The sequence below is a fragment of the Methylobacter marinus A45 genome, from assembly GCF_000383855.1.
Taxonomy (GTDB): Bacteria; Pseudomonadota; Gammaproteobacteria; order Methylococcales; family Methylomonadaceae; genus Methylobacter; species Methylobacter marinus.
This window is the reverse complement of sequence record NZ_KB912877.1, coordinates 2,326,295-2,383,965: the sequence shown is the minus strand read 5'-3', so window position 1 is coordinate 2,383,965 and position 57,671 is coordinate 2,326,295. Positions and strand designations below refer to the sequence as shown.

Sequence of the window (57,671 nt, the reverse complement as noted above, 5' to 3'; positions counted from 1 at the left end):
TATTCTGCTTTGGGCACCAGCCGGCTTGCCTTTGAGTCTAAGAATTTTCTAGGCGGCTCATTTATTTATCAACTGAGCCTGGATCACAACTTTCCTCTCGATACCAATCAGGCAGTCAGAGTTTCTCTGCAACAAAACTGGAACACGCGGGAAGACTTCAACCAAGCTCAATTATCCTATCGGTACTACTTCTGATGACTATCAAAACATCATTCAGAATCATCAGTCTCATTATTTTTTCCTGCGCGCTATCGGCTTGTTCCGGCTTAATGTTTTACCCGGATACACCATTAGTCAGAACACCTGAGACGCTAGGGCTCGCCTATCAGGATATCGTGCTGGAAGCCGCCGATGGCCTTAAAATACATGGCTGGTTTTTACCCGCGCAAGGCGATTTAAAAGGTAGCGTCTATTTTCTGCACGGCAATGCCGAAAATATCAGTACTCACGTGCAAAATATCGCATGGTTGCCGCAATATGGTTATCAGGTTTTTTTGATCGACTATCGGGGATTCGGACGATCCGACGGTTCTCCCTGTTTGCCAGACGTGTTTTTGGATGTTGAAGCGGGTTTCGACTGGTTGCTTGAGCATGCCGACAATAAACCGGTCTTCTTGGTTGGTCAAAGCATGGGAGCCAGTTTAGGCATTTATTTTGCCGCGACCAATCCTAAAGCCAGACGGAATCTAGCCGGCGTCGTCAGCGACTCGGCATTCAGCAGCTATTTTGAAATCGTCCGCCATGTGGCGGCTTCCAACTGGCTCACCTGGCCTTTTCAATATCCCGCAGCCGCGTTGATGGATTATCCTTACAATCCAGTTGACGTCATTGCCGATATCGCGCCTGTTCCGCTATTGCTGAGCCACGGCCTGAAGGACCCGGTCGTGCCTTTTTCACATGGAAGAGAACTTTACCAAGCGGCAAAGCAGCCTAAGCTCATGGTCTTGTCTGAAACAGGTCATAATGAAACCTTTCGTCTTCAACAAAATCGTATGAATGTATTGGATTTCTTACGACAACATAGTTTGACTCAGCATGCACAACCCCAGTCGGTCGTGAATCCAGAAGCCGGCCCCTGGCAAAAACAGTAGACCATAAAAAAGCCCCGGCTGTTAAAAAACAACCGGGGCCTGCTTAAAGCGACAGGTTTTAAGAGCGCATGATTACATCATGCCGCCCATACCACCCATGCCGCCCATGCCGCCCATGCCGCCCATATCCGGCATGCCATGGCCTTTTTCCTCAACCGGCGCATCAGCAACCATGACTTCTGTAGTAATCATCAGCGCTGCAATGGATGCCGCATTTTGCAATGCAAAACGGGTTACTTTGGCAGGATCCAGAATACCCATGTCGATCATATCGCCGTACTCACCGGTTGCCGCGTTGTAACCATAGTTACCTGTACCTCTAGCGACTTCATTCAGTACTACGGACGATTCGTCACCGGCATTGGCAACGATTTGACGTAATGGCTCTTCCATTGCGCGGCGCAAGATATTGATGCCGACGTCTTGGTCGTGATTGATGCCTTTCAGACCTTCCAGCGCTTTCAGGGCACGGACCAGAGCAGTACCGCCGCCTGCAACCACGCCTTCTTCAACCGCCGCACGGGTTGAATGCAGCGCGTCTTCAACGCGTGCTTTTTTCTCTTTCATTTCCACTTCAGTTGCGGCGCCGACTTTGATAACGGCAACACCGCCGGCTAATTTAGCCAGACGCTCTTGCAGTTTTTCTTTGTCGTAATCCGAAGTTGCTTCTTCAGCTTGTTTGCGGATTTGCGCAATTCGGCCCTTGATGCTTTCTTCAGAACCCGCGCCATCAATAACCGTAGTGTTTTCCTTGCTGACCTGTACTTTTTTGGCCGTGCCTAATAAGTCCAGTTCCGCTTTTTCCAGCGACAGGCCGACTTCTTCGGAAATCACGGTACCGCCGGTCAAAACAGCAATGTCTTCCAGCATGGCTTTACGACGGTCGCCAAAACCTGGTGCTTTAACGGCCGCGACTTTAACGATACCACGGATGGTATTAACAACCAGAGTCGCCAGCGCTTCGCCTTCCACATCTTCAGCGATGATCAATAACGGACGGCCGGATTTAGCAACGCCTTCCAGGATTGGTAACAAGTCGCGGATGTTGGAGATTTTTTTGTCGTACAGCAGGATGAACGGATTTTCCAGCTCAGCGCTCATGCTGTCCTGATTATTGATGAAGTAAGGAGACAGGTAACCGCGATCGAACTGCATACCTTCTACGACATCCAGTTGATTATCCAGGCCTGAGCCTTCTTCAACGGTAATTACACCTTCCTTGCCGACCTTTTCCATTGCTTCGGCAATGATCTGGCCAACAGACTCATCAGAGTTTGCAGAGATAGTGCCGACTTGCGCAATCGCTTTGTTATCTTTGCAAGGTGCCGCTGAAGACACTATGGATTCAACTGCTTTAGTCACTGCCAAATCAATACCGCGTTTTAAATCCATCGGATTCATGCCGGCGGCAACGGCTTTTAAACCTTCATTAACGATAGCTTGCGCCAATACTGTCGCAGTGGTGGTGCCGTCACCGGCTACATCGGAAGTCTTTGAAGCGACTTCCTTAACCATTTGCGCGCCCATGTTTTCGAATTTGTCTTTTAACTCGATTTCTTTCGCAACAGATACGCCGTCTTTGGTAATAGTCGGCGCACCAAAGCTTTTGTCCAGTACCGCATTACGTCCCTTAGGACCTAATGTTACTTTTACTGCATTCGCTAAAATGTTAACGCCTTTTACCATGCGGCTACGTGCGTCATCGCCAAATAATACGTCTTTTGCTGCCATTTTTGTTCCTTATTTAGTGTTAAATTGATTGTGATTAAGTTAAGAACCGGTCTTAACTCAAAACGCCCATGATGTCTTCTTCGCGCATAACGATAAGCTCTTCACCGTCAACTTTAACTTCGTTGCCGGCATATTTGCCAAACAGTACTTTATCGCCGACCTTAACATCCAATGCGCGAACATCGCCGTTATCCAGCACCTTACCGTTACCTACAGCCAAAACCACACCTTGACTGGGTTTTTCCGCCGCGGAACCCGGCAGAACGATACCGCCAGCTGTTGTCGTTTCTTCTTCCACACGTTTAACAATCACTCTATCGTGTAACGGACGTATTTTCATCAATATCTCCTAACAGTTAATTTTAAAGGTTAATCCAGTTGTTAGCACTCTCTGGCAATGAGTGCTAATAATAATCAGCTTTTGCAGTCTGTCAAGTTCTTTGGCATCATCTCCTATCCTCATATGGAAACTACATGACTGATGAATGACAACCAATTACTACGCTATAGCCGCCAAATCATGCTGCCTCAGGTTGATATTGAAGGTCAGCAAAAGCTCCTGGCCGCCAGGATACTGATAGTCGGCGCCGGAGGACTTGGATCTCCCGCGTCGATCTATCTAGCCGCTGCCGGTGTCGGTAGCATTACGATTTATGATGATGATGAAGTGGACTTATCCAATTTACAAAGACAGATTGCTCATCACACCAACGATATAGGGATAGACAAAGTAATTTCAACCCGACATACACTTAAAAATCTCAATCCGGAAGTAAACGTACAGCCGGTTAAACAGCGTTTGGCGGGGGAACAGCTTGAAACAGCCGTGGCTTCGGCCGACGTGGTGCTGGATTGCTGTGATAATTTCCCGACACGTTTTGCTATTAACAGCGCCTGTGTCAAGCATCGAACACCACTGGTTTCAGGCGCGGCCATACGCTTTGAAGGCCAGGTATCCGTCTTTACGCCGGGCAAGGCCAACAGCCCTTGCTACAACTGTTTATATAACAACGATGGAGAGGAGCAACAAAACTGCGCAACCAATGGCGTAATAGCGCCTATTACAGGCATTATCGGCAGTATTCAGGCGCTGGAGGCCATGAAACTGATTATGAATATCGGGGAAACCCTGACCGGCCGGTTACTGTTGCTCGATGGCTACACGATGGAATGCAATACCATGAAACTGCGAAAAAACCCTAACTGCCCGACCTGCGGCAACTGCTGAAATTATTGCCGGACAAGACGAACTTTCCAGATGAATCGAGTCACCTGGAAAGTTCGATAATGTTTTACTTTTTGCTGACCAAGCCTTTGAATAAACTGATGGCTTTTTCCGCAAAATCATTTACTAAAGACGGACTGTCGCCATGCGGTTCAATTTCGCCAAAAGGTTTGGCATTTTTCTGCGAGAACTTATAAATAAAATAACCCAATGGCGCAAACGAAAACGCCGCAAGAACAACCATGCCCAAAAAAAGCACAATAACTCCGCTCATAACACCTCCTCATGATTTTATCAATATCTATTATTATTTTTAGGTGAAATTGGATAATACTCTTTAATATAGAAAAAAAACATCCGGAACAAATTATTGATAGAAAATAAAAGGAAATGCACGGCCCAGCCACCGAATGACGCCCTAATTCTATATATGGACGAAGGCTGCCCGCCAAAAGTTGCGTAAAAAAACTGTTCATCGTATACTTCGGAGCAGCTTACTTGATCAAGCTAGCCTATAACATAAAAACTTCTGGAGGTTATTACGATGAAATGGGAAACACCAAGTTACACAGACCTGCGTTTCGGTTTCGAAGTAACAATGTATATCTATAACCGTTAATCCATTCGGTTCAGATTAAAAAAGGGGCTCCGAATGGGCCCCTTTTTTTGCCTGCTTGCTTTTATTCCCGTATTATTCCAGTATTTAAATCTCAAAAAAACCTTCCAAATTATGAAAATCCGAGTTCTAGGTTCAGGTGCTGGTGGCGGTTTTCCTCAATGGAATTGCAATTGCCATAATTGCCATCGCCTACGTCACAATGAAATGAACGGCAAAGCCCGTACCCAGTCATCCATTGCCGTCAGTACCGATAACAGAAACTGGCTGCTTTTCAATACGTCGCCCGATATTCGCGCGCAACTGGAAGCCTTCCCGGCTATCCAGCCCAAGGAAGGTATTCGAGACACCGGCATTAAAGCCATTGTGCTGATCGACAGCCAGATCGATCATACCACCGGCCTGCTCATGCTCAGGGAAGGCAAGCCGCTAGAGGTCTATTGCACCGATATGGTCAAACAAGACCTGACGACTGGCTTTCCCTTGTTCAACATGCTTGAAGACTATTGCACCGTCAACCATCATCCGATCCCCGTTGATGGCAGCAGTTTTACCATACCTGGTATTGATGATTTGCGCTTTTATAGCCAAGCCTTAAAAAGCAAGGCGCCACCGTATTCGCCGCATCGGCATGATCCACACGAGGGCGACAATATCGGCGTCATTATCGAGCAGATTTCCACCGGCAAGAAAGTATTCTATTCCCCGGGTTTAGGCGAGATTGAACCGCATGTCATGACGGCCATGCAGGCTGTGGACTGTTTGATGGTCGATGGCACCTTCTGGACCGATGACGAAATGTGCACGCAACACATCAGCCCTAAAAAAGCCCGCGAAATCGGCCACTTACCGCAATCCGGCCCAGGCGGTATGATAGAAGTATTAAACGGCGTCGAAAAAGCACGCAAAATATTGATCCACATCAACAACACCAATCCGATACTGGACGAAGATTCCGAACAACGCAAGATACTCGATGCGGCCGGCATTGAAGTCTCTTACGACGGATTGGAAATTGATTTATAGAAGGTGCATTATGAGTTGCTCTGACAACCAAGCGTGGACTAGAGAAGAGTTTGAAGCCCAACTGCGGGGCATGGAAAAGTATTACCATATTCATCACCCTTACCATACGCTGATGAATGAGGGCAAACTCATCAAAGAACAATTGCAGGGCTGGGTCGCTAACCGTTTTTACTATCAGGTCAGCATCCCCATTAAAGATGCCAATATTTTAGCCAACTGTCCGGACCGCGAAACGCGCGCGCTCTGGGTCCAGCGCATCCTGGATCATGACGGCCACCCCGGCGATCCCGGCGGTATCGAGGCATGGATACAACTGGGCATGGCGGTTGGCTTGACGCGCGAAGAAATCACTTCGCAAAAATACGTCTTGCCGGGTGTTCGATTTGCCGTTGACGCTTATGTAAACTTCGCGCGCCGGACCGAATGGCATGAAGCGGCCAGTTCATCATTGACCGAACTGTTCGCACCGAAAATTCATCAGCAACGCCTCGATAACTGGCCCGAGCATTACCCATGGGTAGACCAGGAAGGCTATATCTATTTCCGCAAACGCCTGACGGAAGCGCGGCGTGATGTCGAGCACGGTTTGTCGATTACGCTGGACTGGTATAAAACCCGCGAACAACAAGAGCGCATGATTCAAATCCTGAAATTTAAACTGGATGTGCTCTGGACCATGGCCGATGCAATGTATATGGCTTATATTCATAATATGCCACCGTACTTCAATATTAAATAAGCAAGGAACGGTCACGGTTATTTCACCACGGATTTCACACAGAACTGTATTCAATATTGAGAATGCAGTTCTCTCCGTGATTTTCATTTTCAGGCTGATACCCTTTTTTTCCCGTTATCAGCCACTACCGAACAAGCAAAATGGCTATCAATCCTGATCTACCCTTCAAGTTCTCACCGATGCACCGACTGCAGTGGGAAGAGGCTCAGCAGAAAGACGTTATTCTCTATCCGGAAGGCATGGTGGAGCTCAACCAAAGTTCCGCGGAAATCCTGAAATTGTGCGACGGAACGCGCAATATTGCCCAAATCGTCAATGACCTGGAACATAAATTCGCCACCACGGGTCTTACAAACGATATTACCTCTTTTCTGGAAGTCGCTTTAAAAAATGGCTGGATTCAACAAAACTAAACCCACACCGCCCCGTTGGTTGCTGGCGGAACTCAGTTATGCCTGCCCACTGCAATGCCCCTACTGCTCTAACCCGATCGATTATGCGCAACACCAATCCGAATTAACGACGGAAGACTGGAAACGCGTGCTGACACAGGCCCGCAAAATGGGTGCGGTACAACTCGGTTTTTCCGGCGGCGAACCGTTAACGCGCAAAGATCTGCCCGAACTGGTTAAACATGCACGGGACCTGGGCTATTATTCCAACCTGATTACCTCAGGTTACGGATTGACCGAAGAAAAAATCATCCAACTTAAGGAGGCGGGACTCGATCATATTCAGGTCAGCATTCAGGCCAGTACACAGGAATTGAGCGATCATCTGGCCGGTACGGAATCCTACCAGCATAAGAAAGAAGTCGCGCACCTGGTCAAGAAACACGGCTACCCGATGGTGTTGTGCGTGGTCATACACCGCGAAAACATCCACCAGATGCCGCAAATACTGGAGATGGCCGAAGAACTCGGCGCCGATTACCTGGAACTGGCCAATACGCAATATTACGGTTGGGCGCATGTCAACCGAGACCTATTGCTGCCCACTAAAGAACAGTTCAAACAGGCAGAAGAAATCGCCCAGGCTTTTAAAGAAAAAGTCGCCGGACGGATGAAAATTTATTATGTGGTGCCGGATTTCTATGAAGACCGGCCCAAAGCCTGCATGAACGGCTGGGGCACGACATTCCTGACTATCGCCCCGGACGGTGTCGCGTTGCCTTGCCATTCCGCGCGCGAATTGCCTGGTCTCGACTGTCCCAACGTCAAGGACTACAGCATCGAACAGATCTGGAACGAGTCGAAAGCGTTCAATTTTTTCCGCGGCTTTGAATGGATGAAAGAACCCTGCCGCAGTTGCGATGAGAAAGAAAAAGACTTCGGCGGCTGCCGCTGCCAAGCCTATCTGTTAACCGGCGACATGTATAATGCCGATCCGGTCTGCAGCAAATCGCCGGATCATGCCACCATTCAACAGGCGATAGATTCAGCCAGAGCCAGCACTTTATCCGCTGATGAAAAACCGCTGATTTTCCGCAACAGCAAAAACTCGCGCACGCTGTCTTAAAAAACAGCCTGTTGTAGGGCCGAATTCGCCTAGAGCGCCTACTGTCTGTATTCGGCCCAAACCAAGCCTACCGGCCTGCATTAAACCTACAGCCCCTGCCAGGGTTCATACAACCCCTCCACATTGACACCGAACATATCCAGGACCCTTCCTACGGCCTCATCAACCATTGCCGCCATCGAATCCGTTTTACTGTAAAAAGCCGGCATCGGCGGAAAGATAATACCGCCCATTTCGGTCACAATAGCCATATTGCGGATATGGACCAGATTCAGCGGCGTTTCCCTGGGCATCACTATAAGGCGGCGCCGCTCCTTTAAAACGACGTCGGCGCCACGTGAGATCAGATTATCGCCAAAACCATGCGCAACCGCAGCCAGTGTTTTCATCGAGCAGGGCGCGATAATCATGCCTTCTGTTTTGAAGCCGCCGCTGGCAATACTGGCGGCAATATCATCGATGCCATGTGTCACATCGGCTAGCTCATACAGTTCCGATCGCCCCATATCCAGCTCATGTTTCAGATTCACAAGACCGGCCGATGAAACCACCAGATGCGTTTCCCAATCGTCCTGCCGCTGTAACACCTGCAACATTCTTACGCCATAGATCGCACCGGTAGCGCCGGTCATGGCGATGATCAAACGTTTTTTATTCATGTTTATACCAGAGTGAGTAAAAGCCAATCTACGCGTTAAAAATCCGCTTCTCAGCAAATTTATCGGTCGCCGAAACCAGCGCATCAATCATTTCTTCGCCCTGGGCGACGTGTCCGGCATTGGGCAAGATGATATATTCAGCCCCGGGCAGCGCCTGGCGCAGTTTCATGGCGGCCTCCATGGGGCACACCAGGTCATTGCGGCCGTGAATGATAACAGTCGGAATCGAGCGCAGCCTGTCGCAGTTTTCCAGAATCTGGTTCTCTCGGATAAAATAATGATTGTGGGCGTAATGCATCTCCATGCCCACCTGTTTGACTATTTTTTCCGTGACATGACCGGCTTCCGGGCCGGGTTGATAATCGCCGCCCAATGCCACTTGCCCTCCCCAGGCCATCCATTCCCTGGCGACACGGCGTTTTGCCACCTCATCATCACCATCCCATAACGCATCGCATATGCCTTGCACTGGATTTGCACGCCCTGATTCGGGAATACTTTCCAGCAATCGCTGCCATTGTTCCGGATAAATCAGCCCCGCGCCAGCCTTGGCAAACCAGTCCAGATCCTGTTGCCTTGCCAAAAACACGCCACGGATTATCATGCCTATCACTTTATCACCATGCTGCTGGGCATATAATAATGCCAGCGCACCGCCCCATGAACCGCCGAACAGCAACCATCGATCGATGTTGAGCAGCTTTCGAATGCGCTCCATGTCATCGATCAAGTCCTGCGTGGTATTTTTTTCCAACGCCCCAAAAGGTAAAGACTGGCCGCAACCGCGCTGATCAAACAGGATAATGCGGTATTTTTCAGGATTGAAAAAGCGCCGATGCCCCGGCTTGGTGCCGGAGCACGGTCCGCCATGCAGAAAAATCACCGGTATGCCGTCCGGATTGCCGGATTGCTCCACATACACGGCATGCTGGCTGCCGGTTTCCAGGAAAAAGGTTTGATAAGGCAGAATTTCAGGATAAAGGGTTTTCATGGCTGATAGCATTAAATTTGATTGGCTTCATAGGCGAGCGCAGAAACCGGAAAAAATACTATTTTACCTTGAGCCTTTTACCTTGCGGTTATTTTTTCTTCGCGCATAAAAAAAAGGGAAGGAGCTAATCCCCTTCCCTTTATACCCTTTTTGGGTATTTGGTCGGATTTTTTTCTGAGTATTGAACTTAGAATCTGAAACCGACAGAACCGCCCAGCGTGAAGCCGTCGGTATCGACGCCGTCAACATCGTCAAAAGTATGATGATAACGGCCATCCGCGCCGATAACGATACCTTTCAGCAGTTCGTATTCAGCACCGGCGCCGAACTGCATACCGGTGTTTAATACTGTAATAGCATCAGATGGCGGACTGATGATGTTCATGTCCAAGCCGACTGGAATCAGCCACGGTCTGAATTTGCTGCCGTGCATGAATTTGATTTTTGGCGCAGCACTGAGCCTTAATTGATTCACAGTTACGGTTTGTTGCACACCCGTTAAGTCAGCACCTGCCGCCGCTCCTGCCACAATCTCAAGACCATTACGCTTTCTGTCAGTGATTTCAGCATATTCAACACCTAACTCAAGATTAAAAGACGTATGATCCATTAAGCCAAACAGATCGTTGTTGATATTGAAATCGATCGCACCGCCATAGTAGAAAGCGTCTTGATCAGTTTCGCTAGTCAGTAAGTCTTCACCAAACCCGGTACCCAGCACAGTACGGGTAGAACCACGGTTATCGTTAAAATGCATCCAGCCGCCACGAACCGAGAAAGTATGGTCTTTAGCTTCAGCTTTAACCGGTTCGGATTTAACAGAATTCATCCATTGATCCAGTTCCTGAACTTTTTCAGCGTCTGCGGCAGGACGAGCGGCTTCGGCTTTGACGCGATTCAGTTCAGCCTGCATGGACTGCATCATTTGCGACATTTGCTGCATTTGAGCTTCCAGGGCTTCAGCTCTGCTGTTGGCAGCCTCGGCAACACGCTCTGCCTTGGAATGAGCGACTGCTTGTGGAGAAATCAAGGCACCCGCCATCGTTAAAGTTGCCGAGGCGATACCCAGCGCTAATTTAGTTTTTGTAAATGTCATTGCTTCCCCCTCATGAGGTTGTTATTTTTTATAAAATTTGCCTTATTACAACAAAGCTTTTTTCACGGCCTAAATATAGCAGCAAAACTGATTCCCTACAAGTTTTAACCCTATTTTAAAAAAAATTAAAAACTTTTAATTATCAATGAGTAAGAAAAAAACTTTCGTTTTAATTATACTTTTGTATAAAAAAAACAACAATTTTGTCGCAATTTATCATCACGCGACCAAATAAATCTCCGGTCGTGCCGCGCAACCTTTTGAGTGAGTTATAATGCCAATATTTTCCACTAACGGCTATTCGCTTCTTTAAACATTTATGAGCAAAATTCCGGATATCACTATCATTGGCGGCGGCATTATCGGCCTCTTGACTGCCCGCGAGTTTTTACAGGCCGGCGCCACGGTGACGGTTATCGAAAAAAACCAGATTGGCCAGGAATCATCCTGGGCAGGCGGTGGTATTTTGCTGCCGCTTTACCCCTGGCGTCAACCGGATGCGATTACGCGCCTGGTCATTCACAGTTTGACATTATATCCGCTGCTAGCCACGCAACTAAAAGCCGAAACCGGAATAGATCCGGAATGGAATCCCTGCGGACTACTGATAGCGAAGAACCCTGACTTGGCCGCCGCCATCGACTGGTGCAACTGTAACAATGTCCGCTTTGAACCGGCTGGTGCCGAGTTTTTCAGTCGTATCAACGCAGAACCCGACAACCCGCTCTGGTTACCCGACATCGCTCAGGCCCGTAACCCTCGCTTAGTCAAATCATTAAAACAGGATTTGATCAATAAAAGCGCCAACTTGGTTGAACAGTGCGTGCCAAAAGGCATTACGCTGGAACGAGACCGCATCACCGCCGTCACCACCAGCTCCGGTCGGTTCTCCGTCAATCAACTGATAATTTGCGCTGGCGCCTGGACCGGCCAATTGTTTCAAGAACTTTTTCCGACCATTGGCAATGCGCCGAAAGTCGTGCCCGTTAAAGGCCAAATGCTGCTGTTTGAAGCCGAACGGGATACATTGCCTTATATGGTACTGGATGAAGACCAATATCTGATCCCTCGCCTGGATGGAAAAATTCTGGCGGGCAGCACCGTGGAACAGGATGATTTCAACAAAATCACATCGAAAGAAGCAAGAAACAGACTGGAAAGTTTCGCATTAAAACTACTGCCTGCGCTTAACCATTATCCGCTGACACATCATTGGGCGGGATTAAGACCAGGCACTGAACAAGGCGTGCCGTATATCGATAAACATCCAGAAATCAGCAATTTAAGTATCAATGCTGGCCATTTCAGAAACGGCTTGGCAATGGGACCGGCATCCGCGCAACTGATGGTCGATCTTATCCTGGGCCGCCCTGAAGCTGTGGCGCCGGAACCTTACAAACTATCGAGCCTGCATTAGTACCCGAGCACCCGCAAATCGTATATACGGATTTCTTGATCTTCATTTTTTTACCCAGAACACTCGCCGCCATGAATCTTTATCCCTTGCTCCGCCCGCTGCTATTCTCGCTTGACCCCGAAACCGCTCACGAAGTCACGCTGAAACTATTGAATATGGCGCATGCCTCCGGTTTATCAAAACTGATCTACCCTGCCATCGAAAACAAGCCTACGATTGTCATGGGGCTGGAATTCAAGAACCCTGTCGGCCTTGCGGCAGGGCTGGATAAGAACGGCGATTACCTGGACAGCTTGGCTGCCCTGGGCTTCGGCTTTGTGGAAATAGGCACGGTAACGCCGAGACCGCAGCCCGGCAACCCGAAGCCGCGGCTGTTCAGACTGCCCGAATATCAGGCCATCATCAACCGCATGGGCTTTAATAATCAAGGTTTGGATCATTTGCTGGCTCAGGTAAAACAAAGTCGTTACAACGGCATCCTGGGCATTAATATCGGCAAGAATTTCGATACGCCGATCGAAAGCGCCGTCGATGATTATCTGATCGGCTTGCGCAAAGTCTATGCCGCTGCCAGTTATATCACCATTAATATTTCGTCTCCGAATACGAAGAATCTGCGCCAACTACAGCAAGGCGATGAAATCAAGCGCCTTATTTCCGCGTTAAAAGAGGAACAACTCAAGCTACAGCAAGGATATGGAAAATATACGCCTTTAGTGCTGAAAATCGCACCGGACCTGACGATTGATGAAATCAACCATATTGCCCGGCTGTTGCTGGAATTTGAAATCGACGGCGTTATCGCTACCAATACCACAATTGCGCGCGACATGATTGCAGACCATCCGCTGGCGCATGAAACGGGCGGTTTAAGCGGCGCTCCGGTAAAAGCCAAATCCACGGCGGTTGTGCGCGGCCTGGCCAGTGAATTGAACGGACGTTGCCCGATTATCGCGGCCGGCGGCATCTTGAGTGCGGCCGACGCCCGTGAAAAACTGACCGCAGGCGCGAGTCTGGTGCAGATATACAGCGGCCTTATTTATAGAGGGCCGCAGTTAATAGAAGATATTGTCAAACACTTATAATCAATAAAGGCGGCCGACCGACCGGTCGCCCTTACTCTCCGGCAATAGACAGGCGTTCGACCAGTATCGAGCCGGTACGGATATTGCCGCGATAATCGACATCATTGCCGACAGCCACTATGTTCCTGAACATGTCTTTCAAATTGCCGGCGATCGTGATTTCCTCGACCGGATATTGTATTTCGCCGTTTTCCACCCAGAATCCGGCCGCGCCGCGCGAATAGTCACCGGTCACCATATTAACACCCTGCCCCATCAACTCGGTCACCAGCAAACCGGTATGCAATTGCCTCAGCATGCCCTGGTAATCGTATGCGCCGGGATCTATCGTTAAATTATGCACGCCGCCGGCATTGCCGGTACTGGGCATGCCAAGCTTACGGGCCGAATAGCTACTGAGTACGTAACCGCGTAAAATGCCGCCGCTGACAATATCGCGCGTTTGTGTCGCCACTCCTTCGCCGTCGTAATTGGCACTTCCCAAGGCGCCTTTTAAATACGGCTGCTCGTGAATACGGACAAATTCCGGAAAAACCTGCTTATCGAGCGCATCGAGCAAAAACGATGATTTACGGTACAAATTGCCGCCGCTGATCGCAGCGATAAATGATCCCAAAAGTCCCGAGGCCACCTCGGCCGCATACATGACAGGGCATTGCCGCGTACTTAAACTACGCGCCTGCAAACGCCGCAAGGTCCGCTCGGCGGCTTTTCTGCCGACATCGGCGGCCGATTCCAGATTGTTGGCATCCCTGGCCACCGTATACCAGTAATCGCGCTGCATACTGTCGCCGCGCTGCGCCAATACTGAGCAACTCAAGGAATGGCGGGTCGATGCATAGCCTTGCAGAAAGCCCAGCGTATTGCCCATGACCCGGAGGCCTTGATGGGTATTGACCGATGCACCTTCGGAATTGCTGATTTCCGCATGATAACCGCGCGCGGCATTTTCGCACTCGATCGCCAGAGCAATAGCCTCATCGGCGCGCAGATCCCATGGGTGGTTCAGATCCAGATCCGGAAACTCAGTCGCCAGCAGCTCTTTCTCAGGCAAGCCGGCATACTCGTCTTCACTGGTATAACGGGCAATACTGCAAGCCGCACTGACGGTTTCCCTAATCGACTCCGGCGACAGATCCGTCGAACTGGCAGAACCTTTACGCTGGCCGAAATAAACTGTCACACCAAGCCCCTGATCGCGATGGTGTTCTATCGTTTCGACATCACCGAGACGGGCCGTTACGGATAAACCGCTTTCCTGGCTCAACCCGGCATCGGCAGCGCTGGCGCCTTGATTTTTAGCCTCATCCAGTATGGACTGAACAATCGTTTTTAATCGGCTGATTTCTTCCTGAGTCTGCAACATATTCTCTTGAGCTATTGTTATTTAAGCTTAAACGCCTAAAAGTGTCTTCGGTTTCCGCCACGAAGAACACGAGATGCTTATCCTCGCAATCTTCGCGGCGACTATAACTTCTGATAGTTCATCTTCATCTAAACGCTGGTTCCGCCGACAGTCAAGCCATCGATTTTCAACGTCGGCTGGCCGACGCCGACCGGCACGCTCTGTCCGTCCTTGCCGCAGGTGCCGACGCCACTGTCCAGCTCCAGGTCTGAGCCGACCATGGATACCTTGGTCAAGACATCGGGGCCGTTGCCAATCAGGGTCGCGCCTTTAACGGCACGAGTAATTTTGCCATCTTCGATCAGATAAGCTTCGCTGGCGGAAAATACGAATTTGCCGGAAGTGATGTCGACTTGGCCACCGCCGAAGTTCTTCGCATAAAGGCCTTTTTTTACCGATCTTATGATTTCTTCTGGATTATGCGGCCCGGGCAGCATATAGGTATTGGTCATACGCGGCATCGGCAGATGCGCATAGGATTCGCGCCGGCCGTTGCCGGTCGGTTTAACGCCCATCAGGCGGGCATTGAGTTTGTCCTGCATATAGCCTTTCAGGATACCATTTTCAATCAATACGGTTTTCTCGGTCGGCGTACCCTCGTCGTCGATGCTTAACGAACCACGCCGGCCCTGCAATGTGCCGTCATCAACGACAGTGCACAAATCAGAGGCAACCCGTTCGCCGACCCGGCCGCTGAAGGCGGACGTGCCTTTGCGATTAAAATCACCTTCCAGACCGTGCCCTATCGCTTCATGCAGCAAAATACCCGGCCAGCCTGGACCCAGCACGACAGTCATATTGCCGGCCGGCGCCTCGGTGGCTTCCAGGTTGACCAGCGCCTGCCTGACCGCTTCCCTGCCGTACTCGAGCGCTTTGTCCTTATCGATAAACCCGCTGTAATCGCTACGCGCGCCGCCCCCCATGCTGCCCTGTTCGCGGCGGCCGTTTTCCTGCACGATCACCGACACATTCATGCGCACCAATGGTCGAACATCGGCCGCCAGCGAACCGTCCTGATTGGCCACCAGAATGCTGTCGTAAACACCGACCAAACTAACGATAACCTCTTCGATTCGGCTGTCCAGCTTACGCGTTTCGCTGTCGACCCGGCGCAATAAATCGATTTTCTGCTGGTCGGCCAAGGATTTCAGCGGGTTCAGCGGCGCATAATAAAGCGGCCAACTAGCCGCTTTTACGATGCCGACCTGAGCCTCCTGCCCTTGCCGAACGATAGCTTTGACATTATTGGCGGCCTCCAGCAATACCGGCAGCTCAATCCGGTCGCTATAGGCGAAGCCGGTTTTCTCGCCCGATACGGCGCGCACGCCGGCGCCCTGGGCGATATTATGGCTGCCTTCCTTAATAATACCGCCCTCCATGACCCAGGACTCGAAATGGCTGGACTGAAAGTAAATATCGGCCGCATCAACCGGCGCGCTGAGCAGCTGGTTAATGATTCTCTCAATATCGCCATCCTGTATGCCGGCCGGCGCCAAAATGGACTGTCTTGCTAGGTTTAATAATTCCATACAAAATTTAAATTAGGTTATTCGCCCAACAGATAGTTCCGGGCAGGATAAATACTCTATTTTTTTTTCAGATCGTCGTGCAGGGTTTTGTACAATGATATCAATAGCTTTTCTGCGCCATCCACCGGGCGCTCATTGTCTTCCAAACTGTCCGGACCGGGTTGATTAACGACTTCGGCGGTTATTTCCGTTTCAGCGCCGTTAGGTGTCAATTTCAGCAAATAGCCTTCTTCAATATATTCATCATTGAAAAAGGAGAAAATGCCGCCGGTTTGGTAACTGTCAGGATCATAGGTGACATAATAAGCCCCTTCCTCCCGATTACGGTCCGTTATTTCCAGCTCCTGTTGCTTCAACGCCTGCGCAAACGTATTCCACGCTTCATCGAAAGACTGCTTGATAATCAGCAATGACGAATTTGAACTGGACATGTAGACATTAGTTCCCAGACCGGTTTTGGCTTCCGCCTCCGGCTCATCGCTATCGGCTATTTTGTTTTCTTTCTCGACCGCACTATAGGTCACCAGTATCGGCGGTCTCTCGAGCATTGCCGTGTCACGGTAACGAACCTCTTCAGTCGTCCCGCAGGAAACCAAGGTGGCAGTCAACAATACAATATGAGGCTGATTTTTAATGTTTTTCCACATCATTGATTATTTAAAAGAAACGACGATGACTTAATGCCGGAAATGCGGCGCGCACTCTTTCCAGGCGTTCCAGATCAATGTCCGCGCAAACGAAACCGCCGCCGGTTTTATAGCAGTCCAGCACGACTCCCCACGGGTCAATGATCATACTGTGTCCAAAGGTTTTTCGACCATTCAGATGAAAGCCGCCCTGATTTGGCGCAATAACATAACACAGGTTTTCTACCGCGCGTGCGCGCAGCAATATTTCCCAATGCGCCGCCCCTGTTTCAGCGGTAAAAGCGGACGGGATCACCAGTATTTCCATGCCTTGCTGGACCATTTTACGGAAAAACTCCGGAAAACGCAGGTCATAACAGACGGCAATACCGAGCTTGCCGAAAGGCGTGTCAATAACCAAGGGCTCCGTACCGCATTCAATGGAATCCGACTCGCGGTAGACTTCATTCGTACCTGGCACATTGACATCAAACAGATGCACTTTATCGTATCGTGCCACCCGTTCGCCCTGATCGTTATAAACAAGGCAAGCCGCTCGCGTTTTATTGCTGTCATCGGCCGCCAATGGAATCGTGCCGCCAACAACCCAAACCCCGTATTTTTTGGCGACCGAGGATAAAAAATTCTGAATAGGACCCGAGCCGTCAACCTCTTTCGCACGAACTTTATCCAATTCATGCTCTCCCATCAGGGCAAAATTTTCCGGCAGGGCCACCAGCTTGGCGCCGGCTTTTGCCGCTTCACCAATCAACTTGTCAGCTTCCAGCAGATTAGAGCTGATATTAGGACTCGATGCCATTTGTATCGCCGCACATTTATTCATTTTCTCTCTCTTTATTATTCTTATGTTGCTGCAACCAGGGAAATTCGGTAATACCATTCCAGGTTTTCTGCAACAAACCATCGTTTTCATGCAACGGAATAATTTCCGCATTCCCCCACTCGCCTTTCACCTGGTACTGCGAACCAAAGAACAACCCTTCTTTGTCTTCGCCGGTCAGCGAGCGCGCGACCAAGCCGGCTATTTTCCCCATAATTGTACCAGCAATAGGCACTGCTTCAGAACTTTTAGGCACAACACGCACATTGTGATCAATGGTGCCGTTAACCAGATCCGTATCTCCTACAATGGTAATCTTTGCAGGCACGGCATCGACATCGAGATTATGCGTCGTTGCTATGCCGTTTAATAAATTAAACTGTCCTTTGATGGTGTTAAACGTTAAACCTTCCTCATACACATCACTAAAATCCAGTTGCAAACGTTTAATCCATTGAGCTACCGCCAACATACCCAGTACCCGGCCGAATCCCGGCTCTATGCTGAGGATGCGTCCGTTTTTTAAATTGACATCGACCTGTCCATTCAGATCCTGTAGCGAGAATTGATGCGGCGCTCCCGGCCAGCGCAGGTCAAACCCCATCGTGCCCTTAGTTTCAGTCATATCTTTCGTAATCCCGAGACGGGCGAGCAGCCGGCCCCAGCGCGGGGTTTTCAGCTGTCCTTTTATCTGTGATTCATATCGTTTCCAAGTGCCCGACAGTATCAGTTTTTCTTTTTCTTCAAGCAGTTCCACGCGCTTGAAACGGATACCTTCCGGTATGCGCTCTGTTTCCAATAGCAACTGGCCAAGATTGACCGACTGCCATAGTGTTTCACGACTGGTAATATTCAATAAAGGCATGTGTTCCGGATTTGCTACAACCCCTTCAAACTTGAATTGCTTTAAAGCCGAAATATCCAGCAAATCCATATCCAGTTTTATACCGCCAGCACCGTTAAAGTCTGTAGGTAATTGAAGTTTCCCCCGTGCGAACGAACTGCTGATATCGCCGGACCAATAGCCGTCATCCCGCTTGAGCGTCAGGTCAAAAACCCCCAGCGCGGTTTTCTTCCACATGCCTTCGCCGCTATGAATTCTGATTTCCTTGATGTTGTCCGCCATAGCACCGCTACCCTCCTGATCCCGAGCGACTGCCGTCGACAGGCTCAACCAGTCAGGCAAATCCAGCCGATTGCGATTGATTTCCAGTTTGATTCCTGCTTCCTGCGGCAGGATCGCTTCCCCGGCCCCGACCAGAACATGGCCCGAATAAATAAGTTGCTGCCTGGCGTTCAAATTAATGGCTGCTTTCAGTTTATTGTCGTAATTTAATGTTATAGGCAATAACGCTTCGTCCTTCAGGCCAAATTTCAGCGCCAGTGATCTTTGCTGTATCGCGCTTTTGGCCAGAACGCCGGGTAAGTCCAGTGCCATACCGGCCAGCGTGGACTGAACCATAAGTTCCGGCTCCTTATCGTCATAAGGTAACCGCAACTGTAACTGATATGCCGTCTCACCTTCGGCAATGCGCCACCAGGGCATTTTGAATTGCGCTTGTAGATCATCCACGCCGGCACGGCCGGAGACATTGACCGTCGTCCGCAGCTCATCGCTATTCATATTGATTTTTATGGCGTGGCCTAAAGCCATTGCATGAATTGTGTCGCTGTACACCCCCCGCTCATCGAATTGCAGGATACCGGAAATGCCTTTTACCGGCAGATCCAGCGAGTTAACGGTCAACTTGGCATTATTCAACCGCGCCGAGCCATCGACTTTGGCATCTACCGTGTCAACCAAAGGAATTTTCAAGTCCAGCGCGACCTCGGTATTTCCAGCTGGCGTAATCGTGTTGAGCACGGCATTGACCGGCGAATTCAATGGCGTATGTTGTAAAAACTCCAGAACCCGGCTAATCTCGCCAGCTAATTGCCCCCTGATCTGTACATAATCGCTGTCGTCCAGCGATGGAATCGTCACTTCCGCCTGTTTAATCGCGGTTTTATCGGTTCGACCTTGCTTTACGTCAACAACTAAGCCCTCATTTAGAAACAGCACTTTCGCAGCCATGTCGGTGATGGGCGGCCATTGCGGATGATAGGACAGCTTTAGCTGTTCAACTTCAAACAGGGTTTCAAAAACTCCGTTGCCATTTTTGAACGGGAAATCTTCGAGATTGCCATGGATCAGCAAACCGCCATTTTTGATACGCCCACCGATGAACGCATGATCCAGCCAAGCAACAGTCGGCTTGCCCATAATACCCGTCGGCAGATAATTTTTGGCTTTACCGGCATCATGGCCGGCAAATTCGCTTTGCAGATCCATGAAAACCGGTGCGCCGGATTTAGGTATCTCCATACGCCACCTGCTCCGGCTCTGAAAATCGGCATTATCGAGACTGATCATCGAACTGAACAAAGTCCAGCCTGATGGTGTTTGCCGCCAATTGACAGCGCCGTCAAGTTTGTCGATCAATAGCGCGTTACGAAACAATCCTGGCGACGTTAATCGGGCCCGTTCAGTCGCCAGCCGCACAATACCGTATTGGTCGTTGCCTTTCAGGTGGCCGGTTAAGTTCTCTATACCGGGAATCGATGGCAGCGCCGCCATGCCGACGCCGGTAAAGCGGCCGTTGACGGCAAAGCGCTCATCTTCCCAATCGGCAAACACGGAAACATTCTCAATCAAGCCATTTAGCCGGGCTTGCGCCAGCATCTTTGACTGCCGATCCGACAAAGGCGCCAAAAAACGAACAAGGCCGGCGGCTTCCTCTAAATCCAGCTGCCTGACGAATACCGCCATTTTTCGAGGCCAGCGGTCTTCAGTAAAATCACCGGATACGCTGAAATCGGCTGCCGGCCATTGCTTAATTGTTTTTTTAGCCGCATCGGCTGTTTCCAGCTCAAAGTCCCTGACGTCAAGCCGCCACCGAAGGTCTTTGGCCTGCCATTGAAACCGGGTTTTTAACCGCTCGACAGGAAACATTCCCTTGTCTTTGCGAGCCAGCTTCACTTGTTGAATTTGCGCTTCACCGGTAACCGAGGCAAGTTGCGAGTTTTGCCAGTCGATCCAGGCTTTAAAATCGCCGGTGCCGGAACCGATCCGCAAGTCCAGCGGCAGGCCGAATTGCTCCCACTCAGCCAGCCTTATATGGCCTGCTTCAATATAAGCCGTGCCATGAATGCTCGCCGCTTCAAAAATATTGCCGCTGAAATCCATGGACACCTTGAGCGTGTCACCGACCTGTTGCGGCAGCTTCATGAGCATATTAATGCGATGGTGTCCGGCATCGTCAGTATTAATGATCGCCAGATCCACGTTACTGGATGTCAAAGGCGGGCTATCGCTTTGTTCATCCTGCCAGCTGATTTCACTGTGCAAAATCTCATATTTGCCGCCCTGCATTAACCACAGCGGCTGCCCCTCGCTGGCTTTCAGGCCGACTATGGCGAGGCTTCCGTCGCGCTGGCGTTTAACGGTCAGTTTGGCGCCGACCAGCGAGACCCATGAAGAAGACAAAAGCTGCCTGTTGACCAGCATATCGAGCAAATTGATGCCCAGGCGTATTTCGTTGAACTGAATGGGAGGCTTATTACTGGTGTCCCGCGATAAGATATCAATGTCTTCAAGCACCAATTCAGGGCTAAACCCGCGCATCCTGGCGCGTAACCGGCCAATCTCCACCGGCGCGCCGACGAGCTCTTCGATAGTGCTTGCCAGATCGGCTTTGTAACTTTCGATTCCGGATAATAGTAAACGCACGCCGCTTAGGCCGACGGCTATGGCGATCAAGGACCAAAAGACAAAATGTCGCGTTGCTCGCGTAAGATGGTAGATTACAAAAACAGGCACAGATTTAAAGGCCCATATTAAAAAAATCCCGCTACTGAATTCGCGCTTTATGAAAGCGGCTTTGATCGTCTTTGGCGAATGAATTCGCCCTTACAGCACTGCATTAAATTAAAGCAGCACCACATCGTACTGTTCCTGATTATATTCCGCTTCCGCCCTGAATTTGATCTGGACGCCCAGGAAGGCCTCCAATTCGGCCAGCATATCGGCTTCTTCATCCAGCAACATTTCCACGACTTCATTGGAAGCCAGCACCAGCAACTGCTGAACATTGTATTGCCTGACTTCGCGGATAATTTCCCGGAATATTTCCAGGCACATGGATTCGGCGGTTTTCAGCACGCCGCGTCCGCCGCAGGCCTTGCAAGGCTCGCAGAGCACATGCTCGAGACTTTCGCGGGTTCTTTTACGCGTCATTTCCACCAAGCCCAGCACCGATACTTCGGTAATCTTAGTCTTGGCATGGTCTTTTTCCAGATTGCGCTCCAGCGCCTGCAAGACCTGTCTCTTATGCTCCTCGCTTTGCATATCGATAAAATCGATAATGATGATCCCGCCCAGATTCCTCAGTCTGAGCTGACGAGAAATTGTCTGCGCCGCCTCTAGATTGGTCTTAAAAATCGTTTCTTCCAGATTTCGTCCGCCGACATAACCGCCGGTATTGACATCGACCGTCGTCATCGCTTCAGTCTGGTCGAACACCAGATGTCCGCCTGATTTCAATTTGACTTTGCGTTCCAGCGCCTTTTGAATTTCATCTTCGACACTGTATATATCAAAGACCGGGCATTCACCGGTGTAGTGCTCGATGATCGGCACCATTTCCGGCACAAACACTTCAGCGAACTCGATCAGACGATGATAGGTTTCCTTGGAGTCCACGCGAATCCGTTCAATGCATTCCTTATATAAATCCCTTAAAGTCCTGACGCTGAGCGGCAAATCCTTATGAATGAACTGCTTGGGCTTGGCCGTGGCGATTTTGGCCAGAATCGATTCCCACAGCTTCAGCAAAAACGTCATGTCCGAAAACAATATCGCCTCTTCCACGCACTCCGCCGCTGTTCTGGCGATAAAACCGCCACAGCCATGCTGCTGCCGGAAGGAATCAATGCATGCGCGCAGCCGGGCTCGCTCGGTTTCGCACTCAATGCGCTGAGATACGCCGGAGTTGTTGGCATAAGGCATATATACCTGATACCGCGATGGAATTGATATCTCCGTGGTCAAGCGCGCGCCTTTTGTACCAATGGGATCTTTGACGACTTGCACGACGATGTGCTGACCCTCGTGCAGATAGTGTTCGATATTCTCCGAGCGCTTTTTTTCCAGTTCCCTGCTGCATAAATCGGAAATATGCAGAAATGCGGCCCGGGACAGTCCGATATCGACAAATGCCGCCTGCATACCCGGCAGTACCCGGCACACCTCACCTTTATAAATATTGCCGACCAGACCTATTTGTCGGCTTCTTTCAATGATCAGCTCCTGCAGAACGCCATTTTCAATAACGGCAACACGAGTCTCGGGCGGGGTAACATTAATTAAAATTTCTTCGCTCATTTGAACAGCTCTATTCCCTGTTTAGCCAATAGTTCGGCGGTTTCAAACAAAGGCAAGCCGACCACGCCGGAAAAGCTGCCGCTTATAGACGATACAAATATCCCGCCCATCCCCTGAATGGCATAGCTTCCGGCTTTATCGACCGGCTCACCGCTGTGCCAATAAGCCAGCATTTCCCGCTCCGTCAACGTCCTGAAAGTGACATCGGTAACGCTGACTGCCTGCCAGTGCTCGCGCCCTCTGAGCGAAATCGCACTATAAACCTGATGTGTTCTTCCCGACAACCGCATCAACATGGCGATCGCATCCTGCTGATCCCGCGGCTTTCCCATAATCCTGTCATCCAGCACCACAGCCGTATCGGCCGCAAGGACCGGCACTTGGCTGCCGCATTTCGCGATACAGGCAGCCGACTTCTCCGCCGACACGCGTTTGACATAAGCCAGGGGAGCCTCATTGAGACGAGGTGTTTCATCAAGCTCAACCGGACGAATCAAATAATTGACCTGGATCTGATCCAGCAGTTCCTTTCTGCGGGGCGAGGCTGAAGCAACATCGCTATTTTTACCCCGCTTGCCCGGCGCAATTTCTTTAAGCACCAGTTCGCACTCACGCGGCAAGCGCTTGGCATATTCGTCGTAACCCTGCCGCACCCAGTCGGGCATACGGTTTCCTACTGAAATCAGATTTATTTGCATGCGCTGCAGAATACAGAGATCACGATTTTGATGCAATTCAGTCTCATAGACAAAACCCGCCATTAAGTAAATAATGCCACTGACTGAATACCAGGCACCTATTGCGCGGAAAAAATGACGCGTCCGGTAGCTTCATTCCATCAGTTTAATTGTTTGGCACAAATGCATAGTTTAGTCTTTCTGGCTCCGTTTTTGCTTAATTTTTTAACCGGTGTTACACATAGACAGCTTCCTATCGGTTTTTCGAGCACTGCAACTCTTGGATGCCCATGGATATTCAACGAAGCGCTACCCGCTCCCAATGACCGCGTTACCAGAGACGTGTGACTACACTACCGCCCATACTAACCGCGGCGTCATTAGTTTTTTAACCAATTGCCAAGAGCTCTACCATGCGATTCAACATTCTGTCTTTGCTTTTACTGCTATCCAGTCTCGAGTCCTGCGCCTGGAACAACGCGCACACTACTTCGCAAGAACAGAATGCCTCGATAATGCCAAACAGGAACAGGACTGTCAGTTTCTTCAGCCGTATCCATAGAGGGACCCGAGACACGGAAAGAGCCATTTGTGGCTTTTTATATGGCGTACGGGATGGTGTCGACCGTTTTATTTACGATGTTGAAAAAGACTATTATGACGATTATCAAAAATAGCGGAGAGACTGCAAATGCTTTCTGTAAAACTGTCGGGCAACAATTTAGATGGGTTTAAGAAGGACCGCAACTTTCCTCAAGTTCGAAGACAGGCAGGTTCGGATAAACAGCACCGGGATTCTGTACCGAAAAAAAGAACCAAGGCTTAACGGTAAACGGTCAAGCCAGGCAACTTAGGCAGCCTGAACAGGAATGGTATGAGAAGAACGTATAACTTCGTTCTTTTCATTGAAATAAACCAATGTAGGCTTATAATTTGTCAGCTCTTTTTGATCCAGAATCGCATAGGCGCAAACAATGATCAAATCGCCGGGACAGGCCATTCGAGCCGCGGCTCCATTAACGGAAAACAACCCGGAACCCTCTTCCGCACGAATAGCATAGGTTGTAAAGCGCGCGCCGTTATTAATATTATAAATTTGTATCTGCTCATATTCTCGAATGCCTGAAAGATCCAGAATATTGCCATCGATTGCACAGGAACCTTCATAACTCAACTCCGAGTGGGTTACCGTCGCTCTGTGTAATTTCGCTTTAAGCATCGTAATTTGCATATTAAAACAATATAAATACTTTTAAGAACCGCGCATTATGCATTAATTACATAAGCGCATCAACTTTTTAGATATCATGAAACTGGCAACGTTCAGCTCTATCCATCATCACCAACAGGCATGCCGAGTTACGCCTTAACCGGTGCACTCAGCCCAGCACCCTTAGCCATTCAAGCAGAATTTATGGCTTTTTCAAACCTATAAATCGTCGACGACTTTGTCCTTACCTGGAAAAATAGACATTATCGATCAATCGAGTCCTGCCCAGCTTTGCCGCCGCCAATATAACCAAATCCCTGTCCTCTATTTGCGCTTTGCTCAGATCTGTGCTGCGGCATACGGCAAAATAATCCGGCTGAAAACCGGCTTCCCGCAAAAACAGCATCGCACGATTCTCGATGTCCGCATAAGGCCGATCTCCAGTCAGAATGGCATCGCGCGCCATGCATAAGGATTCATACAATTTGGGAGCCACCTTAATTTCTTCCACGGACAAATAACCATTTCTGGAACTCATCGCCAAACCGCTGGCCTCCCTGACCGTATCCACACCGACGATTTCCACCGGAAAATCAAGATCCCTGACCATGGTCCGTATCACGACCAACTGTTGAAAATCCTTTAGGCCAAACAAGGCAATATCCGGCTGCACCATGTTGAATAGTTTACAGACGACCGTCGCCACACCATTAAAATGTCCCGGCCTGGACGCCCCACAATACAACTCGGACAGCCCGACTACCGATACGACCGTTTTGGCATCAGGCACATACATTTCCGAGACAGGGGGCAGAAACAACAGATCCGCGCCGGCAGTTGCAAGTTTTTCCTGATCTTCGCGTTCGGTGCGAGGGTACGTCTCGAAATCTTCCCCGACCCCGAATTGGGTAGGATTGACGAAAATACTGACTACCACGCGATCGGCTTTTTTTCCGGCCTCGCCGACCAATTGCAGATGGCCCGCATGCAGGTTGCCCATGGTCGGCACGAATGCAATGCGCTTGCCGGCCAATCGCCACTTCGCCATGGTATCGCGCAGCTCAGATACTGAAGTAACTTTCCGCATAATTTAAAAGCTGTGTTCAGGTGTTGGAAACTGTAACTGCTTGACGGCCTCATGATAAGCAGCAATAGCCTGCCCGATACCGGCGGCGCCTTGCATGAAATCCCTTGAAAACCGGGGCCGCTTGCCGACGCCGATGTTGAGCATGTCATAAAGCACCAGCACCTGCCCGTCGCAATCGATGCCGGCTCCGATGCCTATGACAGGAATAGAGAGCTGGGCACTGATGTCGCCGGCAAGCTTCGCAGGCACACACTCCAGAACCAGCAACCCCGCCCCCGCCTGCTCCAGATTATGCGCATCGGCAAGAATTTTTTCCGCTTCAACGCGCTCCTTGCCTTGTACCTTATAACTGCCCAATTGATTGATGGATTGCGGCAGCAGTCCTAAATGTCCACAAACCGGAATGCCCTGATCGACCAGAAAAGCGACGCATTCGGTCCGCGCCCCTTCGAGTTTGACCATTTGCGCACCTCCGGCCTGCATCAAACGGGCGGCATTTTCGGCCGCCATAAGCGGCGTGGCATAGCTCATGAAAGGCAGGTCGGCAATAACAAATGCCCGGCGCCTGGCATTGCTGACGCAGCGGGTGTGATAAACCATGTCGTCCATCTTAACCGGCAGCGTTGTATCATGTCCCTGAATCACCATCCCCAGGGAATCACCCACAAGCATCACATCGATGCCGGCACTGTCGATCAGCAAGCTGAAACTGGCATCGTAAGCGGTCAGGCAACTAATCTTCTCGCCGCGCCGTTTCATCGCCGACAAGTCATTAATTGATAACGGTTTTACCGTAGATAGCGAAGGATACTGAGTCACTTCAGGCCAACCGTTCCAGACCGTTCAAGGGGCAACTTCTAATCAAATCCGCTATGTGACCCTTGCCCGGCACCAACAATTCCGGCGCAATTTCATACAAGGGATACAGCACGAAAGCCCTTTCGGCAACCCCGACATGCGGCACCGTCAACTCAGGCAGGTCAATTTGTTGCTCACCATAGATCAACAGGTCCAGATCCAGCGTTCTGGCACCCCAGCGTTCGCCTTTGCGCACACGGCCGTGCTCATGTTCAATGTGCTGCAGACTTCTCAGTAAATCCATGGCCGGCAGGTTTGTAGCAATCGCCATAACCGCATTAATGTAATCCGGCTGATCCTGCGGCCCCATCGGCGGACTATGGTACAAGCTCGAAAAGGCAAGCTCTTCCACATCATTCAATCCGGCGATTGCCGCATGCGCCGAGTTAATCTGTTCGGCCGGGTTTTCAAGGTTGCTGCCTAAACCTATGTAAGCGACAACCTGATCTTTGTCTGAGTTTTTCATAGCTGAACTCATTTCAAGGTAAACGGTTCAAATACCTTTATCCTGAGTGGCGGCTTTTTTTCGATAAGTCCTTTTCCGCCTTACTCTGCCGTTTTGAGCACCGCGCGGAGGCCGGGTCATTTTCCTTTGCTCGGTTTCATCCGCCTCCTGGTAGCGCCCCCACCATGCCGCCAGCTCAGGATCGGCACCGCCCGTTTCCGCGCGCAACAACAGAAAATCATAGGCGGCTCTAAAACGGGGATGCGCCAACAAGCGGTTGGGCCTGGAACCGACACGCATATTGAATTTGGGCTGTAGCGTCCAGACTTCCCGCATCGACATAGTAATATGACGAGGCAAAGAAGTGCTACTGCTCTGCCTGGAAATCACTTCGGTGGCCGCTTCCTGATAGGCCATTGATTCAGCCATGCCTTTCGCTACTTTTTCCTTGGCTCGTATTGCCACCGGCTCCCATAAAAATGCGGCCAACAGGAAATAAGCCGTAACGGTTTTGCCTTCGGCGATTCTGTTATCGGAATTTTCCAGCGCTTTGATCAGGAACAACTTAGGAAAACCATCTTCCTCAACCGACAGGCTGCTCTCGGTGTCAGGAAACAATATCTGAAATAACCCATAATGCCGGAGCATTTCAAAAGTCTGCAAGGCGTATCCCGATAGAAACAGTTTCAAGGCTTCATCATAAAGCCGGGCAGCCGGTATGCCGTACAACAATTCGGCCAGATCATGAATGGCTTTCTCACAGTCGGGATCCAGATTAAAACCGAGCTTGACGGCAAAGCGCACCGCCCTCAGCATACGCACGGGGTCTTCACGGAAACGCGTTTCAGGGTCACCGATCAGCCTGAGAGTTCCGGTCTTATGATCGTCCATGCCTCCGGTATAATCAACTACCGAAAAATCCTTGATGTTGTAGTAAAGCGCATTAACTGTAAAATCCCGCCGCCAGACATCTTCTTCAATCGTACCGTAAACATTGTCCCGCAACAAACGCCCTTCCTTGTTGAGTACCTGCTTATCGCTCTGCGCCTCTCCTGCACCTCGAAAAGTCGCCACTTCGATAATTTCACGTCCGAAATGCACATGCGCAAGGCGAAACCGGCGACCGATGACACGGCAGTTACGAAAAACCTTTCTGATCTGTTCAGGATCAGCATCCGTGACCACGTCAAAATCCTTGGGCTCCCGGCCCAGCAATAAATCCCGCACGCAGCCGCCGACAAGATACGCCTGGAACCCTGACTTTTGTAATCGATACAAAACCTTCAATGCATTTTCGCTGATCTGGGAGCGCGAAATACTGTGCTCGGAACGCGCATATATTTTCACGGGTGGCGTAGCGTCAGGTTCAGCTTCATTGCTGGCTGGATTAATAATTTTTTTAAAGAAGTTTAAAATGGTCTTTATACCTTGTCTGTTTTTTAATTGTAATATCATATCATTTCATATGATTCTATCCCAATTGACAACTTTCTTTTCTTTTACATTCCCCTTTTTATTATAGTAAAATCACGTCTCTGATTTTTTAATAGCAATCCCAATCGGCTCAATATACTGTTTTTGACGGTTTATAAAGATCAGACAACCCTTTTTTTAACTACGTGCACAAACCCTTAACGTGCTTGACGGAATTGTTATGTTCAAAAAGATTATAAATGGCTTCATTGACCAACCTTTGCTAACCAGCCTTTTTGTAACAGATTTCTTAATTCTTCTGTTCCATAAACCGCCTTTTCTGTTCTCGTTGGCGATGCTGGGAGCGTTAATTGCCATGTGCATGTATTTTGGTCAAAAATTGGCCTTGTTCAAAGATTAATTGTCTCGTTCGCCTCAGAAGAAACAGCTAAAACCAGATAATGGCTCATCGCCAGTACCTGGTTTTTCGCGCCGTTTGGCGGTTATTATCTACGATCTCTTTCTGCTTCTCGCACTTTTGTTTTTCGCGACAGCACTGCTTCTTCCGTTGAATGCCGGAGAAGCATTCACCTCCCGTCAATTCTTTTACCCTGTTTATCTGCTCGTTATCAGCTTTATTTTTTATGGCTGGTTCTGGACTCACGGCGGACAAACCTTGGGCCTACGATCATGGAAGTTAAAAGTACTGACCTTCACCGGCGAACCCATCAGTTGGAAACAGGCATTATTGCGTTTTTTAGGCGCCATAATTTCCTGGGCTTTTTTGGGTCTGGGATTTTTGTGGATTCTTATCGATAAAAACAGCCGGGGCTGGCACGACTATTTATCGAAGACCGCCTTGTTTTTCGATTCGCAAGAGACACGGCGTTAATAAGGCCAATACCGCTCAAGAACGGACATGATGGCAATGTATTGTTCTATTCGATACCTTTATTACAAGCCAGAAAGCACCTGCCCAACAAAAAAATCAAATAATCCATCTGCCGTCCCGGGCAAGCCGTTCCCATGTCCGGCATCAGTTTTCATCAAAATCCGGAACCCAACTTTCCCGCCATCTGCCAATCTTGTCAGCAACCTTGATTCAGAAAACAAAAAAGCTTTAACCTATCCGAATGCCATGCCCGTTTATGCCGGCTTGGGATATGGCGGACTAACCCTGACTTTTCCTTGAATGCGCCGCATAAAGCGTAATCAATGCAGCCATGAGCCCACTTTCTTAAAATTATGAACAATCCATTACTGCAGAACTCAGCATTACCGTTGTTTTCACAAATCAAACCTGAACATGTGGAACCGGCCATCGATCAGCTGCTGGCCGACGCCCGCACCATTGTCGAGCAACACCTTCAGGCGGCCACCGAGTACACCTGGGAAAACCTGGTTGAACCGATTGAAGACGCTGAAGATCGCCTGAGCAAGGCCTGGTCTCCGGTCAGCCATATGAATTCGGTCGTCAACAGCGATGCCCTGCGCGAAGCGTATAACGCCTGCCTGCCCAAACTCAGCGAATATTCGACTGAAATGGGCCAAAACGAAAAACTGTTTAACGCCTATCAGGCCATTGCCGACAGCGAAGCGTATACTGCGCTGGATAGCGCACAACAAAAAATCATCCAGAACGCGCTAAGGGATTTCAGATTATCCGGGATTGATCTCGATGCCGGAAAGAAGCAACGCTATAAAGAAATCAGCCAGGAACTGTCACAGCTTGCCAGCAAGTACGAAGAAAACCTGATGGATGCGACCAATGCCTGGACCAAGCTGATCAGAGACGAAGATGACCTGGCCGGTCTGCCCGAATCCGCGCTGGCGGGAGCCCGGCAAACCGCTGAAAGCCATAATGAAGAAGGCTGGATGATCACGCTGCAGTTTCCTTCCTATATCGCAGTCATGACTTATGCCGACAACCGGGAATTGCGCCGTGAACATTATGAGGCTTTTGCCACGCGCGCATCAGACCAAGGCCCGCATGCCGGTCTTTATGACAACAGCGAAATCATGGAAAAAACCCTGGCCTTGCGTCATGAAAAAGCCCTGTTGCTGGGCTTTAATAATTATGCCGAACTGTCTTTAGCCAAGAAAATGGCCGATAAACCCGATGATGTAATCGGCTTCCTGGAAGACTTGGCCGACCGGTCCTGGCGCCAGGCGCGCAAAGATCTGGTGGAATTGCGCCAGTTTGCCAGGCAACACTACGGCATCGGCGACCTGCATCCCTGGGATATCAGCTATTACTCGGAAAAAATGCGCCAGCATTATTACCAGCTGTCCCAGGAAGAAGTGAAGGCCTACTTCCCCATCACTCGCGTTTTGCCCGGTCTGTTTGCCGTCGTTGAAAAGCTGTTCGGCCTGAGTATCAGCGAAATTACCGGCTTTGACAGCTGGCATCCCGATGTCCGTTTCTTCGAGATCCACGACCAGCACGGCCAATTGCGCGGCCAGTTTTATACCGATCTTTATGCGCGCCCGAAAAAACGCGGCGGCGCTTGGATGGATGACTGCGTGAGCCGCAAGAAAACCGGCGATCGCATTCAGACGCCGGTCGCCTATTTGACCTGCAACTTTACCCCGCCCGCCGGCAATGATCCTGCGTTATTGACGCACGACGAAGTCACGACCCTGTTCCATGAATTCGGCCATGGCCTGCACCACATGCTCACGCAGATCGATCATTTAGGCGTATCGGGCATCAACGGCGTCGAATGGGACGCGGTCGAACTGCCCAGCCAGTTCATGGAAAACTGGTGCTGGGAAAAAGAAGCCCTGGACCTGATTTCCGGCCATTATCAGACCGGCGAGCCGCTGCCTGAAGAACTGTTCAACAAAATGCTGGCCGCCAGAAACTTCCAGTCCGGCATGATGATGGTCAGACAGCTCGAATTCAGCCTGTTCGATTTCAGAATCCACCGGGATTACGACCCTAAAAAAGGCGGCCGCATTTACCAGACACTGGAACAGGTCAGAGATATGGTCGCCGTTATCAAGCCGCCCAGATTTAACCGTTTTGCGCACAGCTTCTCGCATATTTTCGCCGGCGGTTATGCCGCCGGTTACTACAGCTATAAATGGGCGGAAGTGCTGTCCAGCGACGCTTTCTCCCTATTCGAGGAAAAAGGCATTTTTGATCAGGAAACCGGCCGCTCGTTCCTGACGAATGTTCTCGAAAAAGGCGGTAGTGAAAATGCCATGGACCTGTTCGTGCGCTTCCGCGGCCGCAAACCGGCCATCGATGCGTTACTGCGGCACAACGGCATAGCGGCATGAAGTACAGAGACCTGCGCGACTTTATCAGGCAACTGGAAAAACAGGGTGAGCTGAAGCGAATCACGATGCCTGTCGATCCCTGTCTGGAAATGACCGAGATCTGCGACCGCACCCTGAAGCAGGGCGGCCCGGCGCTGTTGTTCGAATACCCGACAGGCTCCAACATTCCGGTTCTGGCCAACCTGTTCGGCACGCCGCGCCGCGTCGCCATGGGCATGGGTGCCGAATCGGTCGCGGAACTGCGCGGCATCGGCGAACTGCTGGCTTATTTAAAGGAGCCGGAGCCGCCTAAGGGCATGAAAGACGCCATGGAAAAGATTCCGGTTTTCAAGCAGGTGCTGAATATGGCGCCCAAGCTGATCAAGGAGCCGCCCTGCCAGGAACTGGTGCGCGAAGGCGACGCAATCGATCTGGGCGACTATCCGATTCAGACCTGCTGGCCTGATGATGCCGGCCCCTTGATCACCTGGCCGCTGGTCATCACCAAAGGTCCGAATAAAGACCGGCAGAACCTGGGCATTTACCGCCAGCAGGTCATCGGCAAAAACAAGGTCATCATGCGCTGGCTGGCGCATCGCGGCGGCGCCCTGGATTTCAGAGAGTGGCAACAGGCCCATCCCGGCCAGCCTTTCCCGGTTGCCGTAGCCCTGGGCGCGGACCCGGCTACGATACTGGCCGCCGTCACGCCGATTCCCGACACCCTGTCCGAATACGCATTCGCGGGCCTGTTGCGGGGCAGCAAGACGGAAGTAGCCAAGTGCCTAACCAGTGACTTGCAAGTTCCGGCCAGCGCCGAGATCGTTCTGGAGGGCTTTATCTATCCCGGAGAGACAGCGCCTGAAGGTCCGTTCGGCGATCACACCGGCTATTACAACGAGGTCGATGAGTTTCCAGTCTTCACGATTGAACGCATCACCCAGCGTCAGGCGCCTATCTATCACAGCACCTATACGGGCCGGCCGCCTGATGAACCCGCCATCCTGGGCGTGGCGCTGAATGAAGTCTTCGTGCCGATATTGCAAAAACAGTTCCCGGAAATTGTTGACTTTTACCTGCCGCCGGAGGGCTGTTCCTACCGCATGGCCGTCATCAGCATGAAAAAACAATATGCCGGCCATGCCAAACGCGTCATGCTCGGCACCTGGTCGTTCCTACGCCAGTTCATGTACACCAAATTCGTCATCGTCGTCGACGACGATGTCGACGTGCGCAATTGGCAGGATGTGATCTGGGCCATAACTACGCGCATGGACCCGGCTCGCGATCTGACGATACTGGAGAACACGCCCATCGATTACCTTGACTTCGCCTCGCCGGTATCAGGACTGGGTTCCAAAGTCGGTTTTGACGCGACCAACAAATGGCCAGGGGAAACCACCAGGGAATGGGGGCGTCCCATTGCAATGTCCCAGAATGTCATTAAAAAAGTGGACGAGATCTGGGACTCTCTATTTTAAATAGCCCAACCATTCCTGAACATCGGGTTCAAGCGGTTTTTATTTTTCATCTGCACCGCTGCCGCAGCGGTGCAGACTCCGGACAATCTTTTTAAACACTCACAAAATTGTCAGGCAGCGCATTTTATGGTAATAAGATAGCGTCTCTGTGAGAGTTTGTCTCTGCTATCGTTTAGCCAATAGTCCTGAGTTCAAGGACTGCATCAAGTCTAGCCCTGTTGTTTATTCGTACCATTTTTAAAGTTTAAATGGACAGCTCTGTGGGTAGAGCTTGGGAAGGAAAAACTGAATAATTTGTGGAGAACGACATGAATGAGAAGTCTCCCGCTCGTGGAGTGAAAGACAAAAACGCCAGCGAAGCCCGTATACCTGGTCTGGATGCCTTGCGAGGCATGGCCGCGGTTGGTGTGGCAATCTTCCACTTCCATTATTTCTTCGATGCCGGCCCCAACTTCCTGATACTCCAGCCCATTTATAATGGCGCTCATTTTTTTGTCGAGCTGTTTTTTGTGTTATCGGGGTTCCTGCTGGTTCAGGTTTATGCTCATATTCGCAGCTACCGGGAACTGGCGGTACGCCGCATTGCCAGATTATTTCCCTTGCAGTGGTTGAGCCTGCTGCTGGTAATGATCGGGCAGTACTGCTATGCCCAGGTCCATGGCAAGCCGTTTATTTATGAGATCAACGACAGCTACCACTTCGTGCTTAATCTTCTGCTCCTGCAGCAGGTAGGCCTGCAAGAGGGCTTTTCGTTCAACGGCCCTTCATGGTCCATTTCCGCGGAATGGGCGATTAATCTGGTCTTCTTTGCCCTGCTGCTGCGGCCCCGACTGCTCGTGCCGGCTTCCATTGTATTAGCCCTTCTCAGCGTCATACTGTTATCGGCTGGCGCGGGCGACATCGCTCGGCTGACGATCTTGTTCGGATTCCTGGATACAGGATTGCTGCGTGTCGGCTTCGGCTTTTTTGTCGGGGTACTCGCCGCGAAGCTCGTCACCCGGTTCTGTACACCCGGACGAATGAGTTTAAGCTGGGACGGCATTACCTTGATTTGCCTCACCGTTTTCATAGGGTTTCTCGGATCAGTCGAGATCAACCACAACCTATACGCGCAAATTCCTGTGGTCGGTGTGCTGATGCCTTTGCTTGTTATCGCATGTTCCAAAGGGCGGCTTTTCTCGACAGTGCTTTCAACGAGGCCTCTGACCTGGCTGGGCGATATTTCCTACGCCGTCTACTTATTGCATTTTCCGATTCAGATACTGATCTTCGGATTTCGCAAATCGCTGCCGGTTCCCCTCAATTCAGGGGAAGCCATACTGGGCTATGTGTTGCTGCTACTGGCCGTATCGCATCTGGTATTTACCTATTTTGAACGTCCGTCGCAAAAATTCATTCGTGCCCGATTAAGAGTTCGCACGCCGGCCGTTCCAATATCGGAGCCTTATAAAACCATACCGAACGATGAGGTCGATGCCGTCGTTTCCGGAGCGGCCGAACGATGAAAACATTCCGTATCTGTGCCGCTCCTGTTCTTAGAACGTGGTTAATGATCGCCGTCCTCGCCTGCTGGCCGTTTTATGTACAAGGCGCTGATGTCGTCGATCTTTTCATTCTTGCCGGTCAAAGCAACATGCAGGGTTACATGGGCGATGCCTCGAAGTTTCCACCGGGTTCATCGATCACCGATCTTTCCATCCCGTTTTATTATGTCGAACCGGCCATGGACGGGCATGATCTGGCGCCAAAACCGAGCGCAGTTTCCGAAACCCGGCCCATATCCGCAGCAGCTAAATCAATTGCAAAAGCCAAACAACTATGGAGCGATTTTCGACGCGGCTCGGCTCGATTGTTAGAGTGGCCGCCCGCACCAGTGCCGCGGCTGCAATGGACTTATCTCGGGCCGCAGTGGGGTCGATTCCCCGGCGGCCATTTCGGACCGGAAGTCAGTTTTGCCAGAAAACTTTTGGAGGATGGACTTCATCCCGCCATATTCAAATATTCCAAAGAATCGACCAGCCTGACCGACGATTGGAAAGGACCGGGAGAAGGAGGGTTGTACGATGATTTCCTGAAAACCCTGCGCAGAGCAATAAGCGACCTGAATCACGCCGGCTACTCGGTCAAGATTCGAGGTCTGGTTTGGATTCAAGGGGAAAATGATGCCTTAACGGAAGAAGCGGCTGATCGGTACTTCAACCGGCTACAAGCCATTATCCGCGATTTGCGTCAGGAAATATTGACAAACCGAACGCCTGTCATTCTAGGCGCTGACGAGATGCATCCACATATGGCACTGCGGCCGCAAGTGAAAGCCGCCCAAGAAGCCATGGCCAAGGCCGAACCATGCGTCATTCGATCTTCCATGCAAGGCCTGAAAAAAGCCGATTTCACGCATTTGACGCCCGAAAGTCTTGTTGATCATGGACTTCGGCTTTATCGCAGCTATCGGCGGATAGCCGCGGACTGTTCTTCTTCTCCGAGGTGAATGGGCAAACCCCAAGTTGACCAGGTTGCAATCCTTTTTATTTAGGAGACAGTGTCAATCCGACTAACGATTTCGCTGGAAGCCAGTTCCAGGCCGAATTTGTAACATTCGCTGGCTTTATCTGTCTCCCCGCGGGCAAACAGCAAATCGCCCAGCAGTTGGTAAGCCCGGACAGTCGGTTCGATGGTAATACTGTAACTGAGATACTTCTCGGCTTTTTCGGTATCGTCACATCTGAGACTTAATTTACCTAGAGTCAATTGTAAAATCGCGTCACCCGCATGCGTCGTGAGCCATTGCTCCGCCGTTTCAAGCTGTTTGAATGCATCAGAAGACTGTATGTCGCCAAACAAGACCAGCAGGGTTTGATCCCAGCTTGTCGACAGGATTTTAACCAGTTCATCCTCAACCTGAGCACCGGCGCCGGCTTCAATCATGGCGGCAAAATAGATCGCCGGTATGCCGTGCATGCTCTTGATATGATCGGGAATTTCCGACCAAAGCGACTCAATTTCCTTGATATCGCCAGTTTCGGCCACCTGCTTTAATAATTCACTGTAAGCCTCGGTCTCGAGCAATTTTATCTCGGCCTCCATCAGCACTTTATTATTATTCAACGACGGAATCAGTTTTCGAATACCTTCCCAATCACCTATGTGCTGATAAGTCTGATGCAATAATTTCAGCACACTGGCATGCGTCGGATCTATAGAATGTAGGCGGGTCAGGGTTTCCAGTGCTTGTTCAAACTGATTCCCCGACAAGTGCAGTTCCGCCTGGGTCAAGCCGATCGCGACATCGGAACCGGGGGCCTGATCCGCGGCCTTTCTTAAATATTCGTCTCTTTTATCATAGGCGCCACGCGATTGCGCGGCTTTTGCCGCGGTCAAGTAATGCAGCAACGGCGCACCGCTATTCGAGGCATGTTTGATTAATACTTTTTCGGCCTTTTCCCAATTACCTTCGGCCGAATCTACCAGGCCTGCAATCAAGGCTTCTTGGGAACGGTTGAATTTAATGTTTTTTGTACGCGCTTTGACTTGCCCCGGCAGTCTGAGCAGCCAGCCCAGAAACCTAAAGACCAAATAGAGTATGAAAAAGCCAACGATCAGGCTGACTAAAAAAACAACCAAGGTGGTCTCCATGGACCACTGACCAATGCCGATCAGCACATAACCGGGATTTTCAAAGCCCCCCAGCCATTGATTGACCAATAAAGCGGCGGCAATCGTAATTAACAGAGCCCCCAAAAAGAAAAGTATATTTTTCTTCATTACAGACTCTCTATCATTGCGCGGCAGGTGCGGGAGCCGGCGCTACTGCCGGTTCTGGTTCCTGCGGGGGAACGGGTTCTGGTGTGGCTGCCGGTTTCTGGGCCGATGGCGCTGGCGCTACTGCCGGCTCAGGTCCGCGCGCGGGAGCCGGCTGCGGTACCGCTTCAGAAGGCGGCATCGCCTTGTCGGTTTCCAGCCTGAGTTTGACAATATCCCTGAGCATTTTCAGTGATTGACTGATATCTGGAAATTGGCTTTGGATCTGAATTCCCTTCAGTCTGTCCAGTTCGGCAATAAAACTTTTTGCTTCCGGATTCTGCATAAAATGTTGCTCCGTCCATTTTTTTGTATCCGCCAGACCGGCCTGATAAAGCGGTTCATTGTGCTGAACCAGCGCAACCTTGACCGTTTCTAGCTTTAGCTTTAACTGCTCTTTGATGAACTGAGCTTCTTCCTGGGTCAATATCGCTTTGATCGGCTGTTCGGTATGCCGGATCGTGACAATCTCTTCCAATTCGCTCAGCGCGGAATCGAGCAAATCTTTTTCTTCCAGGCTTTCTTCAGCCGGTTTTTCGGGCTTTTGGGGAGGTGTCGGCGTTTTGCCGGCATGCGGTAAATACAAGGTCAACCTGTCTATCTGGTCAATCTGGGACTGAATTGATGAGTAAATGCCAACAATATCGGGAACTTCGATTCTGTTAAGTGCGGCAAGATCCCTGGCGATCTGCTCACGTACCTTGAACACCGCCGCATCACCGCTTTCCCGCAAGCGCTGGTCGGCTGCTTCCAGGGCCGCGCGCGTGGTATTTACATCTCCCACCAAATGCAAACGCTCGCTGGCCGTGCTCAGTAAATATTCGGCGTCGGCAATCAACCAGTCGCCGCGCGTCTTGCCGAGTTGCCGCTGCACCTGCTGAATGGCACTATTGAGCTCTTTGCGGGTACTGTCGAGTTTTTCGTTATGCAGACGGGAAAAATCCTCTAGCGTTTTGGTATAATGCGCATCCTTGCCGGCAATACTGGCTTCCAGGGTTGCCAGTTGCGACTGTACTGCGGATAATTGCGATTGATATCCGCTGATCTGTTTCGACAGCTCAATCAGATGCATATCGCCCTTGTTTACTTCCCCGCCTAAACTGGTCTGTTCCTCACGCAATTGCGTAAATAGGATGAATCCGGCGCCAGCCACCCCGAAAATGATGAGCAAAATAATGATACCAAACCAGAATCCGCTACGAGACCGGTGAACTTTAGTATTCTCGCTCACGTTCTGTTCCTGTTTTTTACTCAATTCGGCCACACTATTCCCCATTACATACTATTGTTACTGTCTCTAGAATTTCTGTGTCAGCAGGATTTTCCGTCACAGTAATCCGTTTAAACCCCATCTCCGCAGCCAATTGCCTGATTCTATCGCTCACCACTACCAAGGGGATCGGCAATAACAGCTGATGATTTTCTTCGCCCAGCATGATTAATAAATTCCGCAATGCTTCACCGCTGGTGACGGTGATAACATCCAGACGGCGCTGGACAAGTAATTGGACTACCTGTGACTTATCAATACTGGGAATCGTTCTTTTGTAAACTTCCAGATACTGAACCTCTGCCCCTCTGCCACGCAGGATATTGGCCAGTTCCTCCCGCCCGCCTTCTCCCCGCACGATCAAACAGGCCTGTCCCTTGACTTGTTGCATTTGCGGCATGGCCAACAATGCTTCACTGGTATAGCCTTGTTCAGGCACCACATCGACAGCCATTCCGGCTGTTTCCAATGCCCGGGCGGTTGCCTGCCCCACAACGGCAAAACGCACGGTCTTTAATCGATCTATTTTGCCATCATTCGCTTTCAGTGCAAAATTTACTGCATTTGCGCTAATAAAAACAACCCACTGGAATTTTTCGAGGTTTTTTAACGTATTCCTGACTTCGCCGATATTGTCGCGCGAGACGATATCGAGCACCGGAAAACGAATGGCCTCGCCGCCATGCTCTTGAATTAAACGGCTTAAATTTTCTGCCTGATGGGCCGGCCGCGTGACTAAAATCCGCGCACCGTTTAATTGCTTGATCAATGGAACAACTCTTGCAAAATTTTATCCGCGCCACAGGCCAATAAATCTTCCGCGATCGAGCATCCGATAACTTCGGCCTGATCCGGAGTACCTGATTGCGCGGTGCGGTAAATCACCGTGCCGTCGGGGCTGCCGACCAATCCGCGCATGACCAGCAGATTGCCTTGCAACTGCGCAAAACCGGCGATCGGTACCTGGCAGCCGCCATTCAAACGCGCATTCATCGCTCTTTCGGCACTGACGCAAATTTCGGTATCGTGATCATGCAGGGCTCTCAACATCGCGTTGACTTCGCTATCATCGGCGCGGCATTCTATACCGATAGCGCCTTGCCCTATGGCCGGCAGACTGATGTCGGGGTCGAGGCATTCCGCGATACGGTCAGCCATGCCCAGCCGTTTCAGCCCCGCCGATGCCAGGATAATGGCATCAAATTCACCGGCATCGAGTTTCGCCAGCCGAGTATTGACATTGCCTCTCAGCGATATTATTTCCGCCTCGGGGTAGCGCTCTTTTACCTGACATTGCCTGCGCAGGCTGGACGTGCCGATTCTGGCATTAGCCGGCAAATCCAGCAATGACGCATAGCGGTTCGACACGAAGGCATCGGTCGGGTCTTCCCGCGTTAAAATAGCCGCCAGATGCAACCCTTCCGGAAACTCTACCGGCACATCCTTCATCGAATGCACGGCAATATCGGCTGTTCCCTCCAGCATGCCCTGCTCCAGTTCCTTGACGAACAAACCCTTGCCGCCGACTTTGGCCAGAGGCGCATCCAGGAATTTATCACCGCGCGTGGTCAGTTTTACCAGTTCGGTTTTCAGGCCAGGAAAAGCCTGCTCCAAACGTTTTGCAACATGTTCTGCCTGCCACACCGCCAAAGGACTCTTGCGCGTGGCTATACGAATAATTTTTTCAGCCAAAATAAACCCTTCATTTTGAATATAAATTGCACATTGTACTCCCATTAACGCAATGGCGTCTTATTGGCCTTAAATTCTTTAAAACAACTGCGCACTTTCGCGGCCAACCGGCGGCTGACTATCAGTTTCTCGTCAATGCCCAGGCATTGAATCGACAACCGCCCATCCAATTGTCTCTGCAGGACCTCAATATGGCGCAGGGAAACCAGCGTATTGCGATGTATCCGGATAAATAGCCCAGCGAATTCGTCTTCCAGCGCTTTTAACGGCTCATCCAGCAAATAGGCTTTTTCTGGCGTTTTGACGATGACATATTTTTGGTCGGCCTGAAAAAACACAACATCTTTAATCGGAACCAGATGCAAGCCCGCCTGCACCTGTACGCAAAGATGAGAACGCGCCGAGTTTTCGGGCAGCCATTGCTTTAGATCGTCCCATTTTGCACGATTGAACACCTGCGCTTTCTGCAGGGCGTTAAGCAGGCGCTCCTTGCGAATCGGTTTTAATAAATAGTCGATCGCATTCGCGTCAAAAGCCTGCAGCGCATGTTCATCATAGGCGGTGGTAAAAATAATGGCCGGCGGAGATTTTATTTTCGCCACCTCCCGCGCGACGCTCAATCCGTCCATATCCGGCATTCTGACATCCAGCAGCAGAATATCGGCCCCGGTCTCCTGCCATTTCTGTAATGCCACGCGACCGTTTTCGGCCTCCGCAACGATCTGGACATCCTCAGTAGTTATTTCGTTGATCAGGCTTTTCAAACGCAGCCTAGCCAGCTTCTCATCATCGGCGATTAAAATTTTCATGATTTGATTTGATAAGGAATCATTATATCCACGTAATAGCTTCCTTCTTTCCTATAGCGTTTGACATGGCCGTTGCCCGCAAAACACCCCGCTATTCTGGCCGCCAGGTTATCCATTGCCACCTGATTGCCCTTACGCTGCCGGTAAGCGCCTTCAGGCGGCAGCGTATTTCTCACCGACAGCACAATCCCGCCAAGGCCCCATGCGCCCCTGATGACAATTTCGCCACCCTTCGGATCGGGTTCCACACCGTGATAGACCGCATTTTCAACCACCGGCTGTAAGCTCAGCGGCGGCAGCAGCGCATCCCGAGGCAGGTCGTCAATATCCCAGCTGACTTTTAAACGTTCATCCAGGCGATGAAACTCGATCGCCAGATACAGGTTCACCAGCTTGATTTCCTCGTCCACGCTGATCAAGCGGGCCTGATCGACCCGCATGCTGGCACGGATCAGTTCCGCCAGGTCCTCTATCAACTCTTCAGCCAATCCGGGCTGAATCCGGGTCAAACTGGCAATGGTATTTAAACTGTTAAACAGAAAATGCGGCCTCATCCTTGCCTGCAGCGCATCCAGGCTGGCGGCGGCCTGCGCTTCAACCTGACGTTGCCATTGATGCAGGACGAACAGATAGCGCAACACAGCCAATGAGACCAGGCTGCTGATACCTACCGTACGCCAGTAAAATTCGGTTTTGTGCGCCGGACTTACCAATGGCAATAAAAGATTCGCCTTCGGCAGCGCATCAACCACCAGCCAACAAACCAGAACGCTGATCAATTGGATGATGCTAAACGCCGCCAGCCCGGCAAAAAAGTCGCTGCCGCGCGCCAGTCTTTTCCCCAGCCAGCACAAGGCGGCCGCGCTCATCAGGGCGATCCACAGCGCGAGCAAAGACCTGATCCCGAATTCGGACAAAAAACCCAACGCCGAGGTATCTGCCGCCAGCGTCAGTAAAAACGCCAGCAATTCGGCCAGAAAGAATACGACCAACAGCATCCTGACCGAGCAAAAATCCGGTAAAAAATTCATCTCTGCTTTTAAATTCATCAACAACAGTTTAGTTGTATAATCTGGCATTTTCAGTTAACCGCATTAAAAAAACGCCATGACTACAGTTAATTCCGACAAACTTTCCAGTGCTCGTTTCGCCGAAGCGACCGATGCCTTTGTTGAGGTGTTTACCGCTTCGGTGGACTTTGACCGGCGCATGGCGGAGCAGGATATACAAGGCTCCATCGCGCACGCCACCATGCTCTGCAAGATCGGCATTCTGACCGAGCAGGAACGCGACGACATCATCGGCGGCCTGACCCGGATCGGGCAGGAAATCAGGGAGGGCAAGTTTGCCTGGTCGATCAAGCAGGAAGACGTGCACATGAACATCGAGGCGAGGCTGACCGACCTGATCGGCATCGCCGGCAAGAAATTGCATACGGGCCGCTCCCGCAACGACCAGGTTGCGACCGATATCCGCCTTTACCTGCGCAGTGAGATCAGCAACATCAGCGTCCAGCTTACGCGCCTGCAAACCGCCATTCTCGATCTGGCCGAACAAGAAGCCGATACCATCATGCCCGGCTTCACGCATCTGCAGGTCGCTCAGCCGGTCACTTTCGGCCACCACCTGATGGCCTGGTTCGAAATGCTCAGCCGCGACCATGAAAGACTGCGGGACTGCGGCAAGCGTCTCAACATCATGCCCCTGGGCGCCGCGGCGCTGGCCGGCACCAGTTACCCGATCGATCGTCAGATGACATCTGACCTGCTCGGCTTCAACCGCCCGTCGGCCAACTCGCTCGATTCGGTCAGCGACCGCGATTTCGCGATCGAATTCACCGCGGCCGGCAGCCTGATCATGATGCACCTGTCGCGTTTTTCCGAGGAATTGGTCCTATGGTCCAGCGCCCAATTCGACTTCATCGACATTCCCGATGCCTTCTGCACCGGCTCGTCGATTATGCCGCAGAAGAAAAACCCCGACGTGCCCGAACTGGTGCGCGGTAAATCCGGGCGCGTCGCCGGCCATTTGATGTCGCTGCTGATGCTGATGAAAAGCCAGCCGCTGGCCTACAACAAGGATAACCAGGAAGACAAGGAACCGCTGTTCGACACGGCCGACACCCTGATCAACTGCCTGCGCGCTTTTGCCGACATGGTGCCGCATCTCGTTGCCAAAAGGCAGAATATGTACAATTCGGCCAAGCGCGGCTTCGCCACGGCCACCGACCTGGCCGATTATCTGGTGCGCAAGGGCATGGCTTTCCGCGATGCGCATGAAGTGGTAGGACAGGCCGTGCGCCTGGGCCTTGACAGCAACCGTGATCTATCGGAGCTCTCGCTGGCGGAGTTGCAGCAGTTTTCAGCCATGATCACGGCCGATGTATTCGAGGTGTTGACGCTGGAAGGCTCGGTCGCGGCCCGCAAACATATCGGCGGCACGGCGCCTGAAACCGTAAGGCAGGCCATCCAGGCCGCGCGCCAAAGCATGCCGGCCGCCTGATAGCGCCCAGTTTCAAGACGCAAGGCCCGCTCGCGCTTTGCGCCTTGACTCACCGGTGTTAATACCGGACTGATAATCAGTGTTCATCCGCGCTTTGTTCTATACTTGACGGGTATCAATACTGAATATCATCACTGTGACAGAACACTATCAATTGCCGCCTATCCGCCTGGGCTCGCCCGGCGAAGACATTTCGGTCAGGGATCTTCAGGCGATCAAACAGCGCTTTAAAAAACTGCACCAGTATCGGAGACAGTGCGTCCAGAATTTCCTGCAGCCCCGGCAACGCCTGTTTTTGGATCTGTTACCGCTGATTTTTCATCATAACTACCCGTTGCTGCCGGGGTTTATTTCCTCGGAAACGCCAGCCGGCATACCTGATTACAGCCCTTCCAGCCAGACCATAAAAGCGGCCAAGCAGTTCTCAAAAAATTTCAAAAGCATGCGCCGCATGCTCCACAGCTATCCTATCGAAGGCTTGTTTCTAATGGGCAGCGCCGGCAGCATAGCCTTTTCCAAAACCAGCGACATGGATATCTGGCTTTGCCATCAGGCCGGGTTATTGGCTTATGAACTTGATGAACTGCAAAAAAAGGCCGCCGCCGTGGAAACATGGGCGGCATCATTAGGGCTGGAAGTGCATTTCTTCCTGATCGACAGCCAACAGTTCCGGCTTGGCCATGACACGCCGCTGTCCACGGAAAGCAGCGGCAAAACCCAGCATTACCTGCTGCTGGAAGAGTTTTATCGAACCGCTATTTATATTGCCGGCAAAAGCCTGGCCTGGTGGCTGGTCCCGCCCCATGAAGAGAACAATTACACCCAATATGTCAAGCACCTGAAAGAGGGCCGCTTCATTTATGACCATGACTTTATTGATTTGGGAGGCCTGGAAGCCGTGCCCGCCGAAGAGTTCATCAGCGCAACCCTCTGGCACATCTACAAGTCCATTCATGCCCCGCACAAATCGCTGCTGAAGCTGTTATTAATGGAGTGCTATGCCAGCGAATATCCCCAGCCGGAGTGGCTTTGCCAGACGATAAAAAAAATCATCTATCAAGGAAATTTTGTCACCGCCGACCTGGACCCCTATTTGCTCATCTACCGCAAGGTTGAAGCTTATCTGCAACAGGCCGGCAGCACCGGCCGGTTAGCTCTGGCGCGTCAATGCTTTTACCTGAAAATCATGGGCTTGTCCGATAATACCCTGGATGCCCAAAGCCGGGCTTTCAAGGAACACTATATACAGGATATTGCCATTGCCTGGCACTGGCCAACTTCGACGATCGCCGATCTTAAACAGCAGAAATACTGGGATATCCGGAAAGCGACGCAGGAACATGCCATTATTCTCCGGCAATTGACCCATTGTTTCCGCATGATCATGGGTTTTGCCAGAGAGCATGTTAAGCAAAACTATGAGGTCGGTAATGATCTGAAGCTGATCGGCAGAAAGCTTTACTCATTTCTCAGAAAAAAGACCGGCAAGATTGAAATTATCACAACCCGCACCGCCATTCATGCCAAGGAACAGGAATTATCCATTGTCGAAACGCCAGGTTTCGGATGGTCTTTGTTTCTGAAAAAAGTTCAGATAAGCGAGGCAGCGGATTTTGATCCGCTGATCTCCTGTCGCAGCTTGCTTGAAGTCTGCTGCTGGCTGGTCGTCAATCGACTTTACCATAAACAGCTACAGCTCCATTTCAGCTCGACATCGCTGCAGTTCCCACGAGGCGAATTACATGCCATCCTGAGCCATTTGGACCAGTTTTTAACACCCCACTTTAACCGCGAGAACTCGCTGGATACCTACCGGCATTTAAAAACCCTGCTTAACTCGCTGATTGTTCTGAATTTGGGCCTGTCAATGCCCGACAGCCGGGAAGCAGGCCTGCATCTGATGAGCGATCGCTCCGACCCTTTAAGTTACGGCCATGACCGACAATGTTTCGTGCAAACGCTGGACAGTGTCTCAATCTCGAACTGGAATGAAATCACGACCTGCCGGTATGAAGGCATGGAAGGCCTGCTTGATTGTCTGACGCGGATTATCAACAAACACAGAAAACCCTTGTCGCCGGATGATTTAACGCTGATCTGCCATACGCCGATTCGCGCCCACAGCATCATGCAGCGCATTAAGAGCGTTTTCAATACGTTGATAACGCTGTTTCCCGGACAAGACAATTCGACACGCTACCTATTGTCCGGCGGCGCGACATTTTATGTCTTTCAATGCAGCAATAATTTTTTAGGTTATCGAAGTTTGGCTACAAAGGACCTGCTTTTTAAAGAGCTGGCTCGCCCTCAGGCGCAATTCGGCCATCTCGTTTTTGATCAGGGCATCCTTGAAGACACGCCCATTCCGCTGATCTATACGTTAAATAAGGCGCAGACCATTCAACTGTTTTATGCACACAGCCTGACGCAAATCATGGTTTATATCGTCGATGAAAAAGGGGCCTTGTACAGGCAAACGCACAACCGCTCAGACCCCAATCAATTGTTGAATCAATATGCCGCTTTTCTGGAAGCGGTGCTTAATCACAATGCGTTAAAGCCCCTGCTATCCATTGAGTATTACGAAATCCAGAAAAATTCCGCCGGGGTTTTGTCATGCAGTCCATTGCAGCTGAAAGCGCCCTCGGCCGGCAAGCAGCTGACCGTGCGCATCAGCGGCGAAATTGCCGATAATGGTTTGGCTTACACGATTTATTGCAACAAACAGGCATTCTCATCACGAACATACGGCAACCAGCTTTTTCAGGCCGTCCATGAACATATCCTGCAGTTCCGGCGCGACCAGCTGGATTATCCGGTTTATATTACCGATATAGACCTGCCGCTTTCCGCATTTCATCTCGTCAGTCCGGATCAGTTGCAAACCATCCATTACCTGAATTACAAACAAAGCATAGAGGCCAAATTAAATGCCCGCGCCACTTTGCCATGACCGAATTTTCATAGAATAGACTAATCGCCCTGGCTTTTGGTATAGTCGTAAAAAACCACGGAGATTCGGTGTATCCGTTTCAATTGAGCCTTTCAAACTATCTGGAGAAATTCTATGCCAATTAAAATTGCAATTAATGGTTATGGCCGTATTGGCCGCAATATCGTGCGCGCCTTATACGAATCAGGCCGTAACGATGAATTTCAAATTGTTGCAATCAATGATTTGGGTAGCAGTGAAACCAATGCCCATCTGACTCAATACGACTCCGTGCATGGAAAATTTCCCTTTGAAGTCAGCGTCGATGGTGACGACATGATTATCAACGGCGACAAAATCAAAGTTTTCTCGGAAAGAGACCCCTCCAAATTGCCATGGGCGGACCTGGACATTGATGTCGTACACGAATGCACCGGCTTGTTCACCAGCAAGGCAAAAGCATCGGCCCATATTAATGCCGGCGCCAAAAAAGTGATTATTTCAGCACCGGGCGGCAATGACGTGGATGCCACCATCGTGTATGGCGTCAACCATAACGTGTTGAAAGCATCGGACACGGTTATTTCCAATGCCTCATGCACAACCAACTGCCTGGCGCCATTGGTCAAGCCGCTCAATGATACCTTGGGCATTGTCAGCGGCTTGATGACCACGATCCACTCCTATACCAATGACCAGGTTCTGACCGACGTTTATCACAGCGACCTGCGCCGCGCCCGCTCGGCCACGCAATCGATGATTCCCACCAAAACCGGCGCTGCCGCGGCTGTAGGACTGGTTCTGCCTGAACTGGCCGGCAGACTGGACGGTTTCGCCATGCGTGTGCCGACCATTAACGTGTCCGTGGTTGATTTAACCTTCCAGGCCTCCAAAAACACCAGCAAGGAAGAAATCGACGATATCCTGAAAACCGCCGCGGACGGTCCCTTGAAAGGCATTCTGGAAATCAACACGAAACCACTGGTCTCGATCGATTTCAACCACAATCCGGCCTCTTCGATTTATGAAGCGCCATCGACTAAAGTCATGAACGGTAATTTCGTCAAAGTCCTGTCCTGGTATGACAACGAATGGGGCTTCTCAAACCGCATGCTGGACACTTCTATTGCCTTGATCAATGCCGAATAACCACATGTTAAGAAGAACCAAAATACTGGCGACACTGGGACCTGCGACCGATAAGCCCGGCGTACTTGAAGGCCTGTTTCACGCAGGCGTCGATGTGGTACGCATGAATTTCTCGCACGGCTCGGCTCAAGATCATATCGACAGAGCCCATGCCGTACGGGAACTGAGCCGGAAAACAGGAAGACTTGTGGGCATTCTGGCGGACCTTCAGGGGCCGAAGATTCGCATTGCCCGCTTTAAAAACGGCAGCGTGTTCCTGAACGAAGGTCAGGATTTCGCGCTGGACATCAATCTTGATGAGAACGCGGGCGATCATTCGCAGGTCGGCATTACTTACGAACCGCTGGCCCTGGAAGTCAAACCCGGCAGCCGTCTGCTGCTGGATGACGGACGCATTGTGCTGGATGTGATCAATGTCGAAAACATGCGCGTTAATTGCACCGTGATCGTAGGCGGCGTGCTGTCCAACAATAAAGGCATCAACCTGCTGGGCGGCGGACTTTCCGCGGCAGCCTTGACGGACAAAGACAAGGAAGACATCAAAACCATTGCCGAAATGGGCGCCGACTATGTCGCCATCTCGTTTCCGCGCTCGGCTGATGACTTGTACGAAGCCCGCCGCTTGTTGCGCGAAGCCGGTTGTGAAGCCGGCATCGTGGCCAAGGTCGAACGCGCCGAAGCCCTGGAGGTTATAGACGCGATTATTCTGGCCGCTGATGCGGTCATGGTGGCCCGGGGCGATCTTGGCGTTGAAATAGGCGATGCCAATCTGCCCGCCGTGCAAAAACATATGATCAAACGCACACGGGAACTGAATCGCGTCGCGATTACAGCCACGCAGATGATGGAGTCGATGATAGACAATCCGATTCCGACGCGCGCGGAAGTCTTCGATGTGGCCAATGCTGTTTACGATGGCACCGACGCGATCATGCTGTCGGCTGAAACCGCCTCCGGAAAATACCCGATCAAAGCTGTCGAAGCGATGGACCGTATCTGCCTGGAAGCGGAGAAACAGCCCAGCGTCCGTGTCTCCGACCATCGGGTCAGCATCCAGTTCGAGCGTGTCGACGAAGCCATTGCCATGTCCTCGATGTACATGGCCAACCATACCAAGATCACCGGCATTGCCGCATTGACGGAGTCCGGCGCCACGGCCTTGTGGATGTCCAGAATCAGCTCGGGCATTCCTATTTTCGCCTTCAGCAGTCACCAGAAAACCCTGGGGCGGGTAACACTATACCGTGGCGTTTTTCCTGTTTTTTTCACGCATGAAGCGCAGGACCATGCCGAAGTAAACCGCGAAATCATCGATCAGTTAAGAAAATACCTGCATGTCAAGGACGGCGACAAATTCATCATCACCAAAGGCGACTTGACCGGCCTGCAAGGCGGGACCAATGCCTTGAAAGTCGTGACGGTTGGACAAGGTTTAACGCCCTGACACTCAGCGTCAGGGATTAAAGCCCGGCACTGAGTCGACTGCCGGCCTGGCTATGGCAAGCGCACAAAACGGAGCTTTTCCTGACGCACAAAATTTTCAAATGCCATGCCGACGGCGGGCAGCCGTTTCCCTTCGCGGCGCACCATATACCAGGTTCTGACCAGCGGAAAAAACTGCACATCCAGAATAACCAGCCGCCCCGTCTTGACTTCATTATCGATCGTATGCTGAGACACGATCCCAAGACCCAGGCCCTCCTCCACCCCCAGCTTGATGGCGCCGTTATTGTTCAATTCCATATTGGCTGAAATTTTCATGCCGTTCTCGGCGAAAAATCGCTCCGTTGAGGTCCGTGTCCCGGAGCCTTGCTCGCGCATCAAAAAAGTCTCGTTTTTTAGCTCGCTCAGCAAAATGCCTTTTTTATCCCTTAAATGGTGATTGGGAGGCGCAATGACAACCAACGGATTTTCCAGCAGAGGCTCAGACACCAGATCTAGTCCTTCCGAGGGCTTCCCCATTAACACGATATCCGTCTCATTATTTTCCAACAGCTGAATCAGGCCCTTATGGTTGGTCACTTTCAGATTAACATTGACCTTCGGATATTGCTTGCAGAAACCGGCCAGCAACCGGATGGCAAAATACTGTACCGTGCTGGCGACAGAAACCAGCAAACGCCCGCCTTCCGAGCCTTTGATCTCATCCAGAATCAGATCGGCCTCGGACATTTTCGACATGATATCCCGGCTCAGCCGGTACATTTCCTCCCCGGCTTCGGTCAAATAGATTTTGCGCCCCAATCGCTCAAACAATGCCAGCCCTGCCGCATCCTCGAACTGTTTGATCTGCATCGATACCGCCGGCTGAGTCAGAAAAAGCTCTTCCGCGGCCCGCGTAAAACTCAAATGCCGCGCCACCATTTCAAACACTTTCAGTTGCCTAAGCGTTACATTCACAAAGCTACTCCTAATCCTTATGCTTTTAGCCGAAGTCTTAAACTTTTCATTATAATACTCCAGCTTTAGCCTTCAATGGACGTAATTTCCTTATTTTTTATCGGGGAAAAACAGCCCACGTCGAATATCCGCAGAATCATTTGTAAGCCGAGCCAGAATTTGTTTATATACTTTTCCTTCGGAATAATGAGTTTAAACTTTACCTAATACTGCTCCATCATTCCCGCACGCTGGTGCGGTAATAAACATCAAACCGAAACAGGATCAAGATATGCCTCAGAAAATTTTAGACGTAGTTAAACCTGGCGTGGTAACCGGCGCGGATGTACAGAAAATCTTCGCGATTGCCAAAGAAAACAACTTTGCACTGCCTGCCGTCAATGTCATCAGCACCGACTCGATCAATGCGGTACTGGAAGCGGCAGCCAAGGTCAAGTCAGCCGTGATTATCCAGTTTTCCAATGGCGGCGCCCAGTTCGTGGCCGGCAAGGGCCTTAAACTGGAAGGCCAGCAATCCCATATTCTGGGGGCGATTTCCGGCGCCCGGCATGTGCATACGGTTGCCGAGCACTACGGCGTACCGGTGATTCTGCACACCGACCATGCCGCGAAAAAACTGCTGCCCTGGATCGACGGTTTGCTCGATGCCGGCGAAAAACAATTCGCCGAAACCGGCAAGCCTTTATTCAGTTCCCACATGCTGGACCTGTCCGAAGAACCCCTGAAGGAAAACATCGAAATCTGCGCGCGCTATCTGACCCGCATGGCCAAGATGGGCATGACCCTCGAAATTGAACTGGGCTGCACCGGCGGCGAGGAAGACGGGGTCGACAACACGAATATGGATCATTCAGCGCTGTACACACAACCCGAAGATGTCGCCTATGCCTATGAAGAGCTGATCAAAATCAGCCCGAATTTCACCATCGCGGCCTCGTTCGGCAACGTGCACGGCGTTTACAAGCCCGGCAACGTCAAATTGACGCCGACCATTCTGGCCAACTCGCAAAAGTACGTATCGGAAAAATTCGGCGTGCCTCACAACACCTTGAATTTCGTTTTCCACGGCGGCTCCGGCTCATCCGCGGCGGAAATCCAGGAATCGATCAGCTACGGCGTCATCAAGATGAACATCGACACGGACACGCAATGGGCTTACTGGAGCGGTATCAGGGAATTCTACCGGAGCAATGAGGGTTACCTGCAAGGCCAGATTGGCAATCCCGATGGCGACGACAAACCGAACAAGAAATACTACGATCCGCGGGTCTGGATCCGGGCGGCCCAGCTCAGCATGGTCGCGCGTTTGGAACAGGCTTTCAAGGAATTGAACGCCGTTGATTCTCTATAATAATTAAAACTTCGGCTGACCTTTTACATCAGCTTCATGCATAACCACGAAGGACACCTTGGAACTCTCGATCAAGGATTTCCTGCTTGCCGTGTCCTTTGTGGTTAATCAAAACGCTCTGAGCAAACGCTCTTCCGCAGCAATCCGCATTTAAGCCGGGCCGCCTACAGCGTTTCCAGCCTGGCATAAGCCAGCATCAGCCATTTCATGCCGGCCGTTTTGAAATTAATCTGCACGCGTTCATGCGCGCCTTCGCCTTCCATTTGCAGCACTACGCCTTCGCCGAATTTTTCATGGCGGACGCGCTGCCCCAGTTTATATTGTCCTTCCGTCATTATGCCAGGCGCTTTCGGCTTGACGGCCGTGACGGGCCGGCTGACATTAGCGCGCATTCTGACTTCCTGAATGAACTCAGGCGGAATCTCGCGCAGGAAGCGCGACGGCCTCGGATACGAGTCGCGGCCGTATAAACGCCGCGATTCAGCATAAGTCAGATACAGCTGTTTCATGGCGCGCGTCATGCCGACGTAGCAAAGCCGGCGCTCCTCTTCCAGACGGCCGGCGTCTTCAATCGACTGCAGGGACGGAAACAACCCCTCCTCCATGCCGACCAGGAACACCAGCTTGAATTCCAGCCCCTTGGCCGAGTGCAGGGTCATCAGCTGCACGCAGTCCTCGAAATCGTCGGCCTGCAGTTCACCGGCTTCCAGCGCCGCATGCGCCAGAAACATATCCAGTTCGCCCAGGTTTTCCTCGTTGTCGGCATCGAAATCGAACAGGCGCGCCGCATTGACCAGTTCCTCGAGGTTTTCGACTTTTTCTTCGCCTCTGTCGGCTTTTTCGTTTTGATACAGCGCGATCAAGCCGCTTTTTTCGACCACCTGTTTGACTTTCTCGAACAACTCCAGGCCTTCGACTTGCTCCGCCATCTGCCTGATCAACTGCATGAAGCCGGATAAGGCATTCGCCGCGCGCGTGGACAAACGCCCTTGCCCGAGCACTTCCTCGGCTGCGGCCCAAAGTGAAATGCTCCGATTGCGCGCTATCATGCGCAGATCATTCAGGGTTTTCGGCCCTATGCCGCGCGCCGGCGTATTGATGACACGCTCGAACGACGCGTCATCATGCCGATTCGAGGTCAGGCGCAGATAAGCCAGCGCATTCTTGATTTCGGCCCGGTCGAAAAACCGCAAGCCGCCGTAGACACGATACGGCGTGCCGGTCGCCATCAGACGTTCTTCAAACTGCCGGGATTGGGCGTTAGAACGGTATAAAATGGCCACATCGCTGCGCGCGCCGCCCTCATTGACCCAGGCTCTGATGCGCTCGACGACAAAATAAGCCTCGTCCTGCTCATTGAAGGCCGCATACAATGAAATCAGGTCGCCGTCGCCGGTATCGGTCCACAACTCCTTGCCCATGCGGCCGTCATTGTTGGCAATGACCTGATTGGCCGCTTTCAGGATATGGCCGGTCGAGCGGTAATTCTGCTCCAGCTTGATGACTTGGTGATTCGGGTGGTGTTTCTGGAAATTGTAGATATTCTCGATTTTGGCGCCGCGCCAGCCGTAAATGGACTGATCGTCGTCGCCGACCACGAACAGGTTGTCCTTGCCCTGCGTCAGCAACCGCAGCCAGGCATACTGGATCGTGTTGGTATCCTGAAATTCGTCGACATGCACCTGCCTGAAACGCTGCTGATAAAACTCCAATACATCCTCATTGTCGCGCAGCAGTTCATGCGCGCGCAGCAACAACTCGGCGAAATCGACGAGTCCGGAACGCTCGCAGAGCTCTTCGTAGGCGCGGTAAATGATCAGCATCTGACGCTGATACAGATCGCCGGTCTCGAGGATGTGTCGGGCCCTGATGCCTTCGTCCTTCTGCGCATTGATATACCACTGTATCTGCTTCGGAGGCCATTTCTTCTCGTCGAGATTCAGCGTCGCCAGCAGCCGCTTGATCAGTCTTAACTGATCGGCCGAATCCATGACCTGAAACGTCTCCGGCAGTTTGGCCTGCTGGGCGTGCCGTCTTAGCAGACGGTGCGCAAGACCGTGAAAAGTTCCTATCCACATGCTGTGGGCGGACATATTCAGCAAGTCCTCGATGCGGCCGCGCATCTCCCGGGCGGCTTTATTAGTGAACGTGACGGCCAGAACGCTATGCGGCGACAAGCCCTCGACCTGGATCTGCCAGGCGATGCGATGCACCAGAACCCGGGTTTTACCACTGCCGGCGCCAGCCAGCACTAACATGGACCGGGATGGCGCCGAAACCGCCTGGCGCTGGGCATCATTTAAAGGATCTATAATTTTAGTAATATCCATGTGTTATCGCTTGCACATTTTTTGGAGCTGTGTATATTGTCTCGGATTTAGTACGGGCGGGCTAAATCATTGCCTTGTTAAAAATAATGACTACACACAAAAGGTTTTCAAGATGAGTTTTGACTATAAGCGTTTAATTAAGTTTGAATATAATATTGGCGACAAGGAAAAAAATTACCGTATGGCAGGCGGCGCCGTGCTGATCGTAATTTCAATTTTCACCGCCAAAATTATTTTATTGCTTGCGGGCCTGGTTCTGATTGCCACCGGCTACATAGGCTGGTGCCCTGTCTATTCAAGCTTCAACAAAAACACCCGCGATACCGGCAGCGACGCCACAGCCAGCTGAGCCAATCCTGTCTGACTACATGGACGTAGTTTCCCAATCTGGTGCCCCGATCATGTGTCATCAGTCATAGTTCAAACCAAACGTAAAGCCAGCGCCATTATGACCGCCAAATCCATCGCGGTCCATAGGGTTTACCCGTAATTCTGTATTCGCCCCTCAGATGATCAAATATGCCTGTAAAAATTATCAAAGAATCCATGCCCGCTCCCTGCGTTGTTATCGTATGACCGGCATTTGACAGGAGAGTATCAATCGTGGCTACTTTATTCCCCATTCCTGATAACCATCCGCAACGCTTCATACTGCATAACGAAGTCCATGCCCGTTCCTCGCTGATTCTGGACTTGCCCGTCAAAGCCAGCCATCTGGCCCTGCTGTTAGCCGCTGACGAGAAAATACTGGAACGCAAACACCTCGCGGCGCTGTGCGAGCGTTTCGGCATCACGCCGCCGAAACGGGACGTCGACCATTTCAACGCGGCGTTTGACCCGTTCCAGATTCGCTGGGAACAGCACGGCGAATTCAGCACCTACACGTTCTATGTTCAGGACAACTCCGAAGATCCGTTCGCGCAACCGGCATTGGAAAAAGTGCCCGTCGACTGGCTGGCCATGCTGCCCGGAAAAGTCATGGTGGCGGCCCATGCGGCCATCATGGCCAAACCGGACCAAGAGGGCAAAAAGGCTGATCCGCATCCTGACCTGCATGCGCTGTCCGGGTTCTTTGACGGCAACCCGATAATTGGCTCCGAAGTCATGGGAGGCGCGGCTTTCGCGTTCACCGATTTTCGTATTCATGTGGACGGTTTCAGCCGTTTCCTGATTATCGATAACCATCTTAAAACCGAACAAGCCGGACGCCTGTTACAGCGGTTGTTTGAAATCGAAGTGTACCGCATGATGGCCTTGCTGGCGTTTCCGATAGCGCGCAGGCTGACGCCGGCCCTGAAGAAAGCCGACCGGCAACTGTATACGATCACCAACGTCATGGCGCAACCGGACAGCAATGATGCGGAACTACTGGATGAGCTGACGCGCTTGGCGGCCGAGATTGAAAACCACATTTCCAGCAGTCATTTCCGGTTCGACGCGGCTAATGCCTACTATCAAATCGTGGAACAGCGCCTCGACGACTTGCGCGAAGTCAGGATTCAGGGCATACAGACCCTGGGCGAATTCATAAGGCGGCGCATGGAACCGGCGATCAAAACCTGCCAGTCGACCGCGCACCGCTTTACGCTGATATCGGAACGGGTCAGCAATGCCGGTCATTTATTACGCACGCGCGTGGACATCATGATAGAGCGCCAGAATCAGGCATTACTGACTTCGATGGATTTGCGCGCAAAAATGCAATTACGCATGCAGGAAACGGTCGAGGGCATTTCTGTCGTCGCCATTACCTATTACAGTGCCGGCCTGGTCGGCATTATCGCCAAAGCCCTTAACGCCGCGGGCTGGCCGATCGATCCCGAACTCGCTGTCGGCCTGTCCCTGCCGTTCATCATGGTCGCTGTCGCGTTAGGCATCCGGCGCATTCATAAATTGATCAAGACCACGACCACTTAGGAACGGGAATGAAATAAGACCCGCGATTGAGGCAGGCTTTCTGTTCATGTTCAACGACTGCATGGATGCAGGAGGTAGAGCAACGCATGGAGCAGTTGCCGAGGCGCGCAAACAGGCGCATAGCCAGCTATGTAACGGTTTGCGCAACGCCGAAGAGGGACAGAAAGACAAGTCAGTTGCGGGAGTTATAAAATTCACGTTCCTTAATCCTCCTTACGATATTCACCCTCCAGCACATCCTTATTAGCGGGTTGGGCCGGCTGAAAAGGACCGCCCGTCTGGATCAGGTGTTTTTCAATCACATATCGGGCGATTTTCCGGCGCAGTTGCGGAATCAGGCAGGCGAAGCCCATGATGTCGGTAACAAAGCCCGGGGTCAGCAACAAGGCGCCGCCGACCAGCAGTATCGGGCCCTCAACCATTTCATAGGCCGGAAGCACGCCTTGCGCCAGACTGGCCTGAAACCGCTGCAGCGTGGCCAGACCTTGTTGCCTCAATAACCAGGCGCCTATTACGGCCGTCAGAACCACGAGAAAAATGGTCGGGGCAGCGCCGATGATGCCGCCTACCTGCAGCAGCAAATAAATTTCCACAAAAGGCACGACCAGAAAAAACAGCAATAAAATCCGGAATACTTTCATCTAAACACTCTTGAAATACAATCATTGACCATACAATATAAGGGCAATGATCCTTAATTTCTAGAATAATCTCGACACGCCATCCGGCAATGCCGTGTTTGACAGCCTGGAAAAATGCGGTGCGGAAGCACTGGCTCCGCCGGCTTATTCCAGCGCCACGGCCGCCAGCCGGACTTTCTTCTGGACGGGGTCCATCCAGGCCACGAAGACGTCATTGCCTATGCGTGCCATATCCACATGCCGGCTGGGCCAGCGGGGAAAACCGCCCCGATAGACCAGCGTCCTGTCCATTATCCGGCCGTCAGGCATGACGCGTGCCAGCCACAACTCCTCCTCAGGACCGGCATTATGCCGCCAGCTTACCATTGCCGAGCCGTCGTCGAGCAGCAGGACACTGGCATGACCGATCGCCTGATTGTCGATGTCGATGGGCGCCTGGAAACCGGAGGCCGGGTCCTGCATAAAGCTCACTTTCACACGACCGTTACCATCGGCGGCCGTAAACCAGGCCGCCACGCCGCCCTTGTCCGCTAAATCGATGGACGGGCCGTTGCTGGGACAGCCATTGAGGATCCAGTGATCGTCATGCACGGGCTGCCAACGCGAATTGCCGCCGCGGTTCCAGCGCACGGCGCCAATGTCGCGGATATCACCCTCCAGGTGATCGCGATAAACGGTAATCAGTTCATTGCCGCGCGCATCGGTGTAACTGCTGCAACAGGAGCAGACATCGTTATCGAGCAGAAATTCAGGCCCTGGCCGCCAGTGCTTGTCGAGCACGGTGGCCATGAGCTGGAAGCGACTGTCCGAATGGTTCTCGGGCGCCTGCCCGACATGCCGGCCATCGGTCCACACCAGCGCCAGGCCGGCGTCAGGCAAGGGCGCCAGCGACATCTGAGCATCATAGATGCGGGCCGGATCAAGGTACGGCTTGAGTGGTGCGCTCCAGGTCCGGCCGCCATCGCTGGATCTGGCCAGATAAATATCGGCGGCGAAAGGGTTCTCGCTATCGTGCACGGCTGCCATCCAGGCCGTAGCCAGCGTGCCGTCGCTCAAACCCAGCACAACCGGCGCAGCGGCCAGTTTGTCGTCAATGCTGACGACCGTTTGCGCCGGCGACCAGCGGCCATGGGCATAAGTCGCGAAGCGGATATCGTTTCTGAGACCGAAGGTTTCCACCCAGCTGACGATCAGCCGGCCGTCCTGCATTTGCGCCAGATGATGCTGCTGGTTAAGCGCAACCGTAGGCAGCGACAGCTCCCGCACGGAAAGCTCCGCCGCCATTGCCGATGGAAAAACCAGCCGGAACAGCAGCAACACTGCCGCGGCTTTCTTGGCGATCAATCTGTTCATGTGTTCTCTCCAAAAAAGATGTGTCTAATATTCCACACGCACCGAGCCGAACGCCATCAGCGGCGCGCCCGGATAGAC

53 protein-coding genes (1 of these 53 cut by a window edge) are annotated in these 57,671 nt (G+C 51.4%); 25 read left to right on the top strand and 28 right to left on the bottom strand.

Going from position 1 to position 57,671, the window contains the following annotated elements:
* Nucleotides 1–195, top strand: the final stretch of a protein-coding gene (locus tag METMA_RS24455; protein ID WP_020159163.1) for an Lnb N-terminal periplasmic domain-containing protein. Its footprint begins 1,713 nt before the window's first position; the window shows 195 of its 1,908 coding nt (coding positions 1,714–1,908); the start codon falls outside the window, past its left edge; the stop codon is at nt 193–195.
* Between the two features lie 140 nt (nt 196–335).
* Nucleotides 336–1,091 (top strand): alpha/beta hydrolase, encoded by a 756-nt coding sequence (locus METMA_RS0111070; protein WP_232216344.1) that lies wholly within the window; start codon nt 336–338, stop codon nt 1,089–1,091.
* 72 nt (nt 1,092–1,163) lie between these two features.
* Here METMA_RS0111070 and groL read toward each other — a convergent pair whose 3' ends face one another.
* Together groL and groES are read right to left on the bottom strand one after the other, a co-directional pair.
* The gene (groL, locus tag METMA_RS0111065) at nt 1,164–2,822 is read right to left on the bottom strand and encodes a chaperonin GroEL (RefSeq protein WP_020159161.1); all 1,659 of its coding nucleotides are present in this window, start codon (nt 2,820–2,822) and stop codon (nt 1,164–1,166) included.
* 52 nt (nt 2,823–2,874) lie between these two features.
* Nucleotides 2,875–3,162, bottom strand: a complete 288-nt coding sequence (gene groES, locus METMA_RS0111060) for a co-chaperone GroES (protein WP_020159160.1) — start codon at nt 3,160–3,162, stop codon at nt 2,875–2,877.
* A gap of 141 nt (nt 3,163–3,303) precedes the next feature.
* Between groES and METMA_RS0111055 the strand changes: the two genes are divergently transcribed.
* Nucleotides 3,304–4,050 carry a HesA/MoeB/ThiF family protein gene (locus METMA_RS0111055; RefSeq protein ID WP_020159159.1) on the top strand — a complete coding sequence of 249 codons (747 nt, stop codon included), beginning with the start codon at nt 3,304–3,306 and terminating at the stop codon, nt 4,048–4,050.
* A 64-nt stretch (nt 4,051–4,114) separates the two neighbouring features.
* On the opposite strand, the gene METMA_RS0111050 is transcribed toward METMA_RS0111055, so the two are convergent.
* Nucleotides 4,115–4,321 carry a hypothetical protein gene (locus tag METMA_RS0111050; RefSeq protein WP_020159158.1) on the bottom strand — a complete coding sequence of 69 codons (207 nt, stop codon included), beginning with the start codon at nt 4,319–4,321 and terminating at the stop codon, nt 4,115–4,117.
* A gap of 270 nt (nt 4,322–4,591) precedes the next feature.
* Between METMA_RS0111050 and pqqA the strand changes: the two genes are divergently transcribed.
* From pqqA to pqqE, 5 genes are all read left to right on the top strand, one after another.
* Nucleotides 4,592–4,666: a pyrroloquinoline quinone precursor peptide PqqA gene (gene pqqA / locus METMA_RS26420; protein ID WP_006892363.1), complete on the top strand. Its 75-nt coding sequence runs from the start codon at nt 4,592–4,594 to the stop codon at nt 4,664–4,666.
* 111 nt (nt 4,667–4,777) lie between these two features.
* Nucleotides 4,778–5,689, top strand: coding sequence for a pyrroloquinoline quinone biosynthesis protein PqqB (pqqB, locus tag METMA_RS0111045; protein WP_027147239.1), 912 nt, complete (start codon nt 4,778–4,780; stop codon nt 5,687–5,689).
* A 10-nt stretch (nt 5,690–5,699) separates the two neighbouring features.
* On the top strand, nt 5,700–6,428 hold the full coding sequence (gene pqqC, locus METMA_RS0111040; protein ID WP_027147238.1) for a pyrroloquinoline-quinone synthase PqqC: 729 nt from the start codon (nt 5,700–5,702) through the stop codon (nt 6,426–6,428).
* Nucleotides 6,429–6,568: 140 nt separating this feature from the next.
* Nucleotides 6,569–6,841, top strand: coding sequence for a pyrroloquinoline quinone biosynthesis peptide chaperone PqqD (pqqD, locus tag METMA_RS0111035; RefSeq protein ID WP_027147237.1), 273 nt, complete (start codon nt 6,569–6,571; stop codon nt 6,839–6,841).
* Complete coding sequence (pqqE, locus tag METMA_RS0111030; RefSeq protein WP_027147236.1) at nt 6,819–7,946, top strand: pyrroloquinoline quinone biosynthesis protein PqqE; 1,128 nt, start codon at nt 6,819–6,821, stop codon at nt 7,944–7,946. The genes pqqD and pqqE overlap by 23 nt, the downstream gene beginning before the upstream one ends.
* 86 nt (nt 7,947–8,032) lie before the next feature.
* On the opposite strand, the gene METMA_RS0111025 is transcribed toward pqqE, so the two are convergent.
* The 3 genes from METMA_RS0111025 to METMA_RS0111015 all read right to left on the bottom strand — a co-directional run bounded on the left by METMA_RS0111025 (nt 8,033) and on the right by METMA_RS0111015 (nt 10,692).
* Nucleotides 8,033–8,605 (bottom strand): UbiX family flavin prenyltransferase, encoded by a 573-nt coding sequence (locus METMA_RS0111025; RefSeq protein ID WP_020159153.1) that lies wholly within the window; start codon nt 8,603–8,605, stop codon nt 8,033–8,035.
* 28 nt (nt 8,606–8,633) lie between these two features.
* Complete coding sequence (pip, locus tag METMA_RS0111020; protein ID WP_020159152.1) at nt 8,634–9,596, bottom strand: prolyl aminopeptidase; 963 nt, start codon at nt 9,594–9,596, stop codon at nt 8,634–8,636.
* Between the two features lie 187 nt (nt 9,597–9,783).
* Entirely contained in the window at nt 9,784–10,692 is a 909-nt protein-coding gene (locus METMA_RS0111015; protein ID WP_020159151.1) for a porin family protein, read from the bottom strand.
* Between the two features lie 319 nt (nt 10,693–11,011).
* Here METMA_RS0111015 and thiO point away from each other — a divergent pair, with 319 nt between their 5' ends.
* Nucleotides 11,012–12,109 carry a glycine oxidase ThiO gene (gene thiO / locus METMA_RS0111010; RefSeq protein WP_020159150.1) on the top strand — a complete coding sequence of 366 codons (1,098 nt, stop codon included), beginning with the start codon at nt 11,012–11,014 and terminating at the stop codon, nt 12,107–12,109.
* A 71-nt stretch (nt 12,110–12,180) separates the two neighbouring features.
* Entirely contained in the window at nt 12,181–13,194 is a 1,014-nt protein-coding gene (locus tag METMA_RS0111005; RefSeq protein WP_027147235.1) for a quinone-dependent dihydroorotate dehydrogenase, read from the top strand.
* A 31-nt stretch (nt 13,195–13,225) separates the two neighbouring features.
* Here the strand turns inward: METMA_RS0111005 and pmbA are convergent, their stop codons facing one another.
* The 7 genes from pmbA to METMA_RS0110970 all read right to left on the bottom strand — a co-directional run bounded on the left by pmbA (nt 13,226) and on the right by METMA_RS0110970 (nt 23,715).
* Complete coding sequence (gene pmbA, locus METMA_RS0111000) at nt 13,226–14,560, bottom strand: metalloprotease PmbA (RefSeq protein WP_020159148.1); 1,335 nt, start codon at nt 14,558–14,560, stop codon at nt 13,226–13,228.
* A gap of 128 nt (nt 14,561–14,688) precedes the next feature.
* A complete protein-coding gene (tldD, locus tag METMA_RS0110995; protein ID WP_027147233.1) occupies nt 14,689–16,128 on the bottom strand; it encodes a metalloprotease TldD in 1,440 nt (479 codons plus the stop codon).
* Between the two features lie 56 nt (nt 16,129–16,184).
* Nucleotides 16,185–16,676 carry an outer membrane protein assembly factor BamC gene (gene bamC / locus METMA_RS0110990; RefSeq protein WP_161786446.1) on the bottom strand — a complete coding sequence of 164 codons (492 nt, stop codon included), beginning with the start codon at nt 16,674–16,676 and terminating at the stop codon, nt 16,185–16,187.
* A gap of 109 nt (nt 16,677–16,785) precedes the next feature.
* Complete coding sequence (locus METMA_RS0110985) at nt 16,786–17,598, bottom strand: carbon-nitrogen hydrolase family protein (RefSeq protein WP_027147232.1); 813 nt, start codon at nt 17,596–17,598, stop codon at nt 16,786–16,788.
* Nucleotides 17,591–21,454 (bottom strand): YhdP family protein, encoded by a 3,864-nt coding sequence (locus METMA_RS0110980; protein WP_156830486.1) that lies wholly within the window; start codon nt 21,452–21,454, stop codon nt 17,591–17,593. Before METMA_RS0110980 ends, METMA_RS0110985 begins: the two co-directional genes overlap by 8 nt.
* A 108-nt stretch (nt 21,455–21,562) precedes the next feature.
* Nucleotides 21,563–23,017 carry a ribonuclease G gene (gene rng / locus METMA_RS0110975; protein WP_020159143.1) on the bottom strand — a complete coding sequence of 485 codons (1,455 nt, stop codon included), beginning with the start codon at nt 23,015–23,017 and terminating at the stop codon, nt 21,563–21,565.
* Nucleotides 23,014–23,715, bottom strand: a complete 702-nt coding sequence (locus METMA_RS0110970; RefSeq protein WP_084254192.1) for a 23S rRNA (pseudouridine(1915)-N(3))-methyltransferase RlmH — start codon at nt 23,713–23,715, stop codon at nt 23,014–23,016. Before METMA_RS0110970 ends, rng begins: the two co-directional genes overlap by 4 nt.
* Before the next feature lie 392 nt (nt 23,716–24,107).
* Here METMA_RS0110970 and METMA_RS26975 point away from each other — a divergent pair, with 392 nt between their 5' ends.
* Entirely contained in the window at nt 24,108–24,371 is a 264-nt protein-coding gene (locus METMA_RS26975) for a hypothetical protein (RefSeq protein ID WP_156830485.1), read from the top strand.
* 173 nt (nt 24,372–24,544) lie between these two features.
* Here the strand turns inward: METMA_RS26975 and panD are convergent, their stop codons facing one another.
* From panD to pcnB, 5 genes are all read right to left on the bottom strand, one after another.
* Complete coding sequence (panD, locus tag METMA_RS0110955; RefSeq protein ID WP_020159140.1) at nt 24,545–24,925, bottom strand: aspartate 1-decarboxylase; 381 nt, start codon at nt 24,923–24,925, stop codon at nt 24,545–24,547.
* Between the two features lie 223 nt (nt 24,926–25,148).
* Nucleotides 25,149–25,991 carry a pantoate--beta-alanine ligase gene (gene panC / locus METMA_RS0110950; protein ID WP_020159139.1) on the bottom strand — a complete coding sequence of 281 codons (843 nt, stop codon included), beginning with the start codon at nt 25,989–25,991 and terminating at the stop codon, nt 25,149–25,151.
* Nucleotides 25,992–25,994: 3 nt separating this feature from the next.
* Nucleotides 25,995–26,810 carry a 3-methyl-2-oxobutanoate hydroxymethyltransferase gene (gene panB, locus METMA_RS0110945; RefSeq protein ID WP_027147229.1) on the bottom strand — a complete coding sequence of 272 codons (816 nt, stop codon included), beginning with the start codon at nt 26,808–26,810 and terminating at the stop codon, nt 25,995–25,997.
* Between the two features lies 1 nt (nt 26,811).
* Nucleotides 26,812–27,315, bottom strand: a complete 504-nt coding sequence (gene folK / locus METMA_RS0110940; RefSeq protein WP_020159137.1) for a 2-amino-4-hydroxy-6-hydroxymethyldihydropteridine diphosphokinase — start codon at nt 27,313–27,315, stop codon at nt 26,812–26,814.
* Between the two features lie 27 nt (nt 27,316–27,342).
* A complete protein-coding gene (gene pcnB / locus METMA_RS0110935) occupies nt 27,343–28,749 on the bottom strand; it encodes a polynucleotide adenylyltransferase PcnB (protein WP_020159136.1) in 1,407 nt (468 codons plus the stop codon).
* Between the two features lie 199 nt (nt 28,750–28,948).
* Between pcnB and METMA_RS28210 the strand changes: the two genes are divergently transcribed.
* The 7 genes from METMA_RS28210 (at nt 28,949) to METMA_RS0110905 (ending at nt 35,937) form a co-directional block, all read left to right on the top strand.
* Complete coding sequence (locus tag METMA_RS28210; RefSeq protein ID WP_020159135.1) at nt 28,949–29,128, top strand: hypothetical protein; 180 nt, start codon at nt 28,949–28,951, stop codon at nt 29,126–29,128.
* Complete coding sequence (locus METMA_RS24450; RefSeq protein ID WP_051114342.1) at nt 29,129–29,599, top strand: RDD family protein; 471 nt, start codon at nt 29,129–29,131, stop codon at nt 29,597–29,599.
* A gap of 27 nt (nt 29,600–29,626) precedes the next feature.
* Complete coding sequence (locus METMA_RS26970; RefSeq protein WP_152565117.1) at nt 29,627–29,899, top strand: hypothetical protein; 273 nt, start codon at nt 29,627–29,629, stop codon at nt 29,897–29,899.
* 53 nt (nt 29,900–29,952) lie between these two features.
* A complete protein-coding gene (gene prlC, locus METMA_RS0110920; RefSeq protein ID WP_020159133.1) occupies nt 29,953–31,992 on the top strand; it encodes an oligopeptidase A in 2,040 nt (679 codons plus the stop codon).
* On the top strand, nt 31,989–33,449 hold the full coding sequence (gene ubiD / locus METMA_RS0110915) for a 4-hydroxy-3-polyprenylbenzoate decarboxylase (RefSeq protein ID WP_020159132.1): 1,461 nt from the start codon (nt 31,989–31,991) through the stop codon (nt 33,447–33,449). The genes prlC and ubiD overlap by 4 nt, the downstream gene beginning before the upstream one ends.
* Before the next feature lie 308 nt (nt 33,450–33,757).
* Nucleotides 33,758–34,954: an acyltransferase family protein gene (locus METMA_RS0110910; protein ID WP_084254116.1), complete on the top strand. Its 1,197-nt coding sequence runs from the start codon at nt 33,758–33,760 to the stop codon at nt 34,952–34,954.
* Nucleotides 34,951–35,937 carry a sialate O-acetylesterase gene (locus METMA_RS0110905; protein ID WP_084254115.1) on the top strand — a complete coding sequence of 329 codons (987 nt, stop codon included), beginning with the start codon at nt 34,951–34,953 and terminating at the stop codon, nt 35,935–35,937. Before METMA_RS0110910 ends, METMA_RS0110905 begins: the two co-directional genes overlap by 4 nt.
* A 41-nt stretch (nt 35,938–35,978) precedes the next feature.
* On the opposite strand, the gene METMA_RS0110900 is transcribed toward METMA_RS0110905, so the two are convergent.
* From METMA_RS0110900 to METMA_RS24445, 6 genes are read right to left on the bottom strand one after another with little or no spacing between them, the layout of a single operon-like run.
* Nucleotides 35,979–37,211, bottom strand: a complete 1,233-nt coding sequence (locus METMA_RS0110900) for a heme biosynthesis HemY N-terminal domain-containing protein (RefSeq protein WP_020159129.1) — start codon at nt 37,209–37,211, stop codon at nt 35,979–35,981.
* Nucleotides 37,212–37,224: 13 nt separating this feature from the next.
* Nucleotides 37,225–38,523, bottom strand: coding sequence for a uroporphyrinogen-III C-methyltransferase (locus tag METMA_RS0110895; RefSeq protein WP_020159128.1), 1,299 nt, complete (start codon nt 38,521–38,523; stop codon nt 37,225–37,227).
* Nucleotides 38,513–39,286, bottom strand: coding sequence for a uroporphyrinogen-III synthase (locus METMA_RS0110890; RefSeq protein WP_020159127.1), 774 nt, complete (start codon nt 39,284–39,286; stop codon nt 38,513–38,515). Before METMA_RS0110890 ends, METMA_RS0110895 begins: the two co-directional genes overlap by 11 nt.
* Nucleotides 39,283–40,254: a hydroxymethylbilane synthase gene (gene hemC, locus METMA_RS0110885; RefSeq protein WP_020159126.1), complete on the bottom strand. Its 972-nt coding sequence runs from the start codon at nt 40,252–40,254 to the stop codon at nt 39,283–39,285. The genes METMA_RS0110890 and hemC overlap by 4 nt, the downstream gene beginning before the upstream one ends.
* Nucleotides 40,254–41,018 carry a LytR/AlgR family response regulator transcription factor gene (locus METMA_RS0110880; RefSeq protein WP_020159125.1) on the bottom strand — a complete coding sequence of 255 codons (765 nt, stop codon included), beginning with the start codon at nt 41,016–41,018 and terminating at the stop codon, nt 40,254–40,256. Before METMA_RS0110880 ends, hemC begins: the two co-directional genes overlap by 1 nt.
* Nucleotides 41,015–42,097, bottom strand: a complete 1,083-nt coding sequence (locus METMA_RS24445) for a sensor histidine kinase (RefSeq protein WP_051114341.1) — start codon at nt 42,095–42,097, stop codon at nt 41,015–41,017. Before METMA_RS24445 ends, METMA_RS0110880 begins: the two co-directional genes overlap by 4 nt.
* A 28-nt stretch (nt 42,098–42,125) precedes the next feature.
* Between METMA_RS24445 and argH the strand changes: the two genes are divergently transcribed.
* The 4 genes from argH (at nt 42,126) to pyk (ending at nt 49,045) form a co-directional block, all read left to right on the top strand.
* A complete protein-coding gene (argH, locus tag METMA_RS0110870) occupies nt 42,126–43,520 on the top strand; it encodes an argininosuccinate lyase (RefSeq protein ID WP_020159123.1) in 1,395 nt (464 codons plus the stop codon).
* Between the two features lie 136 nt (nt 43,521–43,656).
* On the top strand, nt 43,657–46,473 hold the full coding sequence (locus METMA_RS0110865) for a class I adenylate cyclase (RefSeq protein ID WP_040590519.1): 2,817 nt from the start codon (nt 43,657–43,659) through the stop codon (nt 46,471–46,473).
* Nucleotides 46,474–46,587: 114 nt separating this feature from the next.
* Nucleotides 46,588–47,601 carry a type I glyceraldehyde-3-phosphate dehydrogenase gene (gap, locus tag METMA_RS0110860; RefSeq protein WP_020159121.1) on the top strand — a complete coding sequence of 338 codons (1,014 nt, stop codon included), beginning with the start codon at nt 46,588–46,590 and terminating at the stop codon, nt 47,599–47,601.
* 4 nt (nt 47,602–47,605) lie between these two features.
* Entirely contained in the window at nt 47,606–49,045 is a 1,440-nt protein-coding gene (gene pyk / locus METMA_RS0110855) for a pyruvate kinase (protein ID WP_027147227.1), read from the top strand.
* Nucleotides 49,046–49,095: 50 nt separating this feature from the next.
* Here the strand turns inward: pyk and METMA_RS0110850 are convergent, their stop codons facing one another.
* Nucleotides 49,096–50,001, bottom strand: coding sequence for a LysR family transcriptional regulator (locus METMA_RS0110850; protein WP_020159119.1), 906 nt, complete (start codon nt 49,999–50,001; stop codon nt 49,096–49,098).
* A gap of 271 nt (nt 50,002–50,272) precedes the next feature.
* Here METMA_RS0110850 and fbaA point away from each other — a divergent pair, with 271 nt between their 5' ends.
* Complete coding sequence (gene fbaA / locus METMA_RS0110845) at nt 50,273–51,352, top strand: class II fructose-bisphosphate aldolase (RefSeq protein ID WP_020159118.1); 1,080 nt, start codon at nt 50,273–50,275, stop codon at nt 51,350–51,352.
* A 164-nt stretch (nt 51,353–51,516) separates the two neighbouring features.
* Here fbaA and uvrD read toward each other — a convergent pair whose 3' ends face one another.
* On the bottom strand, nt 51,517–53,682 hold the full coding sequence (gene uvrD, locus METMA_RS0110840) for a DNA helicase II (RefSeq protein ID WP_020159117.1): 2,166 nt from the start codon (nt 53,680–53,682) through the stop codon (nt 51,517–51,519).
* Between the two features lie 112 nt (nt 53,683–53,794).
* Here uvrD and METMA_RS0110835 point away from each other — a divergent pair, with 112 nt between their 5' ends.
* Both METMA_RS0110835 and METMA_RS0110830 read left to right on the top strand, forming a co-directional pair.
* On the top strand, nt 53,795–54,031 hold the full coding sequence (locus METMA_RS0110835) for a YgaP family membrane protein (RefSeq protein ID WP_020159116.1): 237 nt from the start codon (nt 53,795–53,797) through the stop codon (nt 54,029–54,031).
* A gap of 254 nt (nt 54,032–54,285) precedes the next feature.
* Entirely contained in the window at nt 54,286–55,599 is a 1,314-nt protein-coding gene (locus METMA_RS0110830) for a DUF3422 family protein (RefSeq protein ID WP_020159115.1), read from the top strand.
* Between the two features lie 203 nt (nt 55,600–55,802).
* On the opposite strand, the gene METMA_RS0110825 is transcribed toward METMA_RS0110830, so the two are convergent.
* Both METMA_RS0110825 and METMA_RS0110820 read right to left on the bottom strand, forming a co-directional pair.
* Entirely contained in the window at nt 55,803–56,240 is a 438-nt protein-coding gene (locus tag METMA_RS0110825) for an FxsA family protein (RefSeq protein WP_020159114.1), read from the bottom strand.
* Between the two features lie 144 nt (nt 56,241–56,384).
* Entirely contained in the window at nt 56,385–57,593 is a 1,209-nt protein-coding gene (locus tag METMA_RS0110820; RefSeq protein ID WP_020159113.1) for a sialidase family protein, read from the bottom strand.
* Nucleotides 57,594–57,671: the final 78 nt, after the last annotated feature.

Excerpts from the sequence above, each read along its gene's own strand:
- groL (WP_020159161.1), bottom strand. The coding sequence starts at position 2,822 with ATGGCAGCAAAAGACGTATTATTTGGCGATGACGCACGTAGCCGCATG.
- groES (WP_020159160.1), bottom strand. The coding sequence starts at position 3,162 with ATGAAAATACGTCCGTTACACGATAGAGTGATTGTTAAACGTGTGGAA.
- METMA_RS0111055 (WP_020159159.1), top strand. The coding sequence starts at position 3,304 with ATGAATGACAACCAATTACTACGCTATAGCCGCCAAATCATGCTGCCT.
- METMA_RS0111050 (WP_020159158.1), bottom strand. The coding sequence starts at position 4,321 with ATGAGCGGAGTTATTGTGCTTTTTTTGGGCATGGTTGTTCTTGCGGCG.
- pqqB (WP_027147239.1), top strand. The coding sequence starts at position 4,778 with ATGAAAATCCGAGTTCTAGGTTCAGGTGCTGGTGGCGGTTTTCCTCAA.
- pqqC (WP_027147238.1), top strand. The coding sequence starts at position 5,700 with ATGAGTTGCTCTGACAACCAAGCGTGGACTAGAGAAGAGTTTGAAGCC.
- pqqD (WP_027147237.1), top strand. The coding sequence starts at position 6,569 with ATGGCTATCAATCCTGATCTACCCTTCAAGTTCTCACCGATGCACCGA.
- pqqE (WP_027147236.1), top strand. The coding sequence starts at position 6,819 with ATGGCTGGATTCAACAAAACTAAACCCACACCGCCCCGTTGGTTGCTG.
- METMA_RS0111025 (WP_020159153.1), bottom strand. The coding sequence starts at position 8,605 with ATGAATAAAAAACGTTTGATCATCGCCATGACCGGCGCTACCGGTGCG.
- pip (WP_020159152.1), bottom strand. The coding sequence starts at position 9,596 with ATGAAAACCCTTTATCCTGAAATTCTGCCTTATCAAACCTTTTTCCTG.
- METMA_RS0111015 (WP_020159151.1), bottom strand. The coding sequence starts at position 10,692 with ATGACATTTACAAAAACTAAATTAGCGCTGGGTATCGCCTCGGCAACT.
- thiO (WP_020159150.1), top strand. The coding sequence starts at position 11,012 with ATGAGCAAAATTCCGGATATCACTATCATTGGCGGCGGCATTATCGGC.
- METMA_RS0111005 (WP_027147235.1), top strand. The coding sequence starts at position 12,181 with ATGAATCTTTATCCCTTGCTCCGCCCGCTGCTATTCTCGCTTGACCCC.
- pmbA (WP_020159148.1), bottom strand. The coding sequence starts at position 14,560 with ATGTTGCAGACTCAGGAAGAAATCAGCCGATTAAAAACGATTGTTCAG.
- tldD (WP_027147233.1), bottom strand. The coding sequence starts at position 16,128 with ATGGAATTATTAAACCTAGCAAGACAGTCCATTTTGGCGCCGGCCGGC.
- bamC (WP_161786446.1), bottom strand. The coding sequence starts at position 16,676 with ATGCTCGAGAGACCGCCGATACTGGTGACCTATAGTGCGGTCGAGAAA.
- METMA_RS0110985 (WP_027147232.1), bottom strand. The coding sequence starts at position 17,598 with ATGAATAAATGTGCGGCGATACAAATGGCATCGAGTCCTAATATCAGC.
- rng (WP_020159143.1), bottom strand. The coding sequence starts at position 23,017 with ATGAGCGAAGAAATTTTAATTAATGTTACCCCGCCCGAGACTCGTGTT.
- METMA_RS0110970 (WP_084254192.1), bottom strand. The coding sequence starts at position 23,715 with ATGCAAATAAATCTGATTTCAGTAGGAAACCGTATGCCCGACTGGGTG.
- METMA_RS26975 (WP_156830485.1), top strand. The coding sequence starts at position 24,108 with ATGCGATTCAACATTCTGTCTTTGCTTTTACTGCTATCCAGTCTCGAG.
- panD (WP_020159140.1), bottom strand. The coding sequence starts at position 24,925 with ATGCAAATTACGATGCTTAAAGCGAAATTACACAGAGCGACGGTAACC.
- panC (WP_020159139.1), bottom strand. The coding sequence starts at position 25,991 with ATGCGGAAAGTTACTTCAGTATCTGAGCTGCGCGATACCATGGCGAAG.
- folK (WP_020159137.1), bottom strand. The coding sequence starts at position 27,315 with ATGAAAAACTCAGACAAAGATCAGGTTGTCGCTTACATAGGTTTAGGC.
- pcnB (WP_020159136.1), bottom strand. The coding sequence starts at position 28,749 with ATGATATTACAATTAAAAAACAGACAAGGTATAAAGACCATTTTAAAC.
- METMA_RS28210 (WP_020159135.1), top strand. The coding sequence starts at position 28,949 with ATGTTCAAAAAGATTATAAATGGCTTCATTGACCAACCTTTGCTAACC.
- METMA_RS26970 (WP_152565117.1), top strand. The coding sequence starts at position 29,627 with ATGATGGCAATGTATTGTTCTATTCGATACCTTTATTACAAGCCAGAA.
- prlC (WP_020159133.1), top strand. The coding sequence starts at position 29,953 with ATGAACAATCCATTACTGCAGAACTCAGCATTACCGTTGTTTTCACAA.
- ubiD (WP_020159132.1), top strand. The coding sequence starts at position 31,989 with ATGAAGTACAGAGACCTGCGCGACTTTATCAGGCAACTGGAAAAACAG.
- METMA_RS0110910 (WP_084254116.1), top strand. The coding sequence starts at position 33,758 with ATGAATGAGAAGTCTCCCGCTCGTGGAGTGAAAGACAAAAACGCCAGC.
- METMA_RS0110905 (WP_084254115.1), top strand. The coding sequence starts at position 34,951 with ATGAAAACATTCCGTATCTGTGCCGCTCCTGTTCTTAGAACGTGGTTA.
- METMA_RS0110900 (WP_020159129.1), bottom strand. The coding sequence starts at position 37,211 with ATGAAGAAAAATATACTTTTCTTTTTGGGGGCTCTGTTAATTACGATT.
- METMA_RS0110895 (WP_020159128.1), bottom strand. The coding sequence starts at position 38,523 with ATGGGGAATAGTGTGGCCGAATTGAGTAAAAAACAGGAACAGAACGTG.
- hemC (WP_020159126.1), bottom strand. The coding sequence starts at position 40,254 with ATGGGAGTACAATGTGCAATTTATATTCAAAATGAAGGGTTTATTTTG.
- METMA_RS0110880 (WP_020159125.1), bottom strand. The coding sequence starts at position 41,018 with ATGAAAATTTTAATCGCCGATGATGAGAAGCTGGCTAGGCTGCGTTTG.
- METMA_RS24445 (WP_051114341.1), bottom strand. The coding sequence starts at position 42,097 with ATGCCAGATTATACAACTAAACTGTTGTTGATGAATTTAAAAGCAGAG.
- argH (WP_020159123.1), top strand. The coding sequence starts at position 42,126 with ATGACTACAGTTAATTCCGACAAACTTTCCAGTGCTCGTTTCGCCGAA.
- gap (WP_020159121.1), top strand. The coding sequence starts at position 46,588 with ATGCCAATTAAAATTGCAATTAATGGTTATGGCCGTATTGGCCGCAAT.
- pyk (WP_027147227.1), top strand. The coding sequence starts at position 47,606 with ATGTTAAGAAGAACCAAAATACTGGCGACACTGGGACCTGCGACCGAT.
- fbaA (WP_020159118.1), top strand. The coding sequence starts at position 50,273 with ATGCCTCAGAAAATTTTAGACGTAGTTAAACCTGGCGTGGTAACCGGC.
- uvrD (WP_020159117.1), bottom strand. The coding sequence starts at position 53,682 with ATGGATATTACTAAAATTATAGATCCTTTAAATGATGCCCAGCGCCAG.
- METMA_RS0110835 (WP_020159116.1), top strand. The coding sequence starts at position 53,795 with ATGAGTTTTGACTATAAGCGTTTAATTAAGTTTGAATATAATATTGGC.
- METMA_RS0110825 (WP_020159114.1), bottom strand. The coding sequence starts at position 56,240 with ATGAAAGTATTCCGGATTTTATTGCTGTTTTTTCTGGTCGTGCCTTTT.
- METMA_RS0110820 (WP_020159113.1), bottom strand. The coding sequence starts at position 57,593 with ATGAACAGATTGATCGCCAAGAAAGCCGCGGCAGTGTTGCTGCTGTTC.